This window comes from Pedobacter roseus, from assembly GCF_014395225.1.
Taxonomy (GTDB): domain Bacteria; phylum Bacteroidota; class Bacteroidia; order Sphingobacteriales; family Sphingobacteriaceae; genus Pedobacter; species Pedobacter roseus.
The window spans coordinates 5421120-5478086 of record NZ_CP060723.1 but is presented as its reverse complement, the minus strand read 5'-3'; the positions used below and the strand labels follow the sequence as shown (position 1 = coordinate 5478086).

The 56967-nt window shown below is 38.8% G+C and carries 62 protein-coding genes and 2 pseudogenes (2 of these 64 running past the window's edge); 35 read left to right on the top strand and 29 right to left on the bottom strand.

Annotation, left to right across the window (positions count from 1 at the left end; genetic code table 11):
• A protein-coding gene (locus H9L23_RS22630) for a DUF3137 domain-containing protein (RefSeq protein ID WP_187592437.1) crosses the window boundary here: on the top strand, positions 1-44 show its end. Its footprint begins 910 nt before the window's first position; only the last 44 of its 954 coding nucleotides appear in the window; its start codon lies beyond the left edge, outside the window; its stop codon occupies positions 42-44.
• A gap of 176 nt (positions 45-220) precedes the next feature.
• On the opposite strand, the gene H9L23_RS22625 is transcribed toward H9L23_RS22630, so the two are convergent.
• The 8 genes and pseudogenes from H9L23_RS22625 to gltX all read right to left on the bottom strand — a co-directional run bounded on the left by H9L23_RS22625 (position 221) and on the right by gltX (position 9911).
• On the bottom strand, positions 221-586 hold the full coding sequence (locus tag H9L23_RS22625) for a response regulator (protein WP_187592436.1): 366 nt from the start codon (positions 584-586) through the stop codon (positions 221-223).
• A gap of 19 nt (positions 587-605) precedes the next feature.
• Positions 606-1190, bottom strand: a complete 585-nt coding sequence (locus tag H9L23_RS22620) for a chemotaxis protein CheB (RefSeq protein ID WP_187592435.1) — start codon at positions 1188-1190, stop codon at positions 606-608.
• Positions 1175-1993, bottom strand: coding sequence for a CheR family methyltransferase (locus H9L23_RS22615; RefSeq protein WP_187592434.1), 819 nt, complete (start codon positions 1991-1993; stop codon positions 1175-1177). The genes H9L23_RS22620 and H9L23_RS22615 overlap by 16 nt, the downstream gene beginning before the upstream one ends.
• Positions 1994-1996: 3 nt before the next feature.
• Entirely contained in the window at positions 1997-2368 is a 372-nt protein-coding gene (locus tag H9L23_RS22610) for a response regulator (RefSeq protein WP_187592433.1), read from the bottom strand.
• 17 nt (positions 2369-2385) lie between these two features.
• On the bottom strand, positions 2386-5976 hold the full coding sequence (locus H9L23_RS22605) for a response regulator (protein WP_187592432.1): 3591 nt from the start codon (positions 5974-5976) through the stop codon (positions 2386-2388).
• A gap of 18 nt (positions 5977-5994) precedes the next feature.
• On the bottom strand, positions 5995-7128 hold the full coding sequence (locus H9L23_RS22600; protein ID WP_187592431.1) for a sensor histidine kinase: 1134 nt from the start codon (positions 7126-7128) through the stop codon (positions 5995-5997).
• A 110-nt stretch (positions 7129-7238) separates the two neighbouring features.
• Positions 7239-8077 (bottom strand): annotated as a pseudogene (gene ypfJ / locus H9L23_RS22595) (KPN_02809 family neutral zinc metallopeptidase).
• Positions 8078-8402: 325 nt separating this feature from the next.
• Positions 8403-9911, bottom strand: a complete 1509-nt coding sequence (gltX, locus tag H9L23_RS22590) for a glutamate--tRNA ligase (RefSeq protein ID WP_187592430.1) — start codon at positions 9909-9911, stop codon at positions 8403-8405.
• Between the two features lie 222 nt (positions 9912-10133).
• Here gltX and H9L23_RS22585 point away from each other — a divergent pair, with 222 nt between their 5' ends.
• Genes H9L23_RS22585 through H9L23_RS22575 form a run of 3 tightly spaced genes read left to right on the top strand, consistent with a single transcriptional unit; the run spans position 10134 to position 12244 of the window.
• Entirely contained in the window at positions 10134-11342 is a 1209-nt protein-coding gene (locus tag H9L23_RS22585; RefSeq protein ID WP_187592429.1) for a sensor histidine kinase, read from the top strand.
• Positions 11323-11832, top strand: coding sequence for a DinB family protein (locus H9L23_RS22580; RefSeq protein WP_187592428.1), 510 nt, complete (start codon positions 11323-11325; stop codon positions 11830-11832). Before H9L23_RS22585 ends, H9L23_RS22580 begins: the two co-directional genes overlap by 20 nt.
• Positions 11822-12244, top strand: coding sequence for a hotdog fold thioesterase (locus H9L23_RS22575; protein WP_187592427.1), 423 nt, complete (start codon positions 11822-11824; stop codon positions 12242-12244). The genes H9L23_RS22580 and H9L23_RS22575 overlap by 11 nt, the downstream gene beginning before the upstream one ends.
• A gap of 57 nt (positions 12245-12301) precedes the next feature.
• On the opposite strand, the gene H9L23_RS22570 is transcribed toward H9L23_RS22575, so the two are convergent.
• Positions 12302-12667 carry a DUF6249 domain-containing protein gene (locus tag H9L23_RS22570; RefSeq protein WP_187592426.1) on the bottom strand — a complete coding sequence of 122 codons (366 nt, stop codon included), beginning with the start codon at positions 12665-12667 and terminating at the stop codon, positions 12302-12304.
• Positions 12668-12936: 269 nt separating this feature from the next.
• On the opposite strand from H9L23_RS22570, the gene H9L23_RS22565 reads away from it, so the two are divergent.
• The 4 genes from H9L23_RS22565 (at position 12937) to H9L23_RS22550 (ending at position 15417) form a co-directional block, all read left to right on the top strand.
• Positions 12937-13503, top strand: coding sequence for a Crp/Fnr family transcriptional regulator (locus H9L23_RS22565; RefSeq protein WP_187592425.1), 567 nt, complete (start codon positions 12937-12939; stop codon positions 13501-13503).
• 69 nt (positions 13504-13572) lie between these two features.
• Entirely contained in the window at positions 13573-13893 is a 321-nt protein-coding gene (locus H9L23_RS22560; protein ID WP_187592424.1) for a DMT family transporter, read from the top strand.
• Between the two features lie 466 nt (positions 13894-14359).
• The gene (locus H9L23_RS22555; protein WP_187592423.1) at positions 14360-14941 is read left to right on the top strand and encodes an RNA polymerase sigma factor; all 582 of its coding nucleotides are present in this window, start codon (positions 14360-14362) and stop codon (positions 14939-14941) included.
• Positions 14938-15417 carry an anti-sigma factor family protein gene (locus tag H9L23_RS22550; RefSeq protein ID WP_187592422.1) on the top strand — a complete coding sequence of 160 codons (480 nt, stop codon included), beginning with the start codon at positions 14938-14940 and terminating at the stop codon, positions 15415-15417. Before H9L23_RS22555 ends, H9L23_RS22550 begins: the two co-directional genes overlap by 4 nt.
• Positions 15418-15506: 89 nt before the next feature.
• On the opposite strand, the gene H9L23_RS22545 is transcribed toward H9L23_RS22550, so the two are convergent.
• From H9L23_RS22545 to H9L23_RS22520, 6 genes are all read right to left on the bottom strand, one after another.
• Entirely contained in the window at positions 15507-16034 is a 528-nt protein-coding gene (locus tag H9L23_RS22545; protein ID WP_187592421.1) for an RBBP9/YdeN family alpha/beta hydrolase, read from the bottom strand.
• 87 nt (positions 16035-16121) lie between these two features.
• The gene (locus tag H9L23_RS22540; protein ID WP_025141747.1) at positions 16122-16313 is read right to left on the bottom strand and encodes a cold-shock protein; all 192 of its coding nucleotides are present in this window, start codon (positions 16311-16313) and stop codon (positions 16122-16124) included.
• Between the two features lie 105 nt (positions 16314-16418).
• A complete protein-coding gene (locus H9L23_RS22535) occupies positions 16419-17345 on the bottom strand; it encodes a hypothetical protein (RefSeq protein WP_187592420.1) in 927 nt (308 codons plus the stop codon).
• Positions 17346-17403: 58 nt separating this feature from the next.
• Positions 17404-18279 (bottom strand): phosphodiester glycosidase family protein, encoded by an 876-nt coding sequence (locus H9L23_RS22530; RefSeq protein WP_187592419.1) that lies wholly within the window; start codon positions 18277-18279, stop codon positions 17404-17406.
• A 256-nt stretch (positions 18280-18535) separates the two neighbouring features.
• On the bottom strand, positions 18536-21049 hold the full coding sequence (locus tag H9L23_RS22525) for a zinc-dependent metalloprotease (protein ID WP_187592418.1): 2514 nt from the start codon (positions 21047-21049) through the stop codon (positions 18536-18538).
• A 92-nt stretch (positions 21050-21141) separates the two neighbouring features.
• Complete coding sequence (locus H9L23_RS22520; protein ID WP_187592417.1) at positions 21142-22389, bottom strand: aspartyl protease family protein; 1248 nt, start codon at positions 22387-22389, stop codon at positions 21142-21144.
• A 50-nt stretch (positions 22390-22439) separates the two neighbouring features.
• Here H9L23_RS22520 and H9L23_RS22515 point away from each other — a divergent pair, with 50 nt between their 5' ends.
• Genes H9L23_RS22515 through H9L23_RS22505 form a run of 3 tightly spaced genes read left to right on the top strand, consistent with a single transcriptional unit; the run spans position 22440 to position 25346 of the window.
• Entirely contained in the window at positions 22440-23768 is a 1329-nt protein-coding gene (locus tag H9L23_RS22515) for a D-alanyl-D-alanine carboxypeptidase (RefSeq protein WP_187592416.1), read from the top strand.
• Positions 23768-24808 carry an aminotransferase class I/II-fold pyridoxal phosphate-dependent enzyme gene (locus H9L23_RS22510; protein WP_187592415.1) on the top strand — a complete coding sequence of 347 codons (1041 nt, stop codon included), beginning with the start codon at positions 23768-23770 and terminating at the stop codon, positions 24806-24808. The genes H9L23_RS22515 and H9L23_RS22510 overlap by 1 nt, the downstream gene beginning before the upstream one ends.
• 37 nt (positions 24809-24845) lie before the next feature.
• Positions 24846-25346, top strand: a complete 501-nt coding sequence (locus tag H9L23_RS22505; RefSeq protein WP_187592414.1) for a phosphoglycerate mutase family protein — start codon at positions 24846-24848, stop codon at positions 25344-25346.
• Between the two features lie 146 nt (positions 25347-25492).
• Here the strand turns inward: H9L23_RS22505 and H9L23_RS22500 are convergent, their stop codons facing one another.
• The 5 genes from H9L23_RS22500 to porX all read right to left on the bottom strand — a co-directional run bounded on the left by H9L23_RS22500 (position 25493) and on the right by porX (position 30176).
• On the bottom strand, positions 25493-26176 hold the full coding sequence (locus H9L23_RS22500; protein WP_187592413.1) for a M15 family metallopeptidase: 684 nt from the start codon (positions 26174-26176) through the stop codon (positions 25493-25495).
• Between the two features lie 99 nt (positions 26177-26275).
• Positions 26276-27502 carry an alanine dehydrogenase gene (locus tag H9L23_RS22495; protein WP_187592412.1) on the bottom strand — a complete coding sequence of 409 codons (1227 nt, stop codon included), beginning with the start codon at positions 27500-27502 and terminating at the stop codon, positions 26276-26278.
• A gap of 73 nt (positions 27503-27575) precedes the next feature.
• Complete coding sequence (gene tsaE / locus H9L23_RS22490; RefSeq protein WP_187592411.1) at positions 27576-27992, bottom strand: tRNA (adenosine(37)-N6)-threonylcarbamoyltransferase complex ATPase subunit type 1 TsaE; 417 nt, start codon at positions 27990-27992, stop codon at positions 27576-27578.
• A 204-nt stretch (positions 27993-28196) separates the two neighbouring features.
• The gene (locus H9L23_RS22485; RefSeq protein WP_187595590.1) at positions 28197-28433 is read right to left on the bottom strand and encodes a hypothetical protein; all 237 of its coding nucleotides are present in this window, start codon (positions 28431-28433) and stop codon (positions 28197-28199) included.
• A 189-nt stretch (positions 28434-28622) separates the two neighbouring features.
• Positions 28623-30176: a T9SS response regulator signal transducer PorX gene (gene porX, locus H9L23_RS22480; RefSeq protein ID WP_187592410.1), complete on the bottom strand. Its 1554-nt coding sequence runs from the start codon at positions 30174-30176 to the stop codon at positions 28623-28625.
• A 111-nt stretch (positions 30177-30287) separates the two neighbouring features.
• Between porX and H9L23_RS22475 the strand changes: the two genes are divergently transcribed.
• The 10 genes and pseudogenes from H9L23_RS22475 to H9L23_RS22430 all read left to right on the top strand — a co-directional run bounded on the left by H9L23_RS22475 (position 30288) and on the right by H9L23_RS22430 (position 38694).
• Entirely contained in the window at positions 30288-31511 is a 1224-nt protein-coding gene (locus tag H9L23_RS22475) for an HD domain-containing protein (RefSeq protein ID WP_187592409.1), read from the top strand.
• A 122-nt stretch (positions 31512-31633) separates the two neighbouring features.
• Positions 31634-32710, top strand: a complete 1077-nt coding sequence (lpxD, locus tag H9L23_RS22470) for a UDP-3-O-(3-hydroxymyristoyl)glucosamine N-acyltransferase (RefSeq protein WP_187592408.1) — start codon at positions 31634-31636, stop codon at positions 32708-32710.
• Positions 32700-34030: pseudogene (locus H9L23_RS22465) on the top strand (bifunctional UDP-3-O-[3-hydroxymyristoyl] N-acetylglucosamine deacetylase/3-hydroxyacyl-ACP dehydratase); the annotation flags it as partial. The gene lpxD and the pseudogene H9L23_RS22465, both read left to right, overlap by 11 nt.
• A gap of 80 nt (positions 34031-34110) precedes the next feature.
• Positions 34111-34896 carry an acyl-ACP--UDP-N-acetylglucosamine O-acyltransferase gene (gene lpxA, locus H9L23_RS22460; protein ID WP_025141731.1) on the top strand — a complete coding sequence of 262 codons (786 nt, stop codon included), beginning with the start codon at positions 34111-34113 and terminating at the stop codon, positions 34894-34896.
• Between the two features lie 75 nt (positions 34897-34971).
• Positions 34972-35454, top strand: a complete 483-nt coding sequence (locus tag H9L23_RS22455; protein ID WP_187592407.1) for a GNAT family N-acetyltransferase — start codon at positions 34972-34974, stop codon at positions 35452-35454.
• A gap of 5 nt (positions 35455-35459) precedes the next feature.
• On the top strand, positions 35460-36074 hold the full coding sequence (locus H9L23_RS22450; RefSeq protein WP_187592406.1) for an ABC transporter ATP-binding protein: 615 nt from the start codon (positions 35460-35462) through the stop codon (positions 36072-36074).
• A gap of 528 nt (positions 36075-36602) precedes the next feature.
• Entirely contained in the window at positions 36603-37163 is a 561-nt protein-coding gene (efp, locus tag H9L23_RS22445; RefSeq protein WP_187592405.1) for an elongation factor P, read from the top strand.
• Between the two features lie 129 nt (positions 37164-37292).
• Positions 37293-37853 (top strand): elongation factor P, encoded by a 561-nt coding sequence (gene efp / locus H9L23_RS22440; RefSeq protein ID WP_025141727.1) that lies wholly within the window; start codon positions 37293-37295, stop codon positions 37851-37853.
• Positions 37854-37964: 111 nt separating this feature from the next.
• A complete protein-coding gene (locus H9L23_RS22435; protein WP_187592404.1) occupies positions 37965-38525 on the top strand; it encodes a 5-formyltetrahydrofolate cyclo-ligase in 561 nt (186 codons plus the stop codon).
• A gap of 10 nt (positions 38526-38535) precedes the next feature.
• Positions 38536-38694, top strand: a complete 159-nt coding sequence (locus H9L23_RS22430) for a hypothetical protein (RefSeq protein ID WP_187592403.1) — start codon at positions 38536-38538, stop codon at positions 38692-38694.
• A 197-nt stretch (positions 38695-38891) separates the two neighbouring features.
• Here H9L23_RS22430 and H9L23_RS22425 read toward each other — a convergent pair whose 3' ends face one another.
• The 3 genes from H9L23_RS22425 to H9L23_RS22415 all read right to left on the bottom strand — a co-directional run bounded on the left by H9L23_RS22425 (position 38892) and on the right by H9L23_RS22415 (position 41960).
• On the bottom strand, positions 38892-39863 hold the full coding sequence (locus H9L23_RS22425; RefSeq protein ID WP_187592402.1) for a formimidoylglutamase: 972 nt from the start codon (positions 39861-39863) through the stop codon (positions 38892-38894).
• Positions 39856-41097 carry an imidazolonepropionase gene (hutI, locus tag H9L23_RS22420; RefSeq protein ID WP_187592401.1) on the bottom strand — a complete coding sequence of 414 codons (1242 nt, stop codon included), beginning with the start codon at positions 41095-41097 and terminating at the stop codon, positions 39856-39858. Before hutI ends, H9L23_RS22425 begins: the two co-directional genes overlap by 8 nt.
• Before the next feature lie 95 nt (positions 41098-41192).
• On the bottom strand, positions 41193-41960 hold the full coding sequence (locus H9L23_RS22415) for an exodeoxyribonuclease III (protein WP_187592400.1): 768 nt from the start codon (positions 41958-41960) through the stop codon (positions 41193-41195).
• A 90-nt stretch (positions 41961-42050) separates the two neighbouring features.
• Here H9L23_RS22415 and H9L23_RS22410 point away from each other — a divergent pair, with 90 nt between their 5' ends.
• Positions 42051-42278: a hypothetical protein gene (locus tag H9L23_RS22410; protein ID WP_187592399.1), complete on the top strand. Its 228-nt coding sequence runs from the start codon at positions 42051-42053 to the stop codon at positions 42276-42278.
• Positions 42262-42561, top strand: a complete 300-nt coding sequence (locus H9L23_RS22405) for a type II toxin-antitoxin system RelE/ParE family toxin (RefSeq protein ID WP_187592398.1) — start codon at positions 42262-42264, stop codon at positions 42559-42561. The genes H9L23_RS22410 and H9L23_RS22405 overlap by 17 nt, the downstream gene beginning before the upstream one ends.
• Here the strand turns inward: H9L23_RS22405 and H9L23_RS22400 are convergent.
• The gene (locus tag H9L23_RS22400; RefSeq protein WP_187592397.1) at positions 42554-43276 is read right to left on the bottom strand and encodes a peptidylprolyl isomerase; all 723 of its coding nucleotides are present in this window, start codon (positions 43274-43276) and stop codon (positions 42554-42556) included. The genes H9L23_RS22405 and H9L23_RS22400 overlap by 8 nt on opposite strands.
• 94 nt (positions 43277-43370) lie before the next feature.
• On the opposite strand from H9L23_RS22400, the gene H9L23_RS22395 reads away from it, so the two are divergent.
• The 9 genes from H9L23_RS22395 to H9L23_RS22360 all read left to right on the top strand — a co-directional run bounded on the left by H9L23_RS22395 (position 43371) and on the right by H9L23_RS22360 (position 49093).
• On the top strand, positions 43371-43772 hold the full coding sequence (locus tag H9L23_RS22395) for an HYC_CC_PP family protein (protein WP_187592396.1): 402 nt from the start codon (positions 43371-43373) through the stop codon (positions 43770-43772).
• Between the two features lie 106 nt (positions 43773-43878).
• On the top strand, positions 43879-44415 hold the full coding sequence (locus tag H9L23_RS22390; protein WP_187592395.1) for a heavy-metal-associated domain-containing protein: 537 nt from the start codon (positions 43879-43881) through the stop codon (positions 44413-44415).
• A gap of 1 nt (position 44416) precedes the next feature.
• On the top strand, positions 44417-45106 hold the full coding sequence (locus tag H9L23_RS22385; RefSeq protein ID WP_187592394.1) for a hypothetical protein: 690 nt from the start codon (positions 44417-44419) through the stop codon (positions 45104-45106).
• The gene (locus H9L23_RS26940) at positions 45097-45228 is read left to right on the top strand and encodes a hypothetical protein (protein WP_262892376.1); all 132 of its coding nucleotides are present in this window, start codon (positions 45097-45099) and stop codon (positions 45226-45228) included. Before H9L23_RS22385 ends, H9L23_RS26940 begins: the two co-directional genes overlap by 10 nt.
• 14 nt (positions 45229-45242) lie before the next feature.
• Positions 45243-45746: a DUF3347 domain-containing protein gene (locus H9L23_RS22380; RefSeq protein WP_187592393.1), complete on the top strand. Its 504-nt coding sequence runs from the start codon at positions 45243-45245 to the stop codon at positions 45744-45746.
• Positions 45746-46306 (top strand): helix-turn-helix domain-containing protein, encoded by a 561-nt coding sequence (locus H9L23_RS22375; protein WP_187592392.1) that lies wholly within the window; start codon positions 45746-45748, stop codon positions 46304-46306. The genes H9L23_RS22380 and H9L23_RS22375 overlap by 1 nt, the downstream gene beginning before the upstream one ends.
• 254 nt (positions 46307-46560) lie before the next feature.
• Positions 46561-47133 (top strand): YceI family protein, encoded by a 573-nt coding sequence (locus tag H9L23_RS22370; protein WP_187592391.1) that lies wholly within the window; start codon positions 46561-46563, stop codon positions 47131-47133.
• A gap of 132 nt (positions 47134-47265) precedes the next feature.
• Entirely contained in the window at positions 47266-48090 is an 825-nt protein-coding gene (gene ygiD, locus H9L23_RS22365; RefSeq protein WP_187592390.1) for a 4,5-DOPA-extradiol-dioxygenase, read from the top strand.
• A 283-nt stretch (positions 48091-48373) separates the two neighbouring features.
• A complete protein-coding gene (locus H9L23_RS22360; RefSeq protein WP_187592389.1) occupies positions 48374-49093 on the top strand; it encodes a heavy-metal-associated domain-containing protein in 720 nt (239 codons plus the stop codon).
• Here the strand turns inward: H9L23_RS22360 and H9L23_RS22355 are convergent, their stop codons facing one another.
• The 5 genes from H9L23_RS22355 to H9L23_RS22335 form a co-directional block, all read right to left on the bottom strand.
• Positions 49094-49507, bottom strand: coding sequence for a type II toxin-antitoxin system VapC family toxin (locus H9L23_RS22355; RefSeq protein ID WP_187592388.1), 414 nt, complete (start codon positions 49505-49507; stop codon positions 49094-49096).
• Positions 49504-49743 (bottom strand): DUF6364 family protein, encoded by a 240-nt coding sequence (locus tag H9L23_RS22350; protein WP_025141710.1) that lies wholly within the window; start codon positions 49741-49743, stop codon positions 49504-49506. Before H9L23_RS22350 ends, H9L23_RS22355 begins: the two co-directional genes overlap by 4 nt.
• Positions 49744-49832: 89 nt before the next feature.
• On the bottom strand, positions 49833-50309 hold the full coding sequence (locus tag H9L23_RS22345) for a DUF6265 family protein (protein ID WP_187592387.1): 477 nt from the start codon (positions 50307-50309) through the stop codon (positions 49833-49835).
• Positions 50306-50830, bottom strand: a complete 525-nt coding sequence (locus tag H9L23_RS22340) for a YfiT family bacillithiol transferase (protein WP_187592386.1) — start codon at positions 50828-50830, stop codon at positions 50306-50308. The genes H9L23_RS22345 and H9L23_RS22340 overlap by 4 nt, the downstream gene beginning before the upstream one ends.
• Positions 50831-50938: 108 nt before the next feature.
• Entirely contained in the window at positions 50939-52336 is a 1398-nt protein-coding gene (locus H9L23_RS22335; protein ID WP_187592385.1) for an aldehyde dehydrogenase family protein, read from the bottom strand.
• 133 nt (positions 52337-52469) lie between these two features.
• Between H9L23_RS22335 and H9L23_RS22330 the strand changes: the two genes are divergently transcribed.
• The 3 genes from H9L23_RS22330 to H9L23_RS22320 all read left to right on the top strand — a co-directional run.
• Positions 52470-53654: a hypothetical protein gene (locus H9L23_RS22330; RefSeq protein WP_187592384.1), complete on the top strand. Its 1185-nt coding sequence runs from the start codon at positions 52470-52472 to the stop codon at positions 53652-53654.
• Positions 53655-53808: 154 nt separating this feature from the next.
• Positions 53809-56193 carry a S9 family peptidase gene (locus tag H9L23_RS22325; protein WP_187592383.1) on the top strand — a complete coding sequence of 795 codons (2385 nt, stop codon included), beginning with the start codon at positions 53809-53811 and terminating at the stop codon, positions 56191-56193.
• Between the two features lie 279 nt (positions 56194-56472).
• On the top strand, positions 56473-56967 hold the 5' portion of the coding sequence (locus H9L23_RS22320) for a peroxiredoxin (protein ID WP_025141704.1). Its footprint extends 138 nt past the window's final position; the window shows 495 of its 633 coding nt (coding positions 1-495); it begins with the start codon at positions 56473-56475; the stop codon falls past the right edge of the window.

The following is a 56967-nucleotide window of genomic DNA, read 5'->3' as shown; positions in this document are numbered from 1 at the left end:
TGAAGGAGCTTGACCTGAATACGAGGATTTGGGGGAAGAACTAATAGATTTGAAATAAAAAAGTAGTCATCTCAACTCGAATTTAGTGGAATGGATAGATTTAGCTTTGCTGAGCACTCCGTGGTTCTCAACTTCGTTGCACCCGATAATTATCGGGTCCGCTGGAAATGACGAACTTTCACAGCCACTAAAAACTTCACATATTTAACAAAGGCATGCGCTAGCTTAAATGTTTTTTAACAATTTCTTCCAACGCAGCAATATCAAAAGGTTTCGATAAATAACTATCAGCCCCTGCCTCATCTGCAAGCGAAGAAATATCGTTATTTGCCGAAAAATAGATTACAGGAATATGTTTTAGGTCAGGATGGCTTTTTAATGCCCTGGTAGCTTGTATGCCGCCTAAATCGGGCAGCCAGTTATCCATAAATATCAGGTCGGGCATATACTCTGCCACCTGTTTTTCTATATTATTGGCATTTTCAGATGTTTTTATCTCATATCCGGCATCTTCCAAAATAAATGTACATAGATCAAGGATATCCCTGTTATCATCAAAAACAAATACTTTTTTTGCAACTGTCATATTAACCTCCGAAAGCAAATTAATTATTTAAATTATTTATAAAATCAGCCATATCATAGCTGTCCAACACCACATTTGGTTTTACCCCTAATACCGCTTGCTGTGGCATATACGGCATGATGGCGGTATTTGGATTTTGTATAACCACTTTCCCCCCATAATTGTTTACACTTTTTAATCCTTCTACCCCATCAGCGTTTGAACCTGAAAGCAAAATGCAGACCAGTTTTTCTTTAAATACCTCAGCGGCTGATTGAAAGGTAACATCAATAGATGGCCGGGAATAATTTACTTTTTCCGAATAATCTAAAGAAATACTGCAATCATCTTCTATTAATGTGTGATAATCTGCAGGGGCTATAAAAACTTTCCCTGCGGTTAAAAGCTCTTTTTCTTCTGCCTCTCCAACTTTTAATGTTGTACGGCTTTGCAACAGGTCGGTTAAAAGCGATTCGTTACTGGCCTTACGGTGTATCACCAACACGATCGGAAAACCAAGATCTTTCTTTAAATTAGGGAAAATTTCGAGCAGCACATCCAAACTACCGGCAGATCCGCCGATAATTAATGCTGCGCATGGAATAGAATTTACAGTTTGCGCCATATTTTCTCCATTTTTACGCGTTTGTACTCTTTGGCTTTTGGCCAAAACTCCAAACTTTCCTTACTACCCAAAGCAAGGTAACCTAATTTTTCGATGCTTCCGTCAAATAGGTTAAATACTTTGTGTTGCAGCTCTTTATCGAAATAAATTAACACATTTCTACATAAAATAAGCTGAAATTCGTTAAATGAGTGATCAGAAACCAGGTTATGGGTAGAAAATATCATTTTACTGTTTAACGTTTCATCAAATTTGGCCAGCGAATAGTTTGCCGTGTAATAGGTAGAAAAATCTTTCAAACCACCCGATTGCAGGTAATTTTCGGAATATTGTTTCAGGTAATTTAAGGGGAACATGCCTTTTTTTGCCTTTTCCAAAACAGATGGATTAATATCTGTTGCATAAATAAGCGATTTGTTAAGCAGGTTTAGTTCCTTTAATACAATAGCAAGCGAATACGCTTCTTCACCGGTAGAGCAGCCTGCTACCCAGATCCTGATAAATGGATAAGTACCCAAAACAGGAAGTACATCATTCCGCAGGGCCTTATAAAAAGAAGGATCGCGGAACATTTCGGTAACGTTAACGGTAATTTCTTCTAAAAACCGTTTAAAATACTGCTTATCTGATTTAATGGTATAGCGGAACTCCGCAAAGCTTACAAAATTATCCAGTGCGTAAAGACGTGTAATCCTCCTTTTTATTGATGCATGCGAATATTCAAGAAAATCATAACCATGAGTTTCAAGCACATCATTTAACAGGAGTTCAACCTGGTAGTTATCTATCGCATCACCTATCACCTGTTATTTTGTAAAATTTTCTATCTGTAACAATAATTCATCAACATTTATCGGTTTCGATACGTAACCCGAGGCACCGGCAGATAAGCAACGCTCTTTATCGCCCACCATAGCTTGTGCAGTTACCGCCAATACGGGTATATTCTGCATTTTGGCCGATTTTTTCATGGCCGCAATGGCCTGGTAACCATCCATATCGGGCATCATCATATCCATTAAAACAATGGCAACGTTATCGTGCTTTTCCATAATGGAAAAACCTTCCTGAGCACTTATGGCAGATAAACAATCAAAACCTTTGGCCTTTAAAACAGCTTTTAAGGCAAAAATGTTTCGGTTATCATCATCAATAATGAGAATTAATTTTTGAGGCATATTTTAATAAAAATGGGTTATGATTTATGATGATTTTCGTAAAGCCAAACGCGTAAAAGCGAGATCAACTGGTCCATATCCACCGGTTTACTGATATAATCAGAAGCACCTGCGGCAATACATTTCTCCCTGTCGCCCATCATGGCTTTGGCTGTTACAGCCAAAACAGGGAGGTTACGGTATTTAATATCCTGTCTGATGGCAGTTGTTGTTTCGTAACCGTCCAGTTCAGGCATCATCATGTCCATTAAAACCACATCAACTTCAGGACTTTCGTTCAACAACTTAAGCGCCTCTTTTCCATCAGTGGCAGCGATTACCTTCATCTGGTGCTGTTCTAACATTTTGGTGAGCGAGAAGATATTGCGTACATCATCATCGGCAACAAGAACCGTTTTTCCGACCAGTACATCCTGTAATTCTGAGAATTTTTTAGGCGCTTTGTCTTTTTCCTTACTTTTTTCTTCCACCAGGTGAAGGAATAAACCTGCTTCGTCTAAAATGCGCTGGTAAGAATGCGCCGTTTTTACCACAATCGAATCAGCATATTGTTTAATGCGGTTTTCTTCACCTTTTGAAAGGTTTTTACCTGTAAAAATAATAATCGGAAGATTTTCCAGTCCAGGGGTTTTCTTTACCACTTCCAGTGTTTCGTAAGCATGTTTATCCGGGATACCCATGTCCAGAATTACGCAGTTAACCTCTGGTTTGTGTAAAGCCGAAACACCTTCCTGCACCTGCGTTACAATTTCTGTCTGGATATTAAAATTGCTTAAAAAGTAACTTAAAGCTTTGGCATGTTGCTCATTTTCTTCAACAATGAGTACTTTTTTAGGATGACGGCTTAAGGCATGTTCGAGTTTAGAAAAAATCTCCTGCATGTGCTCAAAAGCAAAAGGTTTATTGATAAAATCGACTGCTCCTTTTAATAAACTTTCTTTTTTAACCTGCAACGACGACATAATGTGCACCGGAATGGGGCGCGTTGATGGATCTGACTTCAACTCTTCCATTACCTGCCAGCCATCTTTAATAGGCAACTGGATATCGAGTAAAATGGCAAGTGGTTTAAAGGTTTTCGCCATTTCGATCCCCACATCGCCACGAACGGCAACCAGGCCTTTATAATGTCTTTTACGGGTAAAATCTAAAAGTGTTTTGGCAAATGGGGTATCATCTTCCACAATTAAAATCACCTTATCATCCGGCTGGATGTTATTGCGGTCGTCGTCAATCTCCTGTGGAATATTATCAACCGTTAAGTGGTTTACTTTTTTAACAACAGGTTCTGCAGGAGCCACTATTTCTGGTTGTTCCAAATTGGCAATTGCGCCATCAAAACCTTTATTTTTATCAATAGGCAGGGTTAAGGTAAAAATACTTCCTTCGCCCTCTGTACTTTTTAGATCGATGTAACCACCTAGTAATTTGGCCAGCTCCCTACTGATGGAAAGCCCCAGGCCTGTACCTCCAAATTTACGTCGGGTAGAGCCATCTGCCTGCTGAAAGGCTTCAAATACCATGGCCTGTTTCTCTGGCGCAATACCCACACCGGTATCGGTAACTTTGAATACCAGGGCGCCCAGTTTATCATTTTTACTGATGTTTAAGGTTACCGAACCAACCGTTGTAAATTTAATGGCATTTGATAACAGGTTCTTGATGATCTGCTCTAAACGCATTTTATCGGTATGGAAAAACTCCGGAACATCTGCTGTTTTATCAATCACAAAGTTGAGGTTCCGCTCTTTTGCCAATGGATTAAATAACGAACGCATGTTGAAGACGATGTCGTCAACTTTAATGTTCATCCTATCCAGCTCCATTTTACCGGCTTCAATTTTAGAAAGATCCAGAATCTCGTCGATTAAGCTCAATAAGCCCTGGCCCGAACTTTGAATCACCTCTGCATATTCCTGATGTTCGCGGTCCATGGCTTCGTTTTCGGCCATTAAACGCGATAACAATAAGATCGAATTTAGCGGTGTTCTTAGCTCGTGCGACATGTTGGCCAAAAACTCCGATTTATACCTTGTACTCAACTCTAAAGCTTCTGCTTTCTGCTGAATTTCGATATTTCTTTCTTCAATCAGTTCATTTTTCTCTTCCAGCAAACTGCTTCTTTCTTCAAGCTCCTGGTTGCTCTGTAACAGTTCTTCCTGTTGTACGCGAAGCTCTTCTTCACTGGCCTGAAGTTTCTGTGCCTGTGCTTCAAGTTCTGCGTTTAACCCTTCAAGTTCGCTGTGCTGAACCTGTAATTCTTCTGATTGTGCCTGGGTTTCTTCTAATAGCTGCTGTAATTTCTGACGGTTCTGTGCACCTAATAATGCGGTACCCACATCAGATAAAACCAGGTTTAAAAAGTGCAACTGCAGATCTGTATATTTGGTTATAGAACCCAACTCCAAACCACCGATGGAAATTTCGTTTCTAACAATCGGCAATACGATTAACTGGGCTGGCCTAATGTTCCCGGTAGCGTGTGTAATGGATAATTCATTTTGTGGCACATCCTCTAACAAGATAGATTTGCCCGTTTTAACTACCTGACCAATTAAACCCTGACCAATTTCTAAGGTTTCGGTTAAGTTCTGACCTTTTAAAGCATATTGACCTTTTAAATGCAGGTAACCATCATCTTTAAATAAATATAAGGCCCCAATCTGGCTCCTGGTATAATTGGCCAAAAATTCGATAATATCTTCTGCTAAATGGAAAACATCTTTTTCACCAACCATTTTCACATTCAGGTTGGCCACACCAGTTTGTATCCATTCGTTCTCTTCCAAAGTATCGAAAGATTTTTTCAATGAATATGACATAGTATTCAGCGATTCTGACAGTTCACCAATATCATCCTGGCTTTGGCTATCGAGTTTTACACCATAATTACCATTAGAAATCTGTTGCGCAATTTCTTTAATGGCCGCAATACGTTTCTCCATCTCATACTTCTTATCCTCAATTTCTTTTTGAAGCTTAACACGTTCATCAAAATCGATAGATACTTTTCTGTAAAAGAACAGGGTAATGAGTATGGCAAGAACCGCAGCTATTAAAATCAGAATCGGGGTATAAGAGGTCAGTTTGTTCAGTTCTACGGTTCGTCTTTCGAGTAGCGTACGCTCTTCTTTAACCATACGGTTAACAACGTTGCGGGCCTGATCCATATAGGTTTTACCTTCTAAAAGTACCGTTGGATCGATCTGTCCGCCCAATGATTTAATCTCTATTGTTGAAGAAATGATATTCAGTCTGCGGGACAGGATATTTCTTAATTCAGCAACATTTTTCTGCTGATTGGCATTGTCTTTCGTTTGTGCCTCTATCCTGTTTAAAGCAGCCATTGCCGTGTCGGTAGAGCCGTAATAAGGCTGCAGAAATATTTTGTTTCCCGTTAAAAGGTAACCGCGTTGTCCGGTTTCAGCATCTTTTAAGGTAGAAATTACACCTTCAGTAGTTAAAATCACTTCATCGCTATGTTTCACCAGTTCGGTACTTTTAATCAGGTTGGTGATGCTGATATAGGAAGCCAAAGAACTGATAAATAGAATAATTAGCGACAGGCCAAGGCCCAAACGTAAATTATTTTTAAGAGTTGTTTTCATTATATGGATTAAGGATAATTAGATCTGATTTTTAAGGATTTCTTCTTCGGTAGTGGGAACGATAAAGTAAAACTCCGATCCTTCATCGGGAACACTATTTACGCCAATGGTACCGCCATGGCGGTTAATGATTTCGGAGCAGATGTACAAACCGATGCCCAGGCCGTTAAAGCGGTTGCTGTTTTCTTCTACCCGGTAAAATTTATCAAATATTTTATGCTGCTGTTCCTTAGAAATACCTATTCCAAAATCTTTCACAGCCAGATAAAGTTTTCCATCTTTAATATTGATGGTTACATTAACCTGATTGGTACCCGGCGCATATTTGATGGCGTTGGTAATAAAATTAATCACTACCTGTTCGAGGCGCATTTCATCACCAAAAATCATCTCTTCTGTTTTGCCGAGTTTGGTGATCTTGAAATCAGGGTTAGACTGCTGCAACATCTCGATGGCGTTGTTTACCATGTTATCGGCACAAAAGCTTTTCATGTTAAACTTCATCTTGCCGCTTTCTATTTTAGAAATATCAAGCAGGTCAACAATAAGGTCGTTCAGTTTTTCGAGCTGGATGCTGGCTTTTTCGAGGTGATTTTGTGCCATGGTTTTATCATCCCTGTTTAAGCTGCGCTGTAATAACTGGATGTAACCTTTTACACTGGTTAAAGGAGTTTTTAACTCGTGACTGGCAATACTGATAAATTCGTCTTTTTTATGTTCGGCCTGCTTTCGGAATTCAATTTCTTCCAGCAGTTTTTCCTGTACTTCGTTTAGTTTTCTGTTCTGCTCGTAAATGCGGTAAAATGTTTTTATTTTAAGCAATAAAACATTAATATCAACAGGTTTGGTAATATAGTCCAATCCACCGCTGAGGTATCCTTTGGTAATAAATTTTAGCTCTGTATTTACGGCTGAAAGAAAAATAATGGCGGTATCTTTTGCTTTACTGAAACCTGAAATGGCTTCTGCCACCTCGAAACCGTCCATATCGGGCATCTGCACGTCGAGAATAATCAGGACGTAATTATTTTTAAGAACTTTTTTTAGCGCTTCTTCGCCAGATGATGCGGTATCAACCTCAAAATTATGTGCTTGGAGTACTTTTTGTAACGAGATCAGGTTTTCAGGCCTGTCATCAACTATAAGGATCATCTTTATTAAAACAAATAAGAAGCCGGGATAATTATGTTTGGTTTTGAGACAAAAATCTCATTAACTGTAAACAAACAATATTGATTGAAAAAAGTTTTAATTTTTTTTTATTAATTATTTGAATTGAAGGTATCGCCTTGTTTAATATCCCCGGTTTCGAAACCTTTTTTAAACCAGTACATGCGTTGCGCTGAGGTACCATGGGTAAAAGAATCTGGCTGTACATCGCCTGTAGCCTGTTTTTGCAATTTATCATCGCCAATGGCATTGGCTGCTGTAAGGGCTTCTTCTATATCTCCCGCGTCTAATTTAAAATCTTTAAGATTTTGTGCATTGTGTGCCCAAAGTCCGGCAAAGAAATCGGCCTGTAGTTCCAATTTAACCGATAGGCGGTTATATTCTTTTTCGCTCACTTGCCCTCGGGCCTGATCTAGCTTTTCTGATATACCCAATAAATTCTGTACGTGATGGCCAACTTCGTGCGCAATTACATAAGCTTGTGCAAAATCGCCGGCAGCGCCAAAACGGTTTTTCAATTCGTCGTAAAATGACAAGTCGATATATACTTTACGGTCGCCAGGGCAATAAAAAGGACCCACATTGGCGCTGGCATTTCCACATGCCGTTTGTACAGCATCGCGGAATAACCTTAATTTAGGGTACTCGTACTGCTTGCCCATGGCCTGGAATTCTTTATCCCACACCTGCTCAGTAGATTCTAAAACCCCGGATACAAACTGTGCCTGCGGATCGTTGGCCGGCACGCCTTGTTTTACTTCTTCAGTACCCGTGCTGGCCGGAATCTGGCTTACCACACCGGTTAAATCCTTTCCGAAAATTAAGCCGAGTACAACAATGATAATACCAATGCCACCACCCAGAACGGTTTTGCCTCCACCCCACTTCTGCCGTCTTCTACATTATTACTGCCTTTACCAAACCACTGCATAGTTTATATTTTTAATTTTTATTAAATAACCTTAATAATAAGCCAATTGTTAGAATAAATGTAAAAATATTTTTGTTATTTACTCTTTTGGGTTGTGGTAAAAAATGGCTTTGTCTTCGATCATATAAAAAAGGCATTCATGAGGCATCATAAATAAAAATTAACGCTCACATTTTTGCCTGAATTTATATTGCTTATGTGGTATAAAAAACACGAGCGATTACCATATAAGCCATATAAGAACATATTAGCTCAAGGCCAACTTACACAAGCCGAAAAAAAAGCGGGCCAAAATTAAGGACCCTTTTTCTTTTTTAATTAAATACTAACTATTAAAAACAGCTATCGCTTTTTCAATTCTTGCTTTGGTTTCCTCCACACCCAATAATATGGCAATATCAAAAACACCAGGACCAAATTTGCCCCCCACCAACATAATGCGGAAAGGTAACATCAACTCACCAGGTTTAAAGCCTTTTTGGTCGGCTAAAGCTTTAAAAGCAGCTTCTGCGGCAATGGCATCAGTTAAAGTCAAACTTTCAGCAAATTCACCAAAAAATACTGCTTTTTCAGGTGTCCATTTTGGTTTTACCGAATTTACATCGTACTCTGCCGGCGAAGCAAAAAAGTAACTGCTTTGTGCCACAAAATCGGGCAATAAAGTACAACGGTCTTTAATTAAATCGATAATTGTATTTAAAAATGCCTTATCGTCAACTTCAATTCCTGCTTTTTCAAGCTCGCTTTTAACGCCTGGCGCCAAACGCTCAGCGCTCTGCGATTTAATCCACTCGTGATTATACCATTTTGCTTTTTCGAAATCGAATTTAGCTCCGGCTTTACTGATTCTTTCTATAGAGAATTTCTCTTCCAGTTCTTTTAAAGAGAATAATTCCTGGTCAGTTCCATCATTCCAGCCTAAAAGGGCAAGCATATTAATAAAGGCCTCAGGCATAAAGCCCATTTCTTTGAATCCTTTGGTAACATCTCCGGTTTTAGGATCTGTCCAGTTCATGGCATAAACCGGGAAACCTAAACGATCGCCATCGCGTTTGCTTAACTTTCCGTGTCCATCGGGTTTTAAAATCAATGGTAAATGTGCCCAAACAGGCATATCAGCCTCCCAGCCTAAATATTTCCATAATAAAATATGAACAGGGGCTGATGGCAGCCATTCTTCTCCTCTAAAAGCGTGACTGATTTCCATTGCTTTATCATCAACCACAACGGCCAAATGGTAGGTTGGCATCCCGTCGGCTTTTAACAATACCTTATCATCAACCAACGAAGTTTCGAAACTTACATCTCCGCGGATTAAATCGTTAAAATGTACAATTTCATCTGTAGGTACTTTAATGCGGACTACGTGCGGGGTTTTAGCAGCCAATAATTCTTCTACCTCACTTAATGTTAGTGTTAAAGAATTCCGCATCTGCATGCGTGTAGCCTGCCCGTACTGGAAATTTGGAATTTCTTTACGTTTTGCATCCAACTCTTCTGTGGTATCGAAAGCATAATAGGCATAACCATCGCTAATTAACTGTTCGGCAAATTTACCATAGCTTGGTTTGCGTTCGCTTTGACGGTAAGGACCATAAGCACCCGGATTGTCCGGGCTTTCATCAGGCGTAATGCCACACCAATTTAAACAGTTTACAATATATTCTTCAGCACCTTCTACAAAGCGGTTCTGATCGGTATCTTCTACACGAAGTACAAAAGTTCCGTTATTTTTTTTGGCAAACAAATAATTGAACAAAGCAGTGCGCACACCGCCTAAATGCAAACCTCCGGTTGGGCTTGGGGCAAATCTTACTCTAACTTTTTTATCCATAGTTGGGTTGTTGAGCGATTGGCGTTAGGCGTTGGGCGATTAAACGCTTACCGCACTACGCAAAACGCAAGACGCTGCAAAGATATGTTTTTCATTTATTTTATACTGTTTTCATCTGTAATGAAGCTATTATGCTTTTGAGAGGTTTACTTAAGCTTTTGGAAAAAGCATAATGGTTTTATGTTTTTTTCGTTTTGTTATTGTAATTTGCCTAGCTAAAGCATGAACCCTTATCAAAAGAAACGCCGCTGGAAGTTTTTCCTCCTCATCTTTGCCATATTAATTGGCATTGCATCAGTATTTTACACCGATTCTTTTGTAAAAAAAATGGAACGTGAAGAAGCCGACCAATTTCACCTTTGGGTTAAAATCCAGGAACGGGCCATGTTTCTTTATGATAATGATGATTATCGTGTAATTGTAGAAACGGTACGGGCAAACACCAAAACGCCTGTAATTATGATTGATTCTGCAGGCATGATCAGTTCATTTTTCGGTTTAGACAGCACCAAAACCAATTACCCAACGGCTGATACTAAACTTAGTTACGACAGTTTATATTTCGTTCGTCAACTAAGGCAGATGAAAGCACAGCATCAACCGGATGAGATGAATTTTTTCGGCAAAAAATTTAAAGCTTACTATCGCGACTCCTTTATTTTAACACAGCTAAGGTATTTCCCATACATCCAGATGGCCGTGATTTTCCTCTTTCTGTTAACGGCTTATGCCGCATTTAGTTCGGCACGGCGGGATGAACAGGACCATGTTTGGGTAGGTTTGGCCAAAGAGACGGCGCACCAACTGGGCACCCCCATATCATCTTTGATGGCCTGGACGGAGCTGATGAAATCAAAATTCGATGCGGAAGATGATCCTTTGATTGCGGAAATGGAAAATGATATTAAACGCTTGGAGATTATTACCGACCGTTTCTCAAAAATCGGCTCTAAACCAATACTCGAGGACCATACGGTTTACATTGTCATCAGCGATTTTATCCGCTATTTTAAAGTCCGCACCTCTGATAAGGTTAAATTTAGCATTACAGGCGACGAACAGGTAAGGGCTTTACTCAATGTCCCACTGTTTGATTGGGTGATCGAAAACCTGTTAAAAAATGCAGCTAACGCCATCGAAAACGAAGGATCTATTTCTGTTAACATCATCGAGAACCTGGCCAAAGAGCAGGTATTTATTGATGTAAGCGATACCGGAAAAGGGATACCAAGATCAAAATTTGATGCGGTTTTTCAACCCGGTTATACTACCCGTAAACGCGGCTGGGGGCTTGGTTTATCGCTTACCAAACGTATTGTGGAGAACTACCATAGCGGCGAAATTTTTGTAAAAGAATCGGAACTGGGTAAAGGCACCACTTTTAGAATAATATTAAAAAGCAGTTTAAGATATGAACCGACCACAGCCTAACGAATATCTGATTTGGGGCGAAACCTACATCAGCAAAGTAGACAGGGAAATTTTTGAGATTTTAAATGATCAGGTAGAAAGTCTCCCCGCCTTATATAGGAGAAATGCTGATAAAGCAGATTATGCCTACGCTGAAGGCAAATGGACTTTAAAGGAAATGCTAGGACATATTATCGATACTGAACGTGTATTTGCCTATCGAATTACTTGTTTTGCAAGAAATGAAAAACAGCCTTTGCCAGGCTTTGAAGAAGATGATTATGTACTGAATGCCCGCTTCGCAGAACGCGATCTGGAAGATTTGATTGAAGAATTTATCGCACTGCGCAAAGCCAATCTCTACCTTTTTAAATCTTTAAATGAGGATGAACTGGATAGAAAAGGAATTGCTTCGGGCAGGGAAATTAATGTAAAATCTATTCTGTTTATTGCTGGAGGGCATATTATACACCATGTTTCCATTTTAAAAGAACGTTACCATGTGGTTTAAAAATTTTACTGTTGAGGATTTAAATAACCGCCCTAAAAACCATTTAGGTGCTTTGCTAGATATCCGTTTTACCGAAATCGGCGAAGATTTTATTACAGGTACCATGCCGGTTGATGAACGTACGCACCAGCCAGCTGGCATACTACATGGAGGCGCTTCGGTGGTTTTGGCCGAAACCCTGGGCAGTATTGCCTCTTACATGTGCATCGACCCTGAAAAATATGTTGCTGTAGGTTTAGAAGTAAATGCTAACCATTTGCGCCCCGTAAAAAGTGGCCTGGTAAAAGGAATATGTAAACCTTTACATGTTGGTGCCAAAACGCAGGTTTGGGAAATTAAGATTTACGATGAACGCGGAAAAATGAATTGCATTAGCCGCTTAACGGTTGCCATTATTAATAAGCCGCAGTAAAAAAGAGAAGTCAAGTTTAATTGCTTCCGCACAATAAAAACTTGACTTCTCTGCTGATTAAAGCAGTTTATTGTTATCTAACCATTTCTTTTCTACCAGATAAGAAACGATAAGGCCCAGGCCACCGAAAATTCCGATGCAACCGAAATAAATGGCAACCGATTGTCCTTCTTCGGCGTTTGTCATGTTGCTACCAAATATACCTCTAACAGTAAATAGCGCCACCAGCAAACCTATTCCTAAACCAACCAACAGCAAACCGAACTTTAAACTTAAAAACGGTTTTGGTGTTGCTTTGTGTATTCCAGGATCGATTCCCCGTTCGATCATTGCCATTTTTTCTTTATTTGATAGGTAGCGGATTCCAAATACCATTGCGAATGCGCCTAAAAAAAGTGAGATTGGGACTAATATAGCTTCCATGATTATAATTTTTAATTTGTAAATATTTATTTGTCTGTTGAACCGTGTTCTGTGTATTATGACTACATACTTTTTAATCAGGTTACACCTAGGGCAAAAAAATGTTCAATCATCAGTTTAAATGATCAAATAGCAAGACGAAAAACAATATGTCCCAGTAATAATGTTAAAATATTCAGGCACTAATATTCAATTATCAAAACCTGCGGTATTAAATAATTATCAATAGCAGATAAAACATTGCTATTTTTGTTTCAGAGCCTCAAATTTTGATTGAAAAACTTAAAAATATAGCTGTTTTTAGCACATTACGTGATGATTCATTGCTTGAGCTGGCTATGCATATTGAGTATATCAAGCACAAAAAAGGAACGATCATTATCCGCGCCAATAAAATAGAACCTTATTTCTATATTCTTGAAAAGGGTATTGCCCGCGCGTATTGCGATGGCGAAAACCAGCAGATAACCTTTTGGTTTGGGCAAAGCGGCACCGTACTTTTTTCTTTTAACAGCTATATTAACAACCGTCCGGGTTACGAAAATATTGAGCTGTTAGAAAACAGCAGCTTAATAAAAATAAAGCTTGGAGACCTTTTTTCGCTTTATGAACGTAATCTTGAAATTGCCAACTGGGGCAGAAAAATAGCCGAACAGGAATTAATTGCTACCGAAAGGAGATTAATCGACAGGGCTTTTAAAGGTGCGGCAGAGCGTTATCAGGAGTTTATAGCACAATCGCCGGAACTGATTAAAAGGGTGGCCCTAAAACACATTGCCTCCTACCTTGGCGTTACTCAGGTTACCTTGAGCCGGATCAGGGCTACCTATAAATAAGCTCATTTTTTAACATTTGTAAAATGTTGCCCGGTAAATGTGCCGTAATTTTGCAGAAACACATTTATCATGAACTGGATTATCTTAATTATTGCCGGGCTTTTTGAAGTTGGCTTTACTACCTGTCTTAAATTATCGAACAATTTCTCGAATATAAAATGGAGCGCTGCATTTTTTGTATGCATTGCTTTAAGTTTTCTATTGCTGAACAAGGCCACACAAACTTTACCCATGGGTACAGCTTATGCAGTTTGGACGGGTATTGGTGCTGTTGGGACAGTAATTATCGGAATCGCCTATTTTAACGAACCAGCAACTTTTTGGCGGATCTTTTTTATCTGTACGCTTATCGGATCAATTGCAGGGTTAAAGTTTTTCGCTTCGCATTAGCAGACTGCCCAACTTGCGAAGTTTAAAGGCCAGAGCATAAGGAAAACTTCGCAAGTTTCGTGCGGGCTAAAGTTTCTTTTTGGAGCGCAATACCTGTGCAAGCAACAAAGTTGGTTCCCGTGTTTTGCTTTTACGCTTTCGGCTTCGTTCCTCAGCCTGCAGGGTAATGCTTCACCCGGGGCTAGATGGCCAAAACAGTATTTCATTTTTTAGGTTTGCAAGGAGCACACACTATGTTTATAAACCTGATTGCGGCGAAATCCTTTTTGTTGTCACCCTGAGCGTAGTCGAAGGGCAACAAAAAGATTAAGCCAAAAGCAGGACTACCCTCCGCCATGAAAAACTGCCCTTTCGTTTTCAAAAAACTAAACTATTTACACTATTAATCTGGTTGATAAATAATAATCCTCCATAATTATGTTCCACGTGTAACCTCCGTATCTTTAATGTAGTCTTACAGCTAAACATGGAGCAAAAACTTACCGATTTAGCACTGATACAAAACATATTGAACGGCCAGACCGATCAGTATGCGCTTTTGGTTAAGCGCCACCAGCGGTTTGTATTTACGCTTGCTTTAAGGTTTGCTAAAAACAGGGAAGATGCTGAAGAAATTGCACAAGATTGCTTTGTAAAGGCATATAAGGCTTTAGGTACATTTAAACAAACCGCTAAATTTAGCACCTGGCTGTACACGATTACCTATACCACGGCCATGACTTTTTTGAGGAAAAACCGTTTAGATACCTCCTCTATACACGATGAGGGGACTGTTTTACAACTCGAGAACCATACTTCTGGTTTTAATGCGAATGGTTACGATAAACAGGATAGTCATGCTTTTTTAAATATAGCCATCACACAACTTTTGCCAGATGATGCAGCCATTATCACTCTATTTTATAAAGGTGAGCAGAGTTTGGAAGAAATTGGTGAAGCTTTGCACATGGAGCCCAATACCATAAAGGTTAAATTGCACCGGGCAAGGCAAAGGCTTAAAGAAAAATTACAATATTTGTTAAAAGATGAAGTAAAGGAGTTACTATGAATGCAATAGAACAACAGCTTTGGGATTATATAGATGGCAATTTAGACGGATCGGCCAAAAAAGCCATTGAAGAAAAAATTGAATCGGATGCCGTTATTAAATCGCTGTATGAGGATTTGGTAAAACTTAATTCGGCTTTTGGTGAACTCGATTTGGATGAACCCTCTATGTCTTTCACGCGGAATGTAATGGAAAGTGTAGCCACAGTGCCGGCACCAGTAGCCATGAAAACACAGGTTGATAAAAAGATTATTTATAGCATTGGTGGCTTTTTTGTGATCTCACTGCTAGCCTTATTTGGCTATGTGCTCTACAATTCGAACCTCAGTATGCCTAAATTCGGTTTTAATGTTAATTTAAACTTTAATTTAGATCAGTACATCACGTCTACTGTGTTGTATAGCTTCTTATTTTTCGACCTGGTGATTGGACTGATATTTCTTGATCAGTTTTTGAGGAAAAAGATGCATAAATAATAACGCTATTATTTATATGCCCCGCAGATTAAGATGATTTACGCAGATTTATTTTGATCTGCATTTTCTACGCAATCTGCGGGAAACTTTTAACCCAATTTTTTCATAATCTCCAATCCTTCAGGCCATTCGCCAAAACCTGCGTCGGTATTAATATGCCCGGCTTCACCGATATTAATGGATTCGCTGCCCCAATGTTTAGCAAAAAATTCAGCTCTTTCCAGCGTTACCCACTCATCGTTGGTGCTAGATACCACAATTGTTTTAAAGTTGATTTTGTCCAAAGGTACGCTATCAAAACCAGGAGTATCAAAATTGTAATTTGGTGCTTCTATATCGCTTGGCGCAACCAATAAAGCCCCTTTAATGTTCTTTTGATAAGTTTTTGCCCAATTGGCAATGGCTGTACAACCTAAACTATGGCCGATTAAAACCACATCATCCGGATTATATCCCACGAGTGCTGATTCTATGGTTTCAATCCAATCCTGATTTGCTGGTGCATCCCATTCCTTTTGACTGATGCGGATAAAATTATCTGCTGATTTTTCGAAATGAGTTTGCCAATGATCCGGGCCTGAATTGCCCAAACCCGGAACAATAAAATAATGAGTCATAAAAGGTATGAAATGAATAGATGTTAACGACTAAAAACAAAAAAGCCCCGACTGTGATCGAGGCCATTTGTAAATATGATAAATAAATTAAATTACTTTCACATTAACGGCATTTAAGCCTTTTTTACCGTTAGCAACTTCGTACTGTACTTTGTCGTTTTCACGGATTTCGTCGATAAGACCTGTTGAATGAACAAAAATTTCGCTATCGCCATTCGCAGGAACGATAAAGCCAAAACCTTTAGTTACATTGAAGAATTTTACTGTGCCTTCTTGCATTGTATTAAATATTAAAATTAAGTACGCAAGGTAAGTTTTAATTTTTAAAATCAAAATAAAATTTTAACATTTTTTTAACGTTAAAATTTTGTAAATATCAGATTATTAAGGCTTTTTAATCGCCTTCCCAATCATAGTCAGGGTAATTTCGCTATTATGCGGCACGCCTAATGTAGTTCCGGGTGCTATATTAAAAAGGTTCCTAACATAGATATCGGCAATGCCCTGAGCCACCTTTTTTTTCGCGGCGGCATTTTCTGGCAATACGTTGTAAATGGTTTTTACGTGAATACCTCCCTGAAAATCCACAACGGCCGCAACCTGGTAAGCAAAATCTTTATAAGCCCTGTCAATCCTGATGATATATTGCGGAAACATGTAATCGTAAGCTTCTGTGCGGTTGTTTGCACGGTCAACTGTACTTATTTTTTCTACCCTTGCAATTTTGCTTTTAGGTATAAACTGAACCGGATCTGTGGCCGCAAAAGCACTATCGCTGTTCAGGTTAACTTTGGCCGAACGTTTTTCAATAAATGCGGTGTCGGCCTTGGTCGGTTTTTGCAGGTCTTCGGCTTTGGCTTTTAATTTGTTTTTAATGTAATCCTGTGCATAAAAGGTCATATTTACATCCGAGCGCACATCTGATGCAATTACCTTTCCGTCAACCTGGATGCGTTGAAAAACCAAACTGTCTTTGCTGATGTGTTTTACCTTGAAAAATTCGGCTGCGAAATTATATACATTTCCATGATCGTACTGCAGGTAAAAATTCTGCATCCTATGTTTCTGCGGGCTCCAGGCCGACATGGTGTCTTCTTTAACCACCTCGATGATCCACGATGGCTTTTGCATAAAACCTTCCTGATTAAAAGAGTAGCCATCTTTAAACCGGCGTTTTACTTCAACATAACGGATGCCTTTAACAGGTTCAAAAGTAAAATCCCGAAGTGTTGGATCACTGGTTTTAGTGCCCATTTTACAGGCACTGAGCAGGAGCACAAAAAAGGAAAAGTATATCGTATTTTTAATCATTTCAACAAAAATCTTCGGCTAAAATAAGTTTTTTTAAGCTTGTTGTGTTGCAGGAATTTTATCTTCTGGCTTGTTTCTTTACCAGAATAACATTGGCCACTTTCCGCTGCCCTTCATGATCCCATTTTTTATTGTCCGTTGGATAATTGATTACGCCACCATCAGGCATTCCACTTACCCATAAAGTGGTAGAGCCGCCGCCATCGAAATTGATAGCAGAAGTACAGCCCAACCAGCGCATTAATTTGGTCAGTTCAAACAAACTCATCCCTGCCGAATTTTCATTTCTACCATCAACGGTCAATAAAATTACCCTTCCATTCGGCTTCAAGCCCAAACAGGTACGGGGATGGCGCAACCGATTAAAACCAGCGGTATCTAAAGTTTCATCAATATTGTTTAAGGTTAATAAAGGACCATTTAGCAAAACATTTTGTTCACTCAACTTTGTTTCCCAATCAGCGGATCCATCCCATTTTTTTATTGAGATTTTCCCCTTATCCATTACGATAGCTGCTTCCTGATGCCTGGCCCGGTTTCCGTTTTTATCTAAGCGGTTGGCATTGATTGTTTTTCCGTTCACACGGACAAAATCTACAGATCCTCCGTTTTTTACATCGAAGAAATTGCCATTTACCGCAGCAATTGCCGTATCTCTTAAACCAAAATTACTAGTAGTGATTAGTTCCTTTTCTTCTGCACCAATGGCAAATACAGCTTTACGTCCGGTATTTTTTATTTCTAAATACGAAATATTTTCATTGGCAGCGAAAAGGTTTTTCTGATCAAAATGGTGCCTGAATAAAATTACCTGTTTAGCAATCTTGTTTCTCTGCCATTTAGCTTTCACAAGGGTAATAGAATCGGCATTTTGGCCAAAGGCGGAGAAACCGGAAGTAAATAATGCAAGTGCAAAGAATAGTTTTTTAAGCATAACCTCGTTTTGGTATAAAATTAGAAAACAGTTGTGTTGTTTAAGTTAAAGCATCAAGAATTATACAAAGGAGTACAGGCGATCTAAACCTCGCAGGTTTTGAAAACCTGCGAGGTTTGGTGTAAATAAAAAGCGGAGCAATCAATTTAATGATCTGCTCCGCTTTTTAATGCTGAAAGAGAGGATTTTGAATGATTGAATGGGCTATCGCTATTCAATCATTCTTTAATTCCATCCTTCAAAATTCAATCATTAATTATTTTTTCGGATCTAAAATATCTTTAATACGGATACTTAAATCTTCATAATGTGCTTTTGTAATGGCATCGCCGGCAGCAGCTCTTGCTTTGGTGGTAGCCAATAAAGTTTTAAGCTCTGCCCTAACCAATGGTCTGATATCTGATAAGCCAACATTAATTGGTGTTAAGCCATAACTTGCAGCATATTCTACAGGGAAACCAACCGGAAGCTCTGAATCTTTGGTCATTAAATCCTGTAAACGGTCTACATACGCACGTTGTAAGTTCCGTTTAAAGGCGTCAGCTCTTCCGGCCACAAATACCGATGATCTTAAATCAGTAAATAATTCTGGTAGAGTGTAGGCTTTTGCCGTACCATTTTTAGTTTCGTTATCTAATAAACGTGCGATACGTGGTGCAGATAAAAGGTTGCCTAAGGTATTGGTTTGAACACCTTTAATACGGTTTAATAATACTCCGTTATCAAATTTGCTCAACTGCTCGTTACTGATTAACCAAAGCGGTGTAGTAAACAATTGCTGATTAAAGAAAGCGATAGCTTCTTTTTGTTTTGCTTTAGGTAAGTAAGCGTAAACCGGACCGCTTTGTTCATAAGTTTTAAAGTTTTCGCTTAATCCACCAACGTTTGTAGCTACATGCCCCATGTAACGGTTAAACTGCCCTACAATTTCGGTATAGATTTCTTTTAAATCGCTATAGTCTTTTCCTTTTTGGTAAGTCCATTTTTCTACGTTTGGTAAAATGCGTTTTAAGTTGGCAATACCATAGGTACTCGCTTTCATGGCATTATCACCTAAATCTTCGCTCTGCAAACGCGGATCTAAACTAGTTCCCTGACGGCCATAGAAGTATAAAGGATTACCTGCATTTTTCAAGGTCCATTGATCTAAAACCTCTTTTTCCTGTTCAGCAGTTTTGTTGCCAGGAATCCAGGAATAGCCCCATTTTACCACCCATTTATCGTATTCTCCAATTTGAGGGTGAAGTTTGGTTACACCATCGCCAGGTTGAGCGATATAGTTAAAACGGGCGTAATCCATAATCGATGGCGCAGTACCATGTTTATCAGTAAATGTTTTAGAACGTAACGAATCAACAGGATAAGCGTAGCTAGAACCGAAGTTGTGCGGTAAACCTAAAGTATGACCAATTTCGTGTGATGATACGAAACGGATCAGTTCGCCCATTTGTGCATCACTAAACTGCGCTTTGCGCACTTCTGGATTAATGGCTGCTGTTTGCACAAAATACCAGTTACGCAATAGGTTCATTACATTATGGTACCAACCGATGTGTGTTTCTAAAATCTGACCGGTACGCGGATCGCTGATGTGCGGTCCATAGGCATTGGCAATATCGGATGCGAAATAACGAACAACAGAATATCTTGAATCTTCTACGCTGAATTGAGGATCTTGCTGCGCGGTTGGCGCTTCTTTACCCATAATAGCATTTTTGAAACCTGCAGCCTCAAAAGCTACCTGCCAATCGTTAATTCCCTGAATCAAAAACGGCACCCATTTTTTAGGTGTAGCGGGATCGATGTAAATTACAATCGGTTTTACCGGTTCTACCAGTTCGCCACGTTTGTAGGCATTGGTATCTTTTGGAACCAGATTCCAACGGTGGATATATGCGGTACGTTCTGCTTTTTGTGCATTGCTCCCATAATCAATCTGCGATTGACCGAAGAAACCTACTCTGCTGTCCATTATCCTTGCTTTTACAGGGATTTTTGGCAATAATAACATCGAAGTGTTAAACTCGAAAGTTACTGCAGCATTACTGTTATCCGTTGGCGATTCTGCTGCACGGTAAGTTTTAGCCGTTTTTACCTCAATATTGATCGGAAAAGTTTTTACGGTGTCAATGTAAGAACGTGTAGCATCATACATGGTTACTTTATAGGCCTTACGGATCTGATCGGTAGCACCGATGGCCATTACATCGCCGTTATAAAAATCGGTAACATCGATCACCACACCGGTGGTATCTTTATTATAAGCCTTGATTTCGAAACTGGCTAAAATCTGTGCCAGGTTAGAGTTTTGTACCGATTCGTACATATCGCTGTTTGGATCGGCTTTGGTTGCATAACTTGGTACACGGATGTAAACCTGTTTGCCTCTACGCTCCCATTTCCAAACCTGTTCGTTTAATTCTTCACCACCATATTGCTGGTTACCCACTTTTACGCCTGCAGGTACTTTTGCCAAACGGGTAACCACAAGCATTTCGCGGTTAATCATCGAATCCGGTATTTCAAAGTACCATTTATCATCAACTTTGTGGGTTTTGAATAAACCGTTTGTAGTTTTTGCTTTTGCTGTAATTACTTCCGAAAATGGTTTAATGCCTTCTTTTTTGGGCGCTGCTGCAGCAGCTGCAGGCGTTGCAGGAGTTGCGCCTTTTGTGGTTTTAGATTTCTTCTGAGCATATACCGAACCTGATCCGGCTACACCAAGTACTACGATACCTGCCAAAGCAAGTACCCTAAAGTTTTTCTTCATGTGTATATAAAAGTTAGTTTGCTTGATAATAAGAGGTTAAAGTTAGAGCCTTGTTACACAGCAATTGTTTTGTAACTGGAAAATTACGCTATTTAAATCCTCTTTTCGAGATGTACTACCTTAAAAAAAACTTCTTTACCCCTATAAATCTCAAAAATCAAACTTCTATCGGCCTTTGACTTGAATAATTCGGTAAGATCGTTCAGGCTATAAGTTTCAATACCTTTAAAATTAACCGCAATTATTTCGTCATCGGGACAAAGGCCTGCCTTTTCAGCAGGACTGTTTTCATCAATTTCTCCAATAATTACCCTTTTATATTCCTTTTGATCAAGATAAATGACCATTCCCACCATATCGTGCTCAAAAGGTGCCTTGCTAAAGGCGTTCGGTTTAACATAAATAAAGCCTTCTTCGTAATTAAACTGGATATTGAATTTCCGCAGCAGATCGGCTCCTAAATTTCCATTCCTTTTGGATAGGTCTATTTTTTCTGCAATGGTTTTAAAATCCGGGAATCCGACAACAACATCATTAAAAACATAACTTCCTAAACTAAATTTACCCACCCGGCCGATGTAACCTTTAATCTGTCCGCTGAGGCTCATCCCCAAATTGGCCTTTATTTTTTTTTCGGGCAAAGGATATTCACTGCCCTGCAACATTTCGAGGGAAAGCGCATGACTTGCACCGGTATCCATTAAAAACCTGGCGCTGATCGATTTTCCATCCGGCAGTTCAACACTTCCAACAATGTAAGGTTTCTGGTTTTCGATTTCAATCGGGATTTTCTTTCCGCGGTATTTAACTTTTGCATCACGATCGTAAATAATCAACCTGTTTTCGCTGTACCGTATATCCACAATAAAGCTGCTAAAAAAGCTATAGCCCAGTAATCCATAAATCTTAAGTCCTAAATGGCCCGATAAATTAAAAAGATCTTCTTTTAAAATGGCCGTTGGGATGTGTTCTATAGTAGCGCTCCCTACTTTTACATCCAAACTTTGCGAAACATAAGCTTCAACCGTTTCTATGCCCAGTCCCGAAACTTTAATTTTACGGAGCATGTTAAAGTTTAACGAATCGATAATAGATGGGTCGGTAATAATCATCGGGCCAACCCCGGTATCGAGCACAAAATCAAAAGGGCCTTTACCATCTACATAAACAGGAATAACAATCAGGTTTTTAATGCATTTAAAAGTAATAGATTGCTTTTGCCGGTTCCTTTTAAACAGGAATTCCTGCCCCATGGCAGAAAAAAAAAGAAATACCAGGCCCAGGCAAATGATTAGTTTACGTAAACAGATTATTACACCGGGACTATATTTGGTTAACATTAAACTAAATTTAATAAATTAGTTGATAATTATGTCCCTAAATTTAGAAGATGTTCCGGTTAAAAAATCAAAATCTCACTTTTCTGGTATTTGCGTTATCCATTTGTTTGCTGACGGCTTGTTCTACCAATAAAATTATTTCGAAAAAAGTAGCTAAAGAATTTAAAAACTCGCAGTTAATCAAGCAGTACCAGGTTGGTTTTGCGCTTTACAACCCTACCGATAAAAAGATGATTTTTGAGAAAGATGCCGATAAATATTTTACACCAGCCTCTAACACGAAACTTTACACCTTTTTTGCCAGTTTAAAAATGCTGCCCGATTTAATGCCGGCATTAAGATATATCGAAAGGAACGACTCGTTAATTTTTTGGGGAACAGGCGATCCTTCATTTCTGCAGTTTGCCGTGAAAGATAAATCCGCTTATAATTTCCTGCTTGCCTCTAATAAAAAGCTGTTTTTTGCCCCGGGCCGTTATTCGGGTACTTTTTTTGGCGATGGCTGGGCCTGGGATGATTACGATTATTATTACCAGCCCGAAATTACCGAGATGCCTATTATGGATAATATGGTAACTTCTACTTATGCGGGTTCTAATAAAATCAACATTGAGCCCAGGGTTTTTGCTCCGTGCTTTAAAGTAGATTCGACAAAAACCACAGGCAATTTCCAGGTAACACGCGATTTTTTAACCAATAACTTTCATTATCCTGCCGTTGCTGTTAAACCAGGTTATAATCAGCAAAATCCTTATAAAACAAGTGCACAGGTTACCGTTGAAGTATTATCTGATACCCTGCACAAACCTGTTGGCCTTATCGATCTTAAAATCCCCTCAGATGCCAAAACTTTGCAGGGTGCAAAACGCGATTCGGTTTTAAAACACATGATGTTACCCAGCGATAATTTTATAGCCGAACACTTGTTGCTTGTATGTTCCAACCAGATTGGCGATACCTTGAGTACCGTAAAAGCTATCCAGCACATTACCAAAAATTACCTTTCCTTTTTGCCCGATAAAGTTAAATGGGTAGATGGCTCGGGGTTATCGCGCCAAGATTTATTTACACCCCGCGATAATGTATACTTACTCGATTCCATTTATAAGCTGGTAAACAATCCGGAGAAGCTTTTTGATATGCTGCCTGCCGGAGGAAAAAGCGGTACTTTAAAAAGTGCTTACCCAAAAACTGATAAACCCTTTGTTTACGGCAAAACAGGGTCACTCGGTGGTGTTCATAATCAAAGTGGGTACGTATTAACCAAAAAAGGAAAAACCTATATTTATTCTTTCATGAACAATAATTTTGTAAAACCTACTGCCGAGGTAAGGGCAGAAATGGTGAGGATAGTAACTTACATACATGATAATTTTTAATGCCAGATTTTAAATCAATTGACAAACCCTTTTCGAACAAAATAAACATTGATGGTACCTCCTATTTGTATTTTGGCGGAACGGCTTATTTGGGCATTCCACAAAATCAGGATTTCATTGATTTATATATTGAAGGAGTAAAAAAATTTGGATTAAATAACGGCACCAGCCGTACCAACAATATTCAACTGGGTATTTACGATGAGGCAGAAAAAGTAGCTGCAGCACGATATGGAACAGAAGCTGCGCTCATTACATCTAGCGGATATTTAGCCGCGCAGCTTACCGTTAAAGCTTTATCTGCATTAGGTAAAGTAATTTATGCTCCGGCTACTCACCCTGCGCTCTGGTTAACTGATCAGCCGGCAAATCAGCAAACCTTTAATAACTGGAAGAAGGAAACGATAAACCTTATCAATACGTCCGGAGAGAAAAAATGGGTGCTGATCAGCAACTCCATGAACAATCTTTTTCCTGAAATTTATGATTTTAACTTTTTAACCGAAATACAGGCGGAAAAAGAGATCATTTTAATTGTTGATGACTCACATGGCATCGGTATTAACAATAATGGAATCGGTGCATTTATCAACCTTCCGCTTAAAGCTAATATCGAACGGGTAGTTGTGGCCTCTATGGCAAAAGCGCTTGGAGTAGATGCCGGGTTGGTTTTGGGCTCGAATGCAATTATTGAAAAGCTAAAAAACAGCAACATTTTTGTTGGGGCATCCCCTCCATCTGCAGCCAGTCTTTTTGCTTTTATCCATGGTGAATATATATATCGTGAAGCCTTGAAAAAGTTGCATGAAAATGTAGCTTTACTTACAGCCAATTTAAATACAACCTGGGCATTTGAATCAGGATTTCCTGCATTCTTATCTCAGGATGCTACTTTAGTGGATGACTTATTAAAAAAAAATATCCTGATTTCATCTTTTCCTTACCCAAAGCCCGAATCTGAACCGATAAATCGAATTGTTTTGAGCAGCTGGCATGAAAAAGAAGATATAGAAAAGCTAATCGCTGCCATAAATTTTTAACCTTTTCTTATCCAATTAATTTTTCAATATTTATGACATGAAAAAACTGTTCGTATTCCTGTCGTTAAGCCTACTTTTTATTAATGTAATTTCTGCACAAACCACCACCGTCTGGATTGTTAGACATGCTGAAAAGGATAAATCAAACCCACAGGATACTGACCCTAGCCTATCGGATGAAGGAAAAATCCGTGTCGCCGATTTAGCAAAATATTTAAAAAAGGTAAAATTTGATGTTGCCTTCGCCACGCCAACGAAAAGAACCCATCAAACCTTAGATTCATTGGTGATCCCAAAAGTGATTAACTATAAAGACATTAAATCGCTTGTGGATAGCATCAAAACCAATTATGTGGGTAAAACCGTGATGGTTGCAGCCCATTCCAATACTGTACTCGAAATTATTGAAGCCCTTGGTGGTAAAAGACCAAAAGAAGAATTAACCGACGATGATTATGATTACATTTTCGAATTATCGGTAAAAGAAGATAAAGCAAAGGTTAAAATGGATCAATATGGCAGGCCACACCATTTGTAATTCAAGTGATGTCAGTTGTTACCACCTGACGCGATCGGATAGAAATGACAAAAGTATGCTATACGCTCTCAGTCTGGTGACCATTAAGCAGTTAAGAAAATTAAGGTTATTCCCATTAATGAACCAATGACAATTGAACTAATGAACTACAATTTCTCGAAAGGAATATCCATTAAATCATATCCTCTCCACCCCGAGAAATCGTAATGCCACCATTCGTTTTCCAGTACATTCATGTTATACTTGCCCATGATGGCGATGAGGAAATCGCGGTTTTTCCTGGCTTCGGGTGATACCTTTTCATATTTTGCCGCTGCAGCAGCCGAAAAACTATCGTAAGGCGTTGGCATCACCAATTCTTTACCTGTTTTCAGATTGATTAGTGTTAAATCTACCGCGCAGCCCCTATTATGTTTAGATCCTTTTGCCGGATTGGCCACAAAATTTTTATCGCTTGCTTTTTTATAAAACTCAACCGTAATGGCATAAGGACGATAACCATCGAATATTTTTAAACCGTAGCCTTTTTTATTTAATTCCTTTTGGATTTTCTTTAAGGCATCTACCACAGGTTTCCGGGCAAAAGCCCTCGCCTGTTTGTACATCACCTGTTGCATAAAATTATTCCTGGTAGCGTAGCGGATATCAAGCCTAATATTTGGAATGGCTTTTTTGATTTCAACCAACTCGTTATTCGGATTCGATTTTACAGAAGCCAGGTATTGATTGTAAGAATTTACTATAAACAGCTTTTTTTTCGCAACTGGTTTATTTTGGGCATTTACAGCAACCGAGAGTAAAAAGAATAAAGCTAGCAGATTGAATTTCATATTTTAGTAGCATAAGAAATAAGTATCAAGATGTTAGATACAAGTATCAAGATATTTCCATCTCACATCATCCGTCTTACATTGTCCATCTTACATCTTTTATTGATTCGAAACCACCAACAGTTCAAGATCCTTGAACGGCAGATTAAACATATCGGCCAGGTCTTTATTGGTACAGTTTCCCTGGTAAATATACAGTGCTTCGCGGATACCCGGGTTGTTCCAAACCATGTTCATTAAACCTCCATATTCGCCAATATCCAATAAAATAGGCGCAAAAATATTAGTTAAGGCATAAGAAGCCGTTCTTGGCACACGCGAGGCAATATTGGGTACACAGTAATGGATCACGTCATATTTCCTGAAAACCGGATTGGTATGGTTGGTTACTTCAGAAGTTTCGAAACAGCCACCCTGATCAATACTTACATCAATTACCACAGAGTGTGGTTTCATCCGCGCAACAGTTTCTTCCATTACCACACAAGGGCTACGGCCATGACTGGCACGGATAGCGCCAATCACTACATCACAGGTTATAATGGCTTTATTCAATACGATAGGCTGCATTACTGAGGTAAATACCCTGCTGCCTAAATTATTCTGTAAGCGGCGTAAACGGTAAATTGAACTATCAAAAACCTTCACCTCGGCACCTAAGGCCAAAGCTGTCCTTGCTGCATATTCGCCAACGGTGCCTGCACCTAAAATAACAATCTCAGTCGGCGGCACACCAGTAAAACCTCCTAACATTAGTCCTTTACCTCCTGTTACATTACTCAGGTACTCGGCAGCGATTAATATAGAGGTAGAGCCAACAATTTCGCTCATGGCTCTTACTACGCTCAAAATATTACCTTCGTCGCGGAGATTTTCAAAACATAACGCATTGATTTTTTTATGCATCAAAGCTTTAAGGTAATCCTGCTTTAAAGTGCCGGTTTGCAATGAAGAAATAAGGGTTTGCCCTTTGTGCATCAGCTCAATTTCCTCTAACATGGGAGGTGCAATTTTAACCAGGATATCCGCGTCGAAAACCTCTTTTTTATCGTAGGCAATTTTGGCACCCTGCTCGGCATACTCGGTATCAGAAAAATTGGCTGCGATTCCGGCTCCCGTTTCCAAAACAACCCGATGACCATTATTTACCAGTAAAGCTACTGATAAAGGAGTTAAGGCAATTCTATTTTCCTGGAAAGAAATTTCTTTAGGTATTCCTATGTAAAGGCTGTTTTTCTTTTTGCTGGTTTCTAACTTCGCCTCTTGCGTTTGCAACAAACCTTGACGAGCTATATCGGCCATTCCTTCGCGTAATCCTGTAGCCATGCTGAATTAATATTTTGGTAGTTTTAGGTTGTTCAAGGTACGGAAATTCTGTTAATTTATTGATAACTAATTGTTATACCTTCGAAAGTTTGAATAATCTGCGGTCTTCATCCAGCACTTTTATCTCCACTTTAATGTAGTTTTCTGGCAGTAATTCAGCTACCCTTTCAGGCCATTCGATTAAACAGGTACCGCCGCCATAAAAATATTCCTCATAGCCCAGGTCGTAAGCCTCGCGGATATCTTTTATACGGTAAAAATCGAAATGAAACACAAGTCCATTCGGACTTTCATATTCATTTACAATAGAATAGGTTGGGCTCGAAACCACATCGGCAATTCCTAAATGTTTACAGAAATTTTTAATAAAAGTGGTTTTCCCTGCGCCCATATCGCCTTCAAAAATGAAGACTTTTTCACTGCCCGCAAAATCTGAAAGCTGTTGTGCCACAACAGGTAAATCGGCTAAACTATTTACTTCGATATCCATTTTTAAAGAATAAAGGCAAAAGTAATACATAATTGCATTGCTTTTGCCTTTATTTGTTTTGCAATTAGTCAAGCTGAGTTTGTTGAAAGCCTATAACCTGTAAATTATTGAAAGTCTTTCGATAGGCTCAAGATGACAACCGACTAAACATGTAAGTCATAACTTTACCTCGACGAATAAGTCATCATCAGAGCAATTATACAATTAACCTTTAAAGTAAAGGCCGATAATCATTAAAGCCAACGCTATAAACAAGCCAACAAACCATTTAATCATATCAGTTTTAGCATTTGCCAAATCTTCTTTAGAAGCCAAATGGGAGGTTTTATCAATTACGGTTTTATCAACTTTCGCCTCAATATAACTGGTTAACTGCTCTGCAGTATCCTTATCAAGCTTTTCGCTTAAAAGTGCATATAGTTGAGTTATCGAAATATTCATATTGTCTAAAATCTAATTAAAATTAAGAATAACGCTTCAGTTTAACAAAATATAGGCATATTTCTTCTTGCAATGATTGCTTTTGCCTACTATTCTAACGAAACAAATCCTGAAACAAGTTCAAGAGGAAATTCCCATTGAAAAATGACCGGTCTCGTGTCTCAAATCTAACATCTCAAATCTCTCAAACTACCTCGGCGAATACGTCACTACCGGAATAATCATTTCCTCTAAAGAGATCCCGCCGTGCTGGAAGGTTTCGTTATAGTAATTTACAAATTGATTGTAATTATTCGGATAAACGAAATAACTATCTTCTCTCGCAAAAATATAACTGCTGCTGATGTTGATCTTAGGCAACAAAGCATCGTGTGGATTTTTGATTAAAAACACCTCTTTTGCATTAAAATTAAGGTTTCTGCCCTGTTTGTAACGTAAATTGGTGTTTGTGCTCCTATCGCCAATTACCTTAACCGGTTTTTTAACACGAATAGTTCCATGGTCGGTGGTGATGATTACTTTAACCTGTTTTTGAGAGATTTTTTTCAATAAATCCCAAAGTGGAGAGTGCTCAAACCATGATAAGGTTAACGAACGGTAAGCTGCATCGTCATTAGCCAATTCTCTGATCATCTGCATATCAGTACGGGCATGGCTCAGCATATCAACAAAATTGAATACAATGGCATTGAAATCGTTCTGTAACAGGTTATTGGTTTGGTCAACCAGATCTTTTCCCTGCTCGAAGGTTAAAATTTTATTGTAACTGAATTTACAGTCTTTTCTTAAGCTGCGTTTAATGTTATCGGCCAGAAAAGCTTCCTCGTGCATATTTTTTCCACCCTCATCATCATCGTTCTGCCAAAGCTGAGGAAAACGTTTCTCCATGTCAAGAGGCATTAAACCTGAAAAAATTGCGTTACGGGCATATTGTGTTGCCGTTGGCAAAATACTGGTATACATATCCTCTTCATCAATCCTGAAATATTCAGAAATTAACGGATTAATAATTTTCCACTGATCGTAACGCAGGTTATCAATCAGGATAAAGAATACAGGTGTGGTATCGTTAATATGCGGAAAAGCCTTTTTCTTCAACAATTCATTCGAAAGTAAAGGTGCTTTATCCTTGTTCTTGATCCAGTCGAGGTAATTTTCTTCAATAAATTTAGTGAACTGCGTATTGGCCTCCTGTTTCTGCATGGTTAAAATTTCATGCATCTGAGGATCATCCAGCTTCTCTAATTCAAGTTCCCAGAAAACGATTTTTTTATATACATCAACCCACTCTTCATAGTTAAGCCTGTCGCCCAGGGTCATGCCCAAACGGCGGAAATCCTGTTGATAAGCCATTGATGTTTTTTCGCTTACCAAACGTTTATTATCAATCAGTTTTTTGATGGTAAGCAATACCTGTTTGGGATTTACAGGTTTGATCAGATAATCATCAATTTTACTGCCTATCGCATCTTCCATTAAATTTTCTTCCTCGCTTTTGGTAATCAAAACTACCGGCACATCAGGATTTAAATTTTTAATGGCAGAAAGCGTTTCGATACCACTCATGCCCGGCATATTCTCATCTAAAAAAACCAGGTCGAAGTGTTCTTTTCCAAATGCTTCCAGAGCATCATTTCCATTGGTAAATGTGGTTACATTATAACCTTTATCATTCAACAATAATATATGTGGTTTTAATAGGTCGATTTCGTCATCGGCCCATAATATCTTAGTTTCTTGCATGTTTTTGTAAAAATAGGTATGTATTGCCCTTTAATTTTGGCAGGTAAATCAAACTGTGAATAAAAATAGCAATTTTTGTACCGTATCTAGCTATTTAACTATTTTTAACGATTGAACAAGAAGAAAATAATAAATGATCCGGTTTACGGATTTATCAGTATTCCATCCGAATTGGTGTATGATGTAATTTCGCACCCATATTTCCAGCGCTTGCGCTACATTAAACAGTTGGGGATGACGCATTTGGTATATCCGGGAGCTTTACATACCCGTTTTCACCATGCTTTGGGCGCCATGCATTTAATGAGTTTGGCCATCAATCTGTTAAAAAGTAAAGGTCACACCATAACCGAAGGCGAAGAAGAAGCCGCCATTTTGGCCATTTTACTGCACGACATCGGCCACGGACCTTTTTCGCATGCTCTAGAGCATTCTCTGGTTACCGGGATCAGGCATGAAGATATTTCAGCAAAGCTGATGAACGACCTGAATATCTATTTCGAAGGAAAATTGAGTCACGCCATTGAAATTTTTAACGGCACTTACCCTAAAAAATTCCTTCATCAACTCATTTCAGGTCAGCTCGATTTAGATAGAATGGACTACCTCAACCGCGATAGCTTTTTTACAGGTGTTAGCGAAGGTGTAATCAGTTTCGACCGGATCATCAAGATGTTTAATGTTTATGATGATGACCTCGTTATCGAAGAAAAAGGGATTTACTCTATCGAGAAATTTTTAATTGCCCGCAGGTTGATGTATTGGCAGGTTTACCTGCACAAAACGGTAATATCTGGTGAGATGATCCTGGTGAAATTATTAGAACGTGCAAAAGAATTATCCGCAGCAGGCGAAAACTTATTTGCTTCACCATCATTAAATTATTTCTTAAAAAACGATATCAACGAAGCCAATTTTTTTGCGCAACACGAAAACCTGGAACATTTTACCAATCTCGATGACCAGGATATTTATGCAGCAGTAAAGGTTTGGGTTAAACATCCCGATAAAATTTTGTCTACGCTTTGTAAAATGCTTACTTCAAGGAATCTTTACAAAGTAGAAATGGGCAATGAAAAGGCGAGCGATGACCGGGTGAACTTTTTACAGGATGCAGCCGTTAATCTATTGGAGATCAAACCTGAAGAGGCAAGGTATTTCGTTTTTACCGATTCGATCCAGAACCGGGCATATAACGCCGGGGTTGGAAATATCAAGATTTTGATGAAAAATAACGATATTGTAGATATTGCAAAGGCATCAGATTTATCCAACCTGGAGTCGCTGCAGAAAACTGTAGAAAAATATATCCTCTGTTATCCAAGGGGCATTTAAGCTTATTTAACAAAATATTTAACTTTTACTGCCGTTTTAAGTCTTATAATTGTGTAAAATATACACCACTTAACCCTAGCAGGTTTTTTTGTTCATATCAATTTAACATATACCTTTGTACGATGCAATTTACTGCCACGCAGATAAGTCAGTTTTTGAACGGTTCCATTGACGGAAACCCAGATGTAGCCGTTACCGAACTTTCTAAAATAGAAGACGGGAAGGAAGGCTCTTTGTCTTTTCTTTCTAACCCGAAGTACGAAAACTTTTTGTATTCTACTCAGGCATCTGTTGTTATCGTATCAAAAGATTTCGCTCCAACACAGCCTTATACCAGCACCTTAATCCGTGTAGAAAATCCATATAGTGCCTTTACTATTTTACTGGATAAATATAATGAAGCCGTAAATGCCCAAGCGGCGCAATCAGGCATCGACAAGCTTGCTTTTGTTCATCCAACTGCAAAAATTGGTAAAAATGTATTTATTGATGCTTTTGCTTACGTTTCCGAAAATGTAGAAATTGGTGATGGATGTAAAATAAATGCCCAAACTTTTATAGGTGCAAACTCTAAAATCGGCGAAAACAGTACATTTTTCCCAGGTGTAAAAATCTATCACAATTCAGCAATTGGCAAAAGGGTTACTATACACTCCAATACTGTTATTGGTAGCGATGGCTTTGGTTTCGCGCCTCAAAAAGACGGCACTTACAATAAAATACCACAAATTGGAAACGTCATTATTGAAGACGACGTAGAAATTGGTGCTAATACAACGGTTGATCGTGCTACAATGGGATCGACAATTGTAAAAAAAGGCGCCAAAATCGATAACCTGATCCAGATTGCACACAACGTAGAAATTGGCGAAAATACCGTTTTAGCCGCACAATCAGGTATTTCAGGCAGTACAAAAATTGGCCCTAACAGTGTTGTTGGCGGTCAGGTGGGTATTGCCGGGCATTTAACCCTGGCTAAAGGCACTCAGATTGGTGCACAGGCCGGTATCAACTTTAACATTACAGAAGAAAATAAACAATGGCATGGAAGTCCTGCGCAACCACTGCGTAACTGGATGCGTGCCTCGGTAATTTTCAAACATCTCCCTGATGTAGAAAAAAGAATAAACGCGCTCGAAGAGGAATTGAAAAGGCTTACAGCTGAATTGGAAAAGAATACAATAAACAATGAACGTTAGACAAAAAACGATTAAACAAGAAATATCAGCATCTGGTGTAGGTTTACACACAGGCGCTAATGTGACTTTAACATTTTGCCCAGCCCCGAAAATCACGGCTTTAAATTTCAGCGTATTGATTTAGACGGGCATCCGATTATCGAAGCCGATGCAGATAACGTAACTGATACTTCACGCGGAACAACACTTACCCAAAACGGCGCCAGCGTAAGCACCGTAGAGCACGTAATGGCTTCTTTAGTGGGTATGGACCTTGACAACGTGCTGATCAAATTAGACGGACCGGAAACCCCGATTATGGATGGTAGTTCGATCCAGTTTGTTGATTTATTGGAAGAAGTAGGTACAGTTGAACAAAATGCCGATCGCGAATATTTTACCATTCCCCACAACATTACTTATACTGAAGAAGACAGAAAAGTAGAAATTGTGGCCATGCCGTTAGACGATTATCGTTTTACGTGCATGATCGATTACAACTCTCCTGTTTTGGGCAGTCAGCATGCTGGCATTAACACCATTGCAGAATTTAAAAAAGAAATTGCATCCTGCCGTACTTTCTGTTTCTTACACGAATTAGAGTACCAGTTATCGCATAATTTAATTAAAGGAGGCGATTTAAATAACGCCATTGTAATTGTAGATAAAGAGGTTACCAAAGACGAATTAAGCCATTTGGCCAAATTATTTAACCGCAAGGACATTGATGTTGCCCCACAGGGAATTTTGAACAACATGGAACTGCGTTACCAGAATGAGCCTGCCCGCCATAAACTTTTGGATATGATTGGCGATTTAGCTTTGGTTGGCATGCACTTAAAAGGCCACATTATGGCTGCACGCCCTGGCCACGCGGCAAACGTTGCTTTTGCTAAAAAAATCAAAGCAGCCATTAAAAAAGAGAAAAATAAAAAAATACAAAAGGTTTACGATCCAAGTGCAAAACCATTATATGACGTTGTTCAGATTATGGATATTTTGCCTCACCGTCAGCCATTTTTATTCGTAGATAAAATATTAGAACTTTCTAAAAACCATGTGGTAGGCGTTAAAAACGTAACCATGAACGAAGAGTTTTTTAAAGGTCACTTTCCGGGCGCACCGGTTTTTCCTGGTGTAATCCAGATTGAGGCCATGGCCCAGGTTGGTGGTATTTTAGTATTAAGTACCGTACCTGATCCCAGAAATTACCTCACCTATTTCTTAAAAATAGATAACGTACGTTTTAGAGCGCAGGTTTTACCTGGCGATACTATCGTTTTCCGCTGCGACTTACTTGAACCGATCAGAAGGGGTATTGCCCAAATGAAAGGTGTAGGTATGGTTGGCGAAAAAATCGTTGTCGAGGCCGAAATGATGGCCCAAATTTCAAAAATTAAACAAGCAGAACCCGCCCAATAATGATACAACCTTTAGCATACATACACCCTCAGGCAAAAATTGCCGAAAATGTGGTAATCGAGCCCTTTGTAGTGATACATAAAGACGTTGTAATTGGTGAGGGCACCTGGATCGGATCGAACGTAACCATTATGGATGGTGCACGTATCGGTAAAAACTGCCGCATTTTTCCAGGCGCAGTGATTTCTGGCGAGCCACAGGATTTAAAATTTGCAGGAGAAATTACCACTGCAGAAATTGGTGATAATACCACCATCCGCGAGTGTGTAACCATTAACCGCGGTACTAAAGATAAGTGGAAAACCACAATCGGTAGCAATTGTTTAATTCAGGCTTATTCGCACATCGCACACGATTGCGAGGTGGGTAATAACTGCATTTTCTCTAACAGCACCACTTTAGCTGGCCACATCACCATTGGCAATAACGTAGTGCTTGCTGGTTTGGTTGCGATACATCAATTTGTTAAAGTAGGTTCGTATGCTTTTGTAACCGGTGGCTCATTGGTACGTAAAGATGTTCCCCCTTATGTTAAAGCTGCCCGTGAGCCGCTTTCTTACGCTGGTATCAACTCTGTTGGCTTGCGCAGAAGAGGTTTTACCAATGAGCAGATCGATGAGATACAGGAAATTTACCGTGTACTTTTCGTTAAACACAATAATGTAACCAAAGCTTTAGACATGATCGAGGCCGAATTTAAACCAACGGAAATCCGTGATGAAATTGTTGATTTTATCCGTAATTCTAACCGCGGGGTAATGAAGGGTTTTGGCATGGGAAGTTAGTAAGGTAGAGGGTTGAAAGGTTTAAGATGGAAAGTAAAAACCCAGCCTTAAATAAAAATCGAAAAAAAAATATTCATGAGTGAGTTAACGCTAATCAGAACAGATTCAGACCATACCGATTTTAGACAATTGGTTGCTTTGCTGGATCAGGATTTAGCCGTTAGAGATGGCGACGATCATGCTTTTTATGCGCAGTTTAACAAAGTTGACGCGATTAAAGAAGTGATTGTTGCCTACCAAAATGATGTACCCGTTGGTTGTGGCGCCATTAAACCTTTCTCGGCAACCGAAGCAGAAGTAAAAAGGATGTTTGTGCATCCAGATTACAGGAAACAGGGCATAGCCGCTAAAATTGTAACCGCACTGGAAAACTGGGCTACCGAAACAGGTTTTTCTGCCACAGTGCTCGAAACAGGCAAAAAACAACCCGAAGCCATAGCGCTTTATCAGAAAATCGGTTATCAGATTACGCCAAATTATGGTCAATATGTTGGCGTTGACAATAGCGTTTGCATGATTAAACCACTTAACGCCCACCACCAAACGCCAAACGCTTAAGCCAAATGAAGATCACTTTACAGAAAGTTGGCAGAAGGTTTAATAAGGAATGGATTTTCAGGGATTTAAGCACCGAATTTTCATCAGGCAACAGCTACGCCATATTAGGACCGAATGGATCAGGCAAATCAACCTTACTCAGTGTTTTAAATGGCAGCCTGTCCCCTTCTGAGGGTAAAATTATCTTTTCTGATACAGCAGAGATCCCCGTCGAAAATATCTATAGATACATTAGTCTAGCTGCTCCTTACCTCGAACTGGTTGAAACTTTTACGCTAAAAGAGATCATTGATTTTCATTTTAAGTTTAAAAATTTTGCTGCCGGCCTTGATGCCAAAAAGCTGATCGAGGTATTAGGTTTGGAAAAAGCGAAGAATAAAGAAATTAAATACTTTTCATCAGGAATGAAGCAAAGAACCAAACTAGCTTTGGCCTGTTGCACCGATACACCAATTTTATTTTTAGACGAACCAACCAGCAATTTAGACGTCCAGGGAATAAATTGGTACCGCGAACTGATCGAAAATTTTGGAAAAGACAGGTTAACCATAATTGGCTCTAACCAAATACAAGAATACGACTTCTGCACAGAGCATATACAAATATCAGATTATAAGTAGGTTAACACCATAGCTCCTCCCCAATACACCATCTGTTTTGTCATACATTTGTACTAAAAATAAATTTTTCAAAAAATATTTTGCAGTTAAGAAATAGTTTGTACCTTTGCACCACCAAAAAGAGAAACAATTATTTAATTTATCTCTTCCAGGAAACGTTCATATTTTCCGTCTTGCGGAATTAAAAATATAGCCTTTAAAAGGCAAAGAGTTTTTCATAGTTTAGTTTGAGGTTTAGGTTGATTATGCCTTTGGAGTGGTTCCCAAAGGCATTTCTTTTATACAGCGTTTTTTTTTGTCGTTTCGGCGGTAATTATTTTATGCACAAGCCTCTCATTGCTAAACCCGATTGCACGAAAATACTTTTTGGTGCAGCCACTTCAATAAGTTTGCACCTACAATAGCAAAAAGATTGCAGTAAAAGCGGGACTGTCCTAACCGATTAATGCCGGTTTTGCTTTTCAAATCATCATTCCTTTTTTTAACTTTGATATTCAAAACAATTGACAAAACAATATTTCATTATAAATGGCAAAAGCATCAGAAGTAAAAAGCGGAAATGTTCTTCGTTTTAACGGAGAGTTGGTAAGTGTAGAAGAGTATATCCACCGTACCCCTGGAAATCTAAGGGCATTCTATCAGGCCCGTATGCGCAATGTAAAAACAGGAAAAATTGTAGAGTACCGTTTCCGTACCGATGAAGAGGTGACCATTTGTCGCGTGGAAACCAGCGACTATCAATACCTTTACGAAGACGGCGATTATTTGGTGGTAATGGACAACGAAACTTTTGAGCAATACAACATCCCAAAACTACTTTTTGGCTCTTCTATTAAGTTTTTAAAAGAAGGTATGAATGTAACTATTGCTTTCGAGAGTGATGAACCGATTGTTGCCAGCCTTCCAAATAGTGTGGAGCTCGAAATTACTTACTCAGAACCCGCAGTAAAAGGCGATACTTCTACCAGTGCACTAAAGTATGCTACTTTAGAAACCGGTGCAGAGATCAGGGTGCCGTTGTTTATTAACCAGGGCGAGAGGGTTAAAATTGACACTAAAACGGGCGAATACATGGAGCGGGTAAAATAAATAACTAAAGGTTTAAATTTTATTAAACCCTAAGCCTTATGCCTTAAACCTTTATAGGTTTTTGTTAAAATAATTTTACCTTTGCCGTCACGAAAAACTAAAATAACCCCCAATTTGGGATAACACAATATGGCAAAAGCATCAGAAATTAAAACAGGTAACATTCTTCGCATAAACAACGAACTGGTTACTGTTGACGAATGGAATCACCGTACGCCAGGAAAAGGTGGCGCATTTTATACGGGTAAATTCCGTAACATTAAATCGGGCAGAATTGTTGAGGCACGTATGAATACCGACGAGGCTGTTGAAATTTGTCGCGTAGAAACCAGCGATTACCAATATTTATACGAAGAAGGTGATTATTTGGTAGTAATGGACAATAATAGCTACGAGCAATTTAATGTGGAGAAAGCTTTATTTGGCTCTGCTATTAAATTCTTAAAAGAAGGCATGAACATCATCGTTTCAATGGAAAGTGATGAAGCCATTATGGCCCAGTTGCCAAACTTTGCAGAATTCGAAATCACATATTCGGAGCCAGCTGTTAAAGGCGATACTTCTACCAACGCTTTAAAAGCAGCAACATTAGAAAACGGTGTTGAGGTTAAAGTACCGATGTTCGTAAACCAGGGCGATAAAATTAAAATTGATACGCGTACCGGCGATTACGTTGAGCGTGTAAAATAATTTTAAACTCATATTTAAAAGCCTCTGAATTTAATTTTTCAGAGGCTTTTTTGTTTAAGACCTCGCAGGTTTTAAAAACCTGCGAGGTCTCTAAAATATTATCTTTGTTTTATGCTAAAAGCCGAAATCAGAAAACAAGCGTTAAAAGACAGGTTGCAACTAAACGACTCCATGTATCATGCGTTAAACGAATCGCTCTTAAAACAGTTTAAAACATTCGATTTTAGCCAAATTAAAACGCTGCATGTCTTTTTACCCATTACAGAAAAAAAAGAGCCGGATACTTTTTTATTGATCGGCTGGCTGAGCAAAACTCATCCCGAAATTAAAATCATTGTGCCTAAGGCCGATTTCGAAACGGCGTTGATGACCCACCACGAATACCTGGGCAAGGAAGACCTGCAAAAAAACCTCTACAACATTTTGGAGCCACAAAAAGGAAACCTGCACCAAGGCAAAATAGACATGGTCATTATTCCGCTATTAGCCTTTGATAAACAGGGTTACCGCGTTGGTTATGGCAAAGGTTTTTATGATCGTTTTCTCCGGGATATAAATGCTCAGAAAATAGGTTTATCTTTGCATCCTGCAATTGAAAAAATCGATGATGTAAATGAACACGACATCAAATTAGATTTTTGCATAACACCAACAGAAATTATAAAATTTTAAGCTTACCGGCATGCCACACGAAATCGTTATCAAAACCGAAAAACAATACGAAGACAACATGATTGCGGTATTCGAATTACAGGAAAAAGAAGAATTAACCGCCGAAGACCTGATACAGATTGAATTGATGTTAAAGGCCGGTGAAAAATACGAAGCGGAGCACCTGTAAGGGTTCACTAGTTCAGTGGCCATTGGTTTGTTGGTCTGGGTGCTTCATAAAAAGTCTTACCCTTCCCCGATTTTTCGTCATCTCGTCTGGAAACGTAGTGTAATAGAGAAATCTAAGTCAAATTACACTTAAAATGGCGGATTTGGCGGATAAATCAACCTGGGAACACTCCGTTTTCTGTGCATCAGTGGCTAAACCTAAGAAATATGCGCTTTGACGAAATCGCTTACCAAATAAGCAATTAATTTAGAAGTTAGCTTGCTCACCCTTCCATCAAGCATCCTGGTAGCACCTTCACATATATGCAGGTAAGAAAATTTCTTAGCGTGGGTTAAAATCAGTTTCCTAATATCGTTAACTTCAAATCCAGAGGGCGTTTCGGCACTCGAAAGCACATTTTGGATACAATCCAAATCGATCTCTAAACCCGCAACTGGTCCTATTTCACTAATAATGCTGTTAATATCGCTCCCCATTAAAATATCATCAAAAAATACAGCCTTTAATTTTGGACTGTTTTCGATCTGGCTTAAAATAGCCTCGTTATTATAATTTTGATGCAGACCATACATCAGATAATGGTTGAGGTAATTTTCCTTTAAAGCGTAAGAAAATCCATTTCCACTATGTCTACCTTCTAATTCCCTTAAATCGGCATGTGCATCTACATTTAATACATCAATTGGACCTTTATGGGCTAAAGAAGTACCCTTAATCATGCCATAAGCATTGTTATGACCACCACCAACTACAATTGGAGTTTTGCCCGCTGCAACAATTTTTTCGATTATCGGATGAACCAGGTCATCAATTTCGGCTACTTTAGTTCTTAAACCTTTAATAGAAGAATCTTCAGGTTCAGTAATTTCGAAATGACCTAAAACCAGGAATTCTTCACCATTTAAAAAGTGGTTACTTTGGATATTCAGAAAAGCGGTTAAACTTGTGCGCCATGCCGATGCGGCACCTGCAATACCAGCATTTGCCCTTACCCCAATATCTTCAGGAATACCCAGCAATACAAATTTTGATTTGTTCGATGTTAACCCTTCTATCGAGATTGCTTCATGTTGATAGGTATTAACCCTTTCGCCAAGCTTGATTTCGCCATCACGATGAATAATTAAATGCTCAATGTCGCTTCGCGAATATATTTTAAGGTTATCCATGATAAATCTCACCATTTAAAATCACCGTATCAACCTGGCTTTCACCAAAACTGTACGGCAAATAGGCTATTGAGGGCATTGGTTTTGTGATAAATAAATTTGCTTTTTTTCCAACGGCAATGCTTCCATAACTTTCGCTGATCTCCATTGCTGCCGCACCGTTTAAAGTAGCTGCGTTGATGGCCTGCTCCGGAAACATTTTCATTTTAATACAGCCCAGCGAAACCACAAAATTCATATTCCCTGAAGGTGTTGATCCCGGATTAAAATCGGTAGCCAAAGCCACAGGCAAATTGGCTTTAATAAAGCTTTTAGCATCTGCAAATGGAATACCTAAGTAAAACGAACAAGAGGGTAACAATGTTACAATGGTACCGGCATTTCTTAACGTTTCGATGGTTTCTTCGTTACTTTCTTCCAAATGATCAACTGAAATGGCGTTATTTTTAACCGCCACTTCAATAGCGCCCGAAACAGAAAGCTGGTTGGCATGTATTTTTGGTTTCAATCCGTATTTTGCGCCCGCATTGAGTATCTGATCGGTTTCTTCTACAGAGAAAAATCCTTTTTCGCAGAAAACATCAATATAATCGGCCAGGTTTTCCGCAGCAATGACTGGCAACATCTCATTGATAATCAAATCGATATAGCCTTGGTGATCATTTTTAAATTCGGCCGGAAAGGCATGTGCAGCCAGAAAAGTTACCTTGATAGGGATTGGAAACTGATCTTTTAACCTGCGGATTACCCGGAGCATTTTGATTTCACTTTGAGTGGTTAAGCCATAACCGCTTTTTATTTCAACCGCTCCTGTTCCTTGAAGAATCATCTGTTTTAACCTAACTGCAGCACTTTCAAACAGTTCGTCTTCTGTTGCTTTTTGAAGTTTATTTGCTGAATTTAAAATGCCTCCGCCTGCCGCGGCAATTTCTTCGTAGGTTTTTCCCTGTATTTTCATCGCAAACTCTTCTTCCCGTGAGGCCGCAAAAACAATATGGGTATGGCTGTCGCACCAGGAAGGCAAAACGTAGCGGCCTTTAGCCGAGATTTGAGATGGGAGATTTGAGATGTGGGAAGGGATAGAATCCATCTCACCGAAATCTTTGATCAGGCCGCCTTCTATTAAAAGCCAGGCATTTTCAAGAACAGGCAAATGATCGAGTTCGGTGCCGCGTAACACTAACTTATCTTTAGGGTGCAGGCCTACAAGGCCTTTTATGTTTGTGATTAGCATTTATTGGCTGTTTAATTGTTGAAGCTGTATAAATTAGTTAATCGAAAATTGGGCTCAGTTAACCGATTTAAACAATTAACCAGTTAACCTAAAACCTATTCGATTTCCAATAGAACCGGGCAATGATCTGAATGTATGGCATCGGGTAAAATCCTTACATTTTTTAAGCGGCTTTCCATTGGTCTTGTAACCAGGTGGTAATCGATACGCCAGCCCAGGTTCTTTCCCCTCGATCCTGCACGGTAGCTCCACCAGGTATAATGATGTGGGTCTTTATTAAAATGACGGAAAGTATCAATGAAACCATTGTCCAAAAATAACTGCATCCACTCCCTTTCCTCAGGTAAAAACCCTGATGAATTGGCATTTGATTTTGGATTATGAATGTCAATAGCGGTGTGGCAGATGTTATAATCACCGCTTACTATCAAATTTGGGATCTCTTTACGCAATTCGCCGATATACACATCAAAAAACCGCATAAATTCGTATTTTTTCACCTGCCTTTCATCTCCACTCGATCCGGATGGCATATATAAGCTCATTAAGGAAAAATTATCAAAATCGGCCCTTAAAATCCTTCCCTCTTTATCGATCCATCCTTCACCACAGCCAAATTCTACATGATTGGGTTTAATTTTTGATAAGATGGCTACCCCGCTATATCCTTTTTTCTCTGCCGGGAACCAATAATGGTGGTAACCCAACTGCTCAATCAGTGCAATAATTTCAGGGATTTGCGAAGGCAGCGCCTTTACTTCCTGCAAACAGACCATATCAGCATCTGTAGCTTGTAACCAGCCAAAAAAGTTTTTGGTACTTGCCGCCCTAATCCCGTTTACGTTATAGGAAATAATCTTCATTCAGTAAATTTCAGTTGTTGTGGGCGGTAAATTTAGAAATTAATTGAATAAATGCTTAGTAATTGAGATTTGCTTTCGTTAAATTTGTTTATGAGCATCGAGGAGTTAAAAATAGAGATTGCAAAAAAAGTGTTCGAAACGGATGATGAAAATCTTTTATCAGAGCTGGACATGCTTTTAAACTACAATGAAAAAGTTGTGTTGGACGAATTACCGAAACACGTTCAAGAGGGAATTAAAAGAGGGCTACAACAAGCTAAAGAGGGAAAATTAACCCCTCATGACGAAGTTATGAAATTATATGCCAAATACTTATGAGTTGTCAATATTTTGGACAGACGAAGCAAAAGAAACATTTGCCGCAATTTTCTCTTTTATTTTGGATAGATTCAATGAACGATCAGCTAAAAAATTTTTAAAGCAAACAAACAGAATTCTCGCAATAATTAAATTACAGCCAGAAATTTTTGAAGCATCGATTTCAGATCAATTTAGAAAAGGAAAAATAACCAATCATACTTCTGTATATTATGAAATTGAAGATGATCAGATCCGACTGCTATTCTTTTTCGACAACAGGCAAGAACCTCTGATTACATAACCCTCTTATCTTTTAGTGTAGTCTGCAATAGCTGTTTCTCCAGTTTTTTCGCGGCTCTTCTTTTTAGAACGGTAACTTCCATTTTCACATCCTGTTTTGGTCGGTTGTTTTTATCGGTTTCCAGAGCGGCAATTTTATCTACCATATCCAAGCCAACCACAATTTCGCCATAAACCGTATAATTACGGTCTAAATGTGGGGCGCCCCCTATTGTTTTATAAACCTCACGCTGCCATTCAGGGATTTTAAATTTTAAGCGTTTCTCTTCTACACTGTTTAACTGCTGATCGGTAAAAACCTTGCCCTGAACCAGGTAAAACTGACTACCGCTTGATGCTTTTGCCGGATTAACATCATCACCTTCGCGTGCAGCCGCTAAAACGCCTTTTTTATGAAACAAACTATCATTAAATTCTGCCGGGATCGTATATTTTGGTCCGCCATTACCCAACAATGAATCTGGTTTGGCATTTCTCGAATCCGGATCGCCGCCCTGGATCATAAAATCTTTAATCACCCTGTGGAATAAAATATCATTATAATACCCTTTTTTAACCAATTTCAAAAAGTTATCACGATGTAATGGGGTTTGATTGTACAGCTTAACGATACATTCCCCATATTCTGTTTTAATACGTACATATTGATTTTTAGGCTTTGCAGCAAAGGCAGAAAGGACTGAAAAAGCGCAAAGGAACAATAATATTTTCTTCATTTAATTGGTGTTTGAGGCTAAAATAAGCTAAAAAATGAAATTCAATAAATAAATCCGCGCATTATTCGATAATTTTTGCTTTACCTTTGTATAAATGAAGTTAAAACAAAAAATAGCACTTTCTTTGGCTGTATTCTATGCAGTTAGTGTTATGGGTTTGGCTTTAAGTCTCCATTTTTGTGGAGGCAAACTAGAAAACGTTAAACTTTTTAGCAACGAGGTTTCATGCAAATTCTGCAAAGATATTCCTGCCGAAAAGAAAGATGATGGTTGTTGCAAAAATACTCAGGTAACGGTTAAAGTAAAAGATAGTCACCATGCAGAGGCTCAGTTACAGATGCCGAAACTGTTTTCTATTCAGCTTTTTCTTCATCCTCCGGTTTTAGAATTTCTAAGCAACATCAGCCCGAAGTTTTTTAGTAAAATTTCGAACAAAGCACCGCCATTATCCTCGCGGATTGCTTTGCATATTTTCAATTGCATTTTTAGGAATTAGAATTTAAACATTGACTCGTTAATGCGTCGTTTCGCATGTCGACAATTTTCCCGGTTTTATCGGGAAGCTCAATGTGACATTTTCTTATATTCTAATTCAAAAAATCATGAAAGCAATAAAAATTCTCAGCATCATTATGCTATTTTTCGCCGTTAATGTATCGGCACAACAAATCTCTACAGCCGATTTACAAGTAACAGGCTTAACTTGTTCTATGTGCTCAAACGCAACACAAAAATCTTTAGAAACCCTCGGCTTTATCAGTAACGTTAAACCCGATTTAAATAAAAACATATTTGTTTTAACCTTTAAAAAAGACGCGAACGTTAATCTTGATCTGGTTCGTAAAAAAGTTCAGGATGCAGGTTTTTCAGTTGGCGGTTTAACGGCTAACTTTAATTTTAACGATGTTAAGGTAGACGATAAAGGTCAGGCTGTTGTTAACGGCAATGTGTACCGTTTTGTAAATGTAAAAGGTAAAACCCTTAGTGGAACTGTAAAGGCCAGCGTAGTGGATAAAGATTTCATATCTGGTTCTGCATTTAAAAAACAGGCCACAACTGCTAATTCTGATGCTTATGCAAGTGGCACAGGGATTGTAAACGGCAAAAAAACCCGTATTTATCATTTAGTTCTTTCGTAAGATGAGGCGGATATTCGTATTGGTGCTGATGATGATCGGCGCTTATGCCAGTGTTTCGGCACAAGAACTATATGTATTTACGGAGCCTGCGAGTAATATGCCCACCAAATCAATCGGCGTAAGAATTACCAATGAAGGCATGTTCAACTACCCCGGTTACGTAAGCCGTACCATTCCGGAAGTGATGATTGGATTCAACAAAAACCTGATGATGCATGCACAGGCTTTTTTTTCGGATATGGATGGGAAATACCGTTTAGAAGGCGGAAGTTTATATGCCAAATACCGGTTTTTATCATTAGATGAGGCACATAGCCATTTCAGGGCATCGGCATTTGGAAGGGTAAGCACCAGCAAAAGGCCAACATATACCCGTGATATCAACCTCGAAGGAGATAATAGTGGCGTACAGGGCGGCTTAATTTTTACGCAACTGCTGCATAAACTGGCGCTATCATCAACATTGGGTTATGCGCATGCCTTCGAAAACAGCGACAGGCAGATTGTGGGAATGCCGCAGCCAAAGAACATGTTATCTTATAGTTTATCGTCGGGGTATTTGGTTTTACCGGTGGTTTATAAGGATTACAAACAGCCTAACTTTAATGTATATTTAGAGTTGTTGGGCAAAACTGATCCAGGCAGCGGTCAGTCTTATTTGGATATAGCCCCGCCCTACAAATGGTTTTAAACAGTACAACCCGTATCGATTTCGGCTATCGTTTTCAGGCAACCGGAAATATGGATAACCGCTACACCAAAAACATGTACCTGCTTCGGGCAGAATTTAACTTCTTTAACGTTTTAAAATAAAAAACACATAACAGATGAAAAAAATATTTGGATTAGTTGCCATCATGACAATTGCAACAACAGCTTTCACTTATGCACAAAGCAAAACAGATGTAGCCTTAAATCAGGCATTAACGGCTTATTACGATGTAAAAAATGCATTGGCAACCGATAAAAAAGATTTAGCCATCGAAAAAGTGAAAGTTTTATCGGCAAAAGTAAATGCCGTTAACCACAAAGATTTACCGGCCGATCAGCATAAAATATTTATGGAACAGGCTGCTATTATCAAAAGCAAAGCTGCTCAGCTTGCGGGTTCGAACGACATCAAAACACAAAGAAAGGCTTTTGAGGGAATTTCTTATGCCATGATCAAAACGTTGAAAGGCTTAAAATTTAACAGTCAAACCGTTTATATTCAACATTGCCCAATGGCGAAAGCGAGCTGGTTAAACGAAAAAGAAAACATCGAAAATCCATATTATGGAAGCATGATGTTTGATTGTGGCGACGTTTCTGAAACCATAAAATCTAACTAATGAACCTGCATATCAAAAATATGGTATGCAACCGTTGTAAAATGGTGGTTAAGGCCGAGCTGGAAAAGCTTGGCTTTAAACCGCTATTGGTTGAGCTTGGCGAAGTTACCCTAGCTGAAAATATTACAACAGAGGATAAAATTAAAATTAGGGAGCAACTGACCCATTTTGGTTTCGAACTGTTAGAGGATAAAAAAAACAAGATTGCAGAACAGACTAAAGCTGCCATCATTAACCTGGTACATTATACAAAAGAACCTTTAAAAATCAATCTTTCTGCCTACCTCAGCGAGCAGTTAAAACAGGAGTATACGAGTTTAAGCGGCATTTTTTCTGAGGTCGAGAATCAGACAATTGAGAAATATTTCATTGCACAGAAAATAGAAAAAGCAAAAGAAATGCTCACTTATGGCGAACTCACACTAAGCGAAATTGCCTATCAATTGAATTACAGCAGTGTAGCTCACCTATCGGCACAATTTAAAAAAGTGACTGGCATTACGCCTTCGGTTTATAAAGCAGCTTCGGCAGATAGCAGGAAAACGCTGGATGAGGTGTGAGAATGTAAAATGGAAGAGGTAAGATGGAGGATGGGCTTAAAGTTTATTGTGAATGGTTAGATAGATCATGGTTGATGGCTAATCGGCCTATCGTCTATGAACTATGAGCCAAAAAACCATTAACCACTTATCAATTCAACAATTTAGCCATTCCAACAGTTAACCGATTAACCTCTCTAAACACTTTCTTATCATACGTCAAGACTGATCGACTGATAATCAGCTATTTTTGCACCTAAATAAAATCACTAGATATGAAAAAATTATTTTTATTTCTGATCGCTACCTCAATCAGTGTGGCATCATTTGCGCAAACCAGCTGGAAGATAGATCCAATGCACTCGTTTGTTAACTTTTCGGTTAAACACATGGGCATTTCTTTTGTTGATGGTTCATTCAAAAAATTCGATGGGAACGTTACCGCTTCTAAGCCAGACTTAACTGATGCTAAAATTGCCTTTACCGTTGATGTAAACAGCATTACTACTGGTGTTGACATGAGAGATGGTCACTTAAAAACAGATGATTTCTTTAACGCTGAGAAATTTCCAACGATGAAATTCGAAAGCACTTCTTTCAAAAAATTAAGCGGTAACAATTATGAGTTAAGCGGTAAATTAACCATCCGCGATGTAACCAAAGATGTAAAATTTGCAGTTGTTTATGGCGGTACAGCTAAAGATCAACAAGGCAATACTAAAGCAGGTTTCGGCGCTACTACAACCATTAATCGTTTAGATTATAATATCAAATATGATCCAACTGGTGCAGGTGTTGCAAAAGATGTTGCGATCAAATTAAACCTGGAATTTGTTCAGGGAAAATAATTCATAAATCGTCATCTCGACTGGAGCGCAGTCCCGAACGTTCGGGAGAGAGATCTTTTAGCCCGTAATGGTTAGAAACTTCAAGGATTTCTCCACTTCGGTCGAAATGACGATTATTTAAATAGAATACCCATGTCTGCACTATCCCAATTCAGAAACTTTACTCAACGCTTGCCTCAAACGGATCTAATGCCAACGCTTTTTATTGGCCATGGCTCACCTATGAACGGGATTGAAAATAATGAGTTTAGTGATAGTTGGATAGATTTGGCAAAACAGATCCCTGTTCCAAAAGCTGTTTTGGTGGTATCGGCACATTGGTATACCCACGGTACTTTTGTAACTGCAATGGATTTTCCAAGTACCATCCACGATTTTGGTGGTTTTCCACAGGCACTTTTCGATGTTCAATATCCTGCTCCGGGCGATCCGAAGCTGGCGGCAGAAATACCTGGCTTAATCCACTCAACCCCTGTTGGTTTAGACCACGATTGGGGCCTGGATCATGGCACATGGACAGTGGTAAGGCACATGTATCCAAATGCGGATATTCCTGTTTTGCAATTGAGTATCGATTATACCAAATCACCGGCGCAACATTATGAAATTGCCAAAGAAATTTATGCGCTCCGTAAAAAAGGCGTGCTGGTTATCGGCAGTGGCAATATGGTGCATAACCTGCGTATGCTAAGCTGGGAAATGATTAACGGTGGCGGTTACGATTGGGCAATTGAAATGAACGATAAATTCAAAAATTTAATTGCTAACGGCGATTATCAACCTTTAATCAATTACCGCAACCTTGGCAGCGATGCCATGCTGGCCATTCCTACTCCAGAACATTATTTGCCCCTTATTTACACCCTTGGAATGAAAAACGATAAGGAAGAGGTTTCGTTCTTTAATGATAAAGCCGTGGGCGGTTCGTTAACGATGACTTCGGTTTTGGTGGGGTAATGGTCTAGGGAGAAACGAATCACCAAAGAACTTGTTTTAGCTGTTTTAAACGGAGCTTGAATCTTAATTTTCTTAACTCCTTAATGGTCAAAAGTATATTTTGGAAATTTACCATTAAGAAATTAAGGTCATTAAGAAAATAACAAAAGCTTCGTAAAATTTTTCGCTAGAAAAGACCTATGTCCCGCAGAATGACAGTAACACAAAATTCTATAAAACTTTATGATTATTCTGTAACGCTTATCGCTCATTGAAGCGGTAAATTTGTAGAAATAATTTAATCATGACACATACTTATCAACTCACGGGCATGACCTGTGGCGGTTGCGAAAATAAAGTTAAAAGTAACCTGCTTGTTTTACCAGATGTAACCTCAGTTGAGGTCTCAAAGGACACGAATAGCGCTACCATTAGTATGGATAAGCACATCGGTTTAGATAGCTTGCAACAAGCTCTGGGCGGTAACGACAGTAAATATCAAATTTCGGCTGTGCATCACAATGAAACGCTTGAAGAAGCAAAATCGTGGGCCGAAACATACAAACCCATTCTGTTGATATTCGGATATGTAACCGCAATATCGTTAGTGGTTTCGTGGCAAGATAATGCCATCAACTTTATGGTCTTTATGCGCATTTTTATGGCGGGTTTCTTCCTGACCTTTTCTTTCTTTAAAATGCTCAACTTAAAAGCCTTTGCGGAGAGTTATGCCATGTACGATATCGTGGCTAAAAAATTCAGCGCATGGGGTTATATCTATGCTTTTATCGAATTAGGTTTAGGCTTATCCTTTGCATTAAACCTATCGCCTGTTATTGTGAATTGGGTCACCCTCATCGTAATGACTATCAGTATCCTTGGTGTTTTGGAAAGCGTTTTAAACAAAAAGAAAATTCAATGTGCTTGCCTGGGTGCGGTGTTTAACTTACCCATGAGTACCGTAACAATTGTTGAAGATGCGATTATGATTGCCATGAGCGCAGCCATGTTGATTTTGATGTAGTTAAATTTTAGTCAAAAGCTCATCAGGTGGAAAAGCTGGGATTTCTGAATCTTTGAAATCTTTAATATTTCTGGTAACAATGTAATCCAGCTTTTCTATCTTATAAGCACAAAGTATCTGCAAGGCATCTTCGAAGTCTTTATGTTTAGATTTTAATCCTTTTTTAATAATATCCTGATCTATTGCAATAACTTGAATATATTCAAGTACATTATAAATAACCTCCCTTAAAGTCCGTTCCTCAAGATATTTTTTTAATAAATAATGCGTTGTCGCTATTGAATGCGAAGAGGTAAACAACTGAACTTCTTTACGTTCCGCTTTTTCGAAAAGTTCTATAGCAAATTTGCTGAAAGGTCTTCTATCTGCGATTAAATCAACAATAATATTCGTATCAACAAAAATCCTTTTCATAGATGCTTATTTTCAAAATAATCATGAAGTTCAGCAGCATCATCAAAATCATCTGGGAGTTTTACCGCTCCAACAATACTTCTTAACTTTGACGAAACAGTAGTTACCTCATTAAGCGTAATGGTTTCTAAATACTTTTCAACCAATTCAGATAAGCTACGCCCAGTTTGCTTTGCATAAGATTTTGCTTTTTCAATAGTCGATTTCTGTACAGTCAATGTTAACTTAGTTGTCATAACGCGTGTGATTTATTCAAATATACGTATAACAGTGTAAACCAACAAGAAGCAACTTTGTTATAGATCCTATTTATATAAAAATTAGATTATTGCCGCTTATACCTAAACTCCGATTTTCGGCTTTTGCCATCAAGCTCGCCTTCAATCCAGGCGAGCATTTCACTTCTGCCCTGGTTTTGGTAAACTATTCTTTGCGGAAAATCGTGTGCCGCATTTTCGAAAATATAAATCTGATCCTTTGTGGAGATAAGCTTAAAACATACTTCTTTCCCTTCGTTCTGATTGGCAACCGTTGAACAATAGAAAACATCTTTTCCTATTTTTCTGATCTGTAATGTTTCAGTAAGTATACTATCTCCTTTTGCATTAACGCGATAACTTTTGCCTTTCAGTATTTTATCGGCACCCTGGCCCCATTGCTCCACAATTTTACCTTTGGGCGTTTGCATTTCCCATGAGCCTAACACAAAAGAAAAGGTTTTTGATGGATCCTTTTGCGCTTTAACATTGCTGTAAGAACCAACAAGAAATAAAATCAAGGAGTATAAATAGATTCTTTTCATTTTGTTATGGTATTGGTAAGGTGTGCCAGGTGATGTTTTCCATGCCAGGCGTACATACCCAGCATATTTGCCAAAGTGAGTTCTTTATTGTGTGCCGGATGAATATATTTTCTTTGGTAATCTTCTACTTTTAATGTTTTTAAAAAAGCAACCCAACGCTGATGTAAGCCTGTTAACAGCTCTATCGACAATTTGATATCACCATTTTTTGCTTCTTCGGTTTCTGCCCAGCGTTCCTCATAATATGGCCTGATTACCGGAATGTCCTCAGTAACGGCTTGCTTAAACCGGATATAGGCATTAATATGACTATCAGGGACATGATGAACAACCTGTCTCAATGTCCAGCCTCCGGGCCGATAGGTTTGGTTTAGTTCTTCATTTGTCAGATTTTTTGTAGCCTTTTTAATTTGGCCCGGCAAAGCCTCTATTTCAGATATCCAGATATCAATCTGTTTTTGATCGAAAATATCAGGCATAGCAAATTGACCTATAGGGTACTTAAGCTGTTCTAAATCCATGGAACCAAAATAAGGAGAATTATTGGATCTGTTGTAATGTTAAATGTTGAAAAATTGAACCTAACCTTCGAACATTATAACGTTCCAACATTAAAACAATAACTGCAATTACATCAATTTTTTCAACCATTTCAATAAACCCATTTTTGGTGCATAAGGAGGATAAATCATCTTGGTTAAACCCAATTTTGATTGAAAAACCACTGCCCTTTCGTGCGAAAAGGTTTTAAAGCCAAAAACACCGTGGCAGCTTCCAATCCCACTACTGTTAACACCACCAAAAGGCAAATTAGGATTACTGATATGAATCAGTACATCGTTTATGCAGGTTCCGCCAGCACTGGTTTCGTTAATGATTTTATGCTGATGCTGTTTGTTATCTGAAAAGATATAAAGTGCCAAAGGTTTATTTTTGCTGTTCACTAAATCAATCGCCTCCTGCAAACTTTTAAAGGTAATAACAGGCAAAATGGGACCAAATATTTCTTCTTGCATGATGGCGCTTTTTTTGTTTACCGAAGTTAAAAGCGTGGGCATCAGGGTTAAACTTTTCTCATCTGTTTCGCCTCCAAAAGTTAGTACTGCTCCATCGGCAATTGCATCTTCCTTTAATTTATTTAGACGCTTAAACTGTTTATCGTTAATTATTTTCGCATAATCGTTTTTATTAATTCCAGCACCTTCACCGAACATTTTTCGGACTGCAAGTTTGTAATGTTCGATAAAATCATTCCGCTTATTCTCTTCGATCAGCACATAATCCGGTGCAATACAGGTCTGCCCTGCGTTAACCAATTTGCCCCATGCGATTTTTTCAGCAGCCTTTTTAATATCACAGGTTCCTTCTACAATAACTGGCGATTTTCCACCAAGCTCTAAAGTAACCGAGGTCAGGTTTTTTGCGGCTGCCCCCATCACCACTTTGCCAATTGCGGTGCTTCCCGTGAAAAAGATATGGTCAAAAGGGAGTTTCAACAACTCTGTAGAAATATCCGCATCTCCTTCAAAACAGGCAATTTCTTTAGGTTCAAAAGTGGCTGCAATTAACTTACTGATTAGGCCAGCAGTTGCTTCGCTTAATTCGGATGGTTTAAAGATCACACAATTTCCTGCCGCTATTGCCGAAACCAAAGGGCTCATCATCAATTGTAATGGGTAATTCCATGGGGCAATAATCAAACAAACGCCTTTGGGTTCATAATAAATTTTATTGCCCGCAAAAAAATTACTCATGGTTCTGCCTGCCGATTTGGGCCTCATCCACCCTTTCAACTTTTTGATGGCAAAATCGATTTCAGCGTAGGTAAAATACAGTTCAGTTACCGCACTTTCAAAACGGTTTTTACGCAGATCCTTTTCTAAAGCGGCAAATATTTCATCTTCGGCCTTTTCTAAAGCCTGCTTAAGTAATTTTAGCTTACCGATACGGGTTTTAGCATCTGTTCTGCGTAAATCGAATTTATATTTTTGCTGTAAATCGAAAACCGACTTTATCTGTTGTTGCATAATTACCTGATATTATTTGCTTCTACCCTAATCGATTTTCCTGAAATTACGAGTTAAATTTAGTTAAAATGCATTGTTTTCATTAAAAATTCATTCATTTAAAGCATATTGCAGCAAATTTTAACATTAAAAGATGAAAAGATTGTTTTTTGTTTTCGCATTCATAATTCCCCTGGTTATCCATGCCCAAACCATAAAAACAGATGTACTGGTAATCGGCAATGGCGATGCTGCTTACGCCGCATCTTTTCAGTCTTTTAAATCGGGCGTAAAAACCATCCTGCTTACCCAAAAAGAACAGTTGGATTTAAATAAAATTGCTGAAACTAAAAGGGCACTAATGTCTTTTTACCAAAGTTTTTTAAAGCGGGAAACGGAAAATGCGAAAAGTTTGGAAACCCCAAAACCAAAACCGGATAAAAAAAACCGGGCGAAAGTAATTGTTGTAGATAGCACCTTACTTTTAAACGTCATCAACAATACTGCTTACACAGAAATTAAACGCTCTGGCAGTGGATGGGAAGCGAAATTGACCAAAGATAAAAGTATTAAAGCCAAAGTTCTTGTGCTGGCCGATAACCCTGAAAAATTGCTTGCTGAATTAAAAATCTCTGCTTTAAATCCAGCATCTTCAAGTCCGTTAAACTATAATGAAAATACTTACCGGACAACGGTATCCAGGATTTCTTCAGGAGCCAGCTTTTTATCCCTGTACAGCTTATTGATCCCAGATCAGGAAAACCTGCTTTATATCTCTAAAGATCAATTTGAAATTGGACAAGCAGCTGGGGCAACCGCAGCTTATGCCGCATTTTTTGACACTAAAACCAGTTTATCAAATTTAAAAAGGATCCAGGGTGAGTTATTGGCTTACAAACACGCATTAATGCCCTTTGAGGATGTTAAAATAACGGACTCCAACTGGTTAGCGATTCAAAAAGTGGGTATAACAGGGATTATCAAAGCAGAAATTACACAGGGAAAAGCCTATTTTGCGCCTGAAAAAGAAGTTACTTATAAAGAAATTAAAGAACCGATCAAAGCGTATTATTACAAAGCGCAGATCTGGTTCGATGATCATCAGAATATTCCTATTAACCTGGAAAATACGATTTCTATGGTTTGTTATGTAGGTAATAAATCAATTGAAGCCACAAATGACGAGCTGCAGAAAAAATGGAACAAAAGTTATAGGTTTAACAGTAATTATGATCTTAAAAAAGTATTGACCAGGCGTGAGTTTGCAGTCATCATAAACGAGTATTTAAAGCCTTTCGATGTGGTGAACGTAGATAAAACCGGCAGGGTGATCCGTTAGTGATTAACCACAGATTAAGTATATAATTTCAAATTTTATCTGTGTTCATCCTTTTTATCTGTAGTTAACTTATACAGCTGGGGCGTTGTAACATTTCCATTTCCTTTTAAAATTAGGTAGCACTTTACCTAAATTGCATCCAAACCTAAAATTCATGAAGAAATATTTACTTTTCCTTTTGCTTTGCACAGGCGAATATGCTTTTGCGCAACAATTGGCCCCTTTAACTGTCGAAAAAATTATGCGCGACCCAAAATGGATGGGTATTTCGCCAACTAATTTCCGCTGGACGGCTGATAGCAAAACCCTATATTTTAACTGGAACCCTGAAAATAAAGTCAAAGAAGAATTATTCAAAGTTTCGGCAACTTCTTCTAAACCTGTTAAAGCAGCAGAAAAGGAAGATGAAAAACTTTTAAGTTTAAATTACACCTACAATGCCGATCGCTCCCTTGGGTTAGTAGAAAAAAGCGGTGATATTTATTTACAGAACTTCAAAACGAATAAGGAAACGCGCTTAACCAGCACGCAGGAACGGGAAAGCAGTCCGGTTTTTTTAACCAATGGTAATGTTGTTTACCAATTGGGCGATAATCTTTTCGGGGTTGATTTAAAATCAGCAGAAACCAAACAGCTTACCAATTTTGTTAAAGGTAAAAAAGCCGGAAGAGCAGAAAGCAAACCGGCTACCGAACAGGATAAATGGTTAAAAGCGCAACAAACCGAACTCTTCGATATTATTAAAAAACGAAACGCCGAGGCCAAAAACGGTTCACGCGGAGGAAGAGGCCGCTTTGGGAATACCGCTGCAGATACAAAACCGTTAAAAGAATTATATACAGAAGATAAGTTTTTAAACGGGGTAATCATTAGTCCTGATGGACATTTTATTACCTACAAGCTCACTACGCCTGCGCAGAACAACCATAACACCATAGTTCCAAACTATGTTACTTCCTCAGGTTACACTGAAGATATTCCGGGAAGGACCAAGGTTGGAGAAAACGAAAATACCTCGCAGGGTTTTATTTATGATACGCAACGGGATACCGTTTATGCGATCCAGACTTCGACCATTACCGGCATAAAAGACCTGCCTGATTACCTGAAAGATTATCCAAACGAACTGGATACTTTGAAAAAGAAAAATGCGGATCGCCCAGTAAACTTCTTTGGTCCGCTTTGGAATGATAATGGAAGTTCTGCAATTGTTGTGGCTACTTCTACCGATAATAAAGACCGCTGGATTTTAAAACTAGATGCTTTAACAGGAAAATTTACTTTGATCGACCGCCAGCGTGATGAAGCATGGATCGGCGGTCCCGGCATTAGCGGTTTTTACCAGGGCAGCACAGGGTGGATCGATAATAACCGCTTTTATTATCAAAGCGAAGCGACCGGGTATTCGCACCTTTATGTGGTAAACGTTTCCACAGGTGAAAAAAAACAAATCACTGCCGGCAAATGGGAAGTACAATCCGTACAACTCTCAAAAGATAGAAATACGTTTTATATCAAAGCGAATAAGGAACATCCCGGGATTACCAATTTCTTTAAAATCGGGGTAAATGGCGGTGAACTTACTCAGATTACCACCATGAAAGGTTTGAATGACATTACCCTTTCCCCTGATGAGAAATACCTTGCCATTAATTATTCTTACATGGACAAACCCGGAGAACTATATCTCCAGCCAAATAAAGCGGGAGCTAAAGCCGTACAGATTACGCAATCTACTTCTGCCGAATTTAATTCTTACAAATGGCGTCAACCAGATATGGTTACTTTTAAAAACCGCTATGGAGCTGATGTTTATGCAAGGGTGTATAAATCAGAAAATCCACATCCTAATCACCCTGCGGTAGTTTTTGTGCATGGTGCGGGTTATTTACAGAATGTACACTTTGGCTGGAGCACTTACTTCCGCGAATTTATGTTCAATAATTTACTGGCCGACAATGGTTACACCGTAATCGATATCGATTATACCGGGAGTTCTGGTTATGGCCGCGATCACCGTACAGGTATTTATCGCCACATGGGTGGAAAAGATTTAACCGACCAGGCCGATGGTGTTAAGTTTTTGGTAGAGAAATATGGCGTTAATCCGCAGCACGTTGGTTTATATGGCGGCTCTTATGGTGGTTTTATTACGCTGATGGCCATGTTCAACGAGTCGGATGTTTTTGCCAGCGGCGCTGCTTTGCGTTCGGTTACCGATTGGGCACATTATAACCATGGCTATACCTCAAATATTTTAAACGAACCTTATAACGACCCGATTGCCTATAAAAGAAGTTCGCCTATTTATTTCGCCGACAAATTAAAAGGTAACCTTTTAATGGCACATGGCATGGTGGATGTAAATGTGCATTTTCAGGATATTGTGCGCATTACGCAGCGTTTTATAGAGCTGGGTAAAAATAATTGGGAACTTGCGGTTTACCCGGTAGAAGACCATGGTTTTATTGAGCCAAGCAGCTGGACCGATGAGTATAAAAGGATATTTAAACTGTATGAGAATACGTTGAAGAAGTAACCTAAGCCCTTCTGGTTTTAACAAAAACAGGGTTAATTTGTAGCAGCCTTGAATGTACTGTCATGCTGAGACACGAAGCATCTGCAGCCTACGAAACAGATGCTTCGTGCCTCAGCATGACAGCAAAAACAAAAATAGAACCCCGCTATACTTCATACAAACTATATAGTTTTCATCTATATCGTTATCAATAAATACAATTAACTATTAGTGGATCGGGGTTGATTGACTCCTCTTTTAGCCTTACCTTTGTGCCAACAAAATTAAAGACAAAAAATTATGGCAATAGTAGGTAAAAAATTCCCGAGTGTTAGTATTGATGCAATGTCAGACATGGGTGATGACTTGAAAATCAACGTATTTGAAGAAGCTGTAAATAAAAATAGCAAAGTGTTATTATTCTGGTATCCAAAAGATTTTACTTTCGTTTGCCCTACAGAATTACACGCTTTCCAAGCGGCTTTACCTGAGTTTGAAAAAAGAAATACAATTGTAATCGGTGCATCTTGCGATACCAATGAAGTTCACTTCGCCTGGTTAAATACGCCAAAAGATAACGGTGGTATTGAAGGTGTTACTTATCCAATTTTAGCAGATACCCACAGACAATTATCTGGTATATTAGATATTTTAGATCAGGAAGTTAACTACGATGAAGAAGGAAACGAATCTTTTTCAGGTTCAAATGTTTCTTTCAGAGCTACATACCTAATCGACGAAACTGGTAAAGTTTTCCACGAAAGCGTTAACGATATGCCATTAGGTAGAAACGTT

What these genes read in the sequence shown, in the direction of transcription:
- H9L23_RS22625 (WP_187592436.1), bottom strand. Translation starts at nt 586, where the DNA reads ATGACAGTTGCAAAAAAAGTATTTGTTTTTGATGATAACAGGGATATC.
- H9L23_RS22620 (WP_187592435.1), bottom strand. Translation starts at nt 1,190, where the DNA reads ATGGCGCAAACTGTAAATTCTATTCCATGCGCAGCATTAATTATCGGC.
- H9L23_RS22610 (WP_187592433.1), bottom strand. Translation starts at nt 2,368, where the DNA reads ATGCCTCAAAAATTAATTCTCATTATTGATGATGATAACCGAAACATT.
- H9L23_RS22605 (WP_187592432.1), bottom strand. Translation starts at nt 5,976, where the DNA reads ATGAAAACAACTCTTAAAAATAATTTACGTTTGGGCCTTGGCCTGTCG.
- H9L23_RS22600 (WP_187592431.1), bottom strand. Translation starts at nt 7,128, where the DNA reads ATGATCCTTATAGTTGATGACAGGCCTGAAAACCTGATCTCGTTACAA.
- gltX (WP_187592430.1), bottom strand. Translation starts at nt 9,911, where the DNA reads ATGGATAAAAAAGTTAGAGTAAGATTTGCCCCAAGCCCAACCGGAGGT.
- H9L23_RS22585 (WP_187592429.1), top strand. Translation starts at nt 10,134, where the DNA reads ATGAACCCTTATCAAAAGAAACGCCGCTGGAAGTTTTTCCTCCTCATC.
- H9L23_RS22580 (WP_187592428.1), top strand. Translation starts at nt 11,323, where the DNA reads ATGAACCGACCACAGCCTAACGAATATCTGATTTGGGGCGAAACCTAC.
- H9L23_RS22575 (WP_187592427.1), top strand. Translation starts at nt 11,822, where the DNA reads ATGTGGTTTAAAAATTTTACTGTTGAGGATTTAAATAACCGCCCTAAA.
- H9L23_RS22570 (WP_187592426.1), bottom strand. Translation starts at nt 12,667, where the DNA reads ATGGAAGCTATATTAGTCCCAATCTCACTTTTTTTAGGCGCATTCGCA.
- H9L23_RS22560 (WP_187592424.1), top strand. Translation starts at nt 13,573, where the DNA reads ATGAACTGGATTATCTTAATTATTGCCGGGCTTTTTGAAGTTGGCTTT.
- H9L23_RS22555 (WP_187592423.1), top strand. Translation starts at nt 14,360, where the DNA reads ATGGAGCAAAAACTTACCGATTTAGCACTGATACAAAACATATTGAAC.
- H9L23_RS22550 (WP_187592422.1), top strand. Translation starts at nt 14,938, where the DNA reads ATGAATGCAATAGAACAACAGCTTTGGGATTATATAGATGGCAATTTA.
- H9L23_RS22545 (WP_187592421.1), bottom strand. Translation starts at nt 16,034, where the DNA reads ATGACTCATTATTTTATTGTTCCGGGTTTGGGCAATTCAGGCCCGGAT.
- H9L23_RS22540 (WP_025141747.1), bottom strand. Translation starts at nt 16,313, where the DNA reads ATGCAAGAAGGCACAGTAAAATTCTTCAATGTAACTAAAGGTTTTGGC.
- H9L23_RS22535 (WP_187592420.1), bottom strand. Translation starts at nt 17,345, where the DNA reads ATGATTAAAAATACGATATACTTTTCCTTTTTTGTGCTCCTGCTCAGT.
- H9L23_RS22530 (WP_187592419.1), bottom strand. Translation starts at nt 18,279, where the DNA reads ATGCTTAAAAAACTATTCTTTGCACTTGCATTATTTACTTCCGGTTTC.
- H9L23_RS22525 (WP_187592418.1), bottom strand. Translation starts at nt 21,049, where the DNA reads ATGAAGAAAAACTTTAGGGTACTTGCTTTGGCAGGTATCGTAGTACTT.
- H9L23_RS22520 (WP_187592417.1), bottom strand. Translation starts at nt 22,389, where the DNA reads ATGTTAACCAAATATAGTCCCGGTGTAATAATCTGTTTACGTAAACTA.
- H9L23_RS22515 (WP_187592416.1), top strand. Translation starts at nt 22,440, where the DNA reads ATGTTCCGGTTAAAAAATCAAAATCTCACTTTTCTGGTATTTGCGTTA.
- H9L23_RS22510 (WP_187592415.1), top strand. Translation starts at nt 23,768, where the DNA reads ATGCCAGATTTTAAATCAATTGACAAACCCTTTTCGAACAAAATAAAC.
- H9L23_RS22505 (WP_187592414.1), top strand. Translation starts at nt 24,846, where the DNA reads ATGAAAAAACTGTTCGTATTCCTGTCGTTAAGCCTACTTTTTATTAAT.
- H9L23_RS22500 (WP_187592413.1), bottom strand. Translation starts at nt 26,176, where the DNA reads ATGAAATTCAATCTGCTAGCTTTATTCTTTTTACTCTCGGTTGCTGTA.
- H9L23_RS22495 (WP_187592412.1), bottom strand. Translation starts at nt 27,502, where the DNA reads ATGGCTACAGGATTACGCGAAGGAATGGCCGATATAGCTCGTCAAGGT.
- tsaE (WP_187592411.1), bottom strand. Translation starts at nt 27,992, where the DNA reads ATGGATATCGAAGTAAATAGTTTAGCCGATTTACCTGTTGTGGCACAA.
- H9L23_RS22485 (WP_187595590.1), bottom strand. Translation starts at nt 28,433, where the DNA reads ATGAATATTTCGATAACTCAACTATATGCACTTTTAAGCGAAAAGCTT.
- porX (WP_187592410.1), bottom strand. Translation starts at nt 30,176, where the DNA reads ATGCAAGAAACTAAGATATTATGGGCCGATGACGAAATCGACCTATTA.
- lpxD (WP_187592408.1), top strand. Translation starts at nt 31,634, where the DNA reads ATGCAATTTACTGCCACGCAGATAAGTCAGTTTTTGAACGGTTCCATT.
- lpxA (WP_025141731.1), top strand. Translation starts at nt 34,111, where the DNA reads ATGATACAACCTTTAGCATACATACACCCTCAGGCAAAAATTGCCGAA.
- H9L23_RS22455 (WP_187592407.1), top strand. Translation starts at nt 34,972, where the DNA reads ATGAGTGAGTTAACGCTAATCAGAACAGATTCAGACCATACCGATTTT.
- H9L23_RS22450 (WP_187592406.1), top strand. Translation starts at nt 35,460, where the DNA reads ATGAAGATCACTTTACAGAAAGTTGGCAGAAGGTTTAATAAGGAATGG.
- efp (WP_187592405.1), top strand. Translation starts at nt 36,603, where the DNA reads ATGGCAAAAGCATCAGAAGTAAAAAGCGGAAATGTTCTTCGTTTTAAC.
- efp (WP_025141727.1), top strand. Translation starts at nt 37,293, where the DNA reads ATGGCAAAAGCATCAGAAATTAAAACAGGTAACATTCTTCGCATAAAC.
- H9L23_RS22435 (WP_187592404.1), top strand. Translation starts at nt 37,965, where the DNA reads ATGCTAAAAGCCGAAATCAGAAAACAAGCGTTAAAAGACAGGTTGCAA.
- H9L23_RS22430 (WP_187592403.1), top strand. Translation starts at nt 38,536, where the DNA reads ATGCCACACGAAATCGTTATCAAAACCGAAAAACAATACGAAGACAAC.
- H9L23_RS22425 (WP_187592402.1), bottom strand. Translation starts at nt 39,863, where the DNA reads ATGGATAACCTTAAAATATATTCGCGAAGCGACATTGAGCATTTAATT.
- hutI (WP_187592401.1), bottom strand. Translation starts at nt 41,097, where the DNA reads ATGCTAATCACAAACATAAAAGGCCTTGTAGGCCTGCACCCTAAAGAT.
- H9L23_RS22415 (WP_187592400.1), bottom strand. Translation starts at nt 41,960, where the DNA reads ATGAAGATTATTTCCTATAACGTAAACGGGATTAGGGCGGCAAGTACC.
- H9L23_RS22410 (WP_187592399.1), top strand. Translation starts at nt 42,051, where the DNA reads ATGAGCATCGAGGAGTTAAAAATAGAGATTGCAAAAAAAGTGTTCGAA.
- H9L23_RS22405 (WP_187592398.1), top strand. Translation starts at nt 42,262, where the DNA reads ATGCCAAATACTTATGAGTTGTCAATATTTTGGACAGACGAAGCAAAA.
- H9L23_RS22400 (WP_187592397.1), bottom strand. Translation starts at nt 43,276, where the DNA reads ATGAAGAAAATATTATTGTTCCTTTGCGCTTTTTCAGTCCTTTCTGCC.
- H9L23_RS22395 (WP_187592396.1), top strand. Translation starts at nt 43,371, where the DNA reads ATGAAGTTAAAACAAAAAATAGCACTTTCTTTGGCTGTATTCTATGCA.
- H9L23_RS22390 (WP_187592395.1), top strand. Translation starts at nt 43,879, where the DNA reads ATGAAAGCAATAAAAATTCTCAGCATCATTATGCTATTTTTCGCCGTT.
- H9L23_RS22385 (WP_187592394.1), top strand. Translation starts at nt 44,417, where the DNA reads ATGAGGCGGATATTCGTATTGGTGCTGATGATGATCGGCGCTTATGCC.
- H9L23_RS26940 (WP_262892376.1), top strand. Translation starts at nt 45,097, where the DNA reads ATGGTTTTAAACAGTACAACCCGTATCGATTTCGGCTATCGTTTTCAG.
- H9L23_RS22380 (WP_187592393.1), top strand. Translation starts at nt 45,243, where the DNA reads ATGAAAAAAATATTTGGATTAGTTGCCATCATGACAATTGCAACAACA.
- H9L23_RS22375 (WP_187592392.1), top strand. Translation starts at nt 45,746, where the DNA reads ATGAACCTGCATATCAAAAATATGGTATGCAACCGTTGTAAAATGGTG.
- H9L23_RS22370 (WP_187592391.1), top strand. Translation starts at nt 46,561, where the DNA reads ATGAAAAAATTATTTTTATTTCTGATCGCTACCTCAATCAGTGTGGCA.
- ygiD (WP_187592390.1), top strand. Translation starts at nt 47,266, where the DNA reads ATGTCTGCACTATCCCAATTCAGAAACTTTACTCAACGCTTGCCTCAA.
- H9L23_RS22360 (WP_187592389.1), top strand. Translation starts at nt 48,374, where the DNA reads ATGACACATACTTATCAACTCACGGGCATGACCTGTGGCGGTTGCGAA.
- H9L23_RS22355 (WP_187592388.1), bottom strand. Translation starts at nt 49,507, where the DNA reads ATGAAAAGGATTTTTGTTGATACGAATATTATTGTTGATTTAATCGCA.
- H9L23_RS22350 (WP_025141710.1), bottom strand. Translation starts at nt 49,743, where the DNA reads ATGACAACTAAGTTAACATTGACTGTACAGAAATCGACTATTGAAAAA.
- H9L23_RS22345 (WP_187592387.1), bottom strand. Translation starts at nt 50,309, where the DNA reads ATGAAAAGAATCTATTTATACTCCTTGATTTTATTTCTTGTTGGTTCT.
- H9L23_RS22340 (WP_187592386.1), bottom strand. Translation starts at nt 50,830, where the DNA reads ATGGATTTAGAACAGCTTAAGTACCCTATAGGTCAATTTGCTATGCCT.
- H9L23_RS22335 (WP_187592385.1), bottom strand. Translation starts at nt 52,336, where the DNA reads ATGCAACAACAGATAAAGTCGGTTTTCGATTTACAGCAAAAATATAAA.
- H9L23_RS22330 (WP_187592384.1), top strand. Translation starts at nt 52,470, where the DNA reads ATGAAAAGATTGTTTTTTGTTTTCGCATTCATAATTCCCCTGGTTATC.
- H9L23_RS22325 (WP_187592383.1), top strand. Translation starts at nt 53,809, where the DNA reads ATGAAGAAATATTTACTTTTCCTTTTGCTTTGCACAGGCGAATATGCT.